Source organism: Stenotrophomonas sp. 10L48, assembly GCF_056395105.1.
This window is the reverse complement of record NZ_JBFTIX010000011.1, coordinates 1-57671: the sequence shown is the minus strand read 5'-3', so window position 1 is coordinate 57671 and position 57671 is coordinate 1. Positions and strand designations below refer to the sequence as shown.

46 protein-coding genes and 1 riboswitch (1 of these 47 running past the window's edge) are annotated in these 57671 nt (G+C 66.2%); of the genes, 20 read left to right on the top strand and 26 right to left on the bottom strand.

Annotation, left to right across the window (positions count from 1 at the left end; translation table 11 throughout):
• On the bottom strand, positions 1 to 1278 hold the 5' portion of the coding sequence (locus tag AC1DCU_RS17265) for an acyltransferase family protein (protein ID WP_442251687.1). It extends 603 nt beyond the left edge of the window; 1278 of the gene's 1881 nt are visible here — the first part of the coding sequence; the start codon lies at positions 1276 to 1278; its stop codon lies off the left edge, out of view.
• A gap of 236 nt (positions 1279 to 1514) precedes the next feature.
• Here AC1DCU_RS17265 and AC1DCU_RS17260 point away from each other — a divergent pair, with 236 nt between their 5' ends.
• The 4 genes from AC1DCU_RS17260 to AC1DCU_RS17245 are packed head-to-tail and all read left to right on the top strand — an operon-like array spanning position 1515 to position 4268.
• Positions 1515 to 2204, top strand: a complete 690-nt coding sequence (locus AC1DCU_RS17260) for an NAD-dependent epimerase/dehydratase family protein (RefSeq protein ID WP_099782741.1) — start codon at positions 1515 to 1517, stop codon at positions 2202 to 2204.
• Complete coding sequence (locus tag AC1DCU_RS17255; RefSeq protein ID WP_160170323.1) at positions 2197 to 3132, top strand: glycosyltransferase family 2 protein; 936 nt, start codon at positions 2197 to 2199, stop codon at positions 3130 to 3132. The genes AC1DCU_RS17260 and AC1DCU_RS17255 overlap by 8 nt, the downstream gene beginning before the upstream one ends.
• 28 nt (positions 3133 to 3160) lie before the next feature.
• Positions 3161 to 3862, top strand: a complete 702-nt coding sequence (locus AC1DCU_RS17250) for a class I SAM-dependent methyltransferase (RefSeq protein WP_033830282.1) — start codon at positions 3161 to 3163, stop codon at positions 3860 to 3862.
• Positions 3863 to 3890: 28 nt separating this feature from the next.
• Positions 3891 to 4268: a GtrA family protein gene (locus tag AC1DCU_RS17245; RefSeq protein ID WP_051501545.1), complete on the top strand. Its 378-nt coding sequence runs from the start codon at positions 3891 to 3893 to the stop codon at positions 4266 to 4268.
• Between the two features lie 84 nt (positions 4269 to 4352).
• Here the strand turns inward: AC1DCU_RS17245 and AC1DCU_RS17240 are convergent, their stop codons facing one another.
• The 13 genes from AC1DCU_RS17240 to AC1DCU_RS17180 all read right to left on the bottom strand — a co-directional run bounded on the left by AC1DCU_RS17240 (position 4353) and on the right by AC1DCU_RS17180 (position 21797).
• Positions 4353 to 6458 (bottom strand): hypothetical protein, encoded by a 2106-nt coding sequence (locus AC1DCU_RS17240; protein WP_033830281.1) that lies wholly within the window; start codon positions 6456 to 6458, stop codon positions 4353 to 4355.
• A 36-nt stretch (positions 6459 to 6494) separates the two neighbouring features.
• Positions 6495 to 7385: an NAD-dependent epimerase/dehydratase family protein gene (locus AC1DCU_RS17235; protein WP_282280424.1), complete on the bottom strand. Its 891-nt coding sequence runs from the start codon at positions 7383 to 7385 to the stop codon at positions 6495 to 6497.
• Positions 7369 to 8403 carry a GDP-mannose 4,6-dehydratase gene (gene gmd, locus AC1DCU_RS17230; protein ID WP_033830280.1) on the bottom strand — a complete coding sequence of 345 codons (1035 nt, stop codon included), beginning with the start codon at positions 8401 to 8403 and terminating at the stop codon, positions 7369 to 7371. The genes AC1DCU_RS17235 and gmd overlap by 17 nt, the downstream gene beginning before the upstream one ends.
• 47 nt (positions 8404 to 8450) lie before the next feature.
• Positions 8451 to 12083: a glycosyltransferase gene (locus AC1DCU_RS17225; protein ID WP_442251686.1), complete on the bottom strand. Its 3633-nt coding sequence runs from the start codon at positions 12081 to 12083 to the stop codon at positions 8451 to 8453.
• Positions 12080 to 13447: an FkbM family methyltransferase gene (locus AC1DCU_RS17220; protein ID WP_238492787.1), complete on the bottom strand. Its 1368-nt coding sequence runs from the start codon at positions 13445 to 13447 to the stop codon at positions 12080 to 12082. The genes AC1DCU_RS17225 and AC1DCU_RS17220 overlap by 4 nt, the downstream gene beginning before the upstream one ends.
• Before the next feature lie 41 nt (positions 13448 to 13488).
• Positions 13489 to 14772: an ABC transporter ATP-binding protein gene (locus AC1DCU_RS17215; RefSeq protein ID WP_312965114.1), complete on the bottom strand. Its 1284-nt coding sequence runs from the start codon at positions 14770 to 14772 to the stop codon at positions 13489 to 13491.
• Positions 14769 to 15563: an ABC transporter permease gene (locus AC1DCU_RS17210; RefSeq protein WP_180831582.1), complete on the bottom strand. Its 795-nt coding sequence runs from the start codon at positions 15561 to 15563 to the stop codon at positions 14769 to 14771. The genes AC1DCU_RS17215 and AC1DCU_RS17210 overlap by 4 nt, the downstream gene beginning before the upstream one ends.
• Positions 15560 to 16951 (bottom strand): glycosyltransferase, encoded by a 1392-nt coding sequence (locus AC1DCU_RS17205; RefSeq protein ID WP_442251685.1) that lies wholly within the window; start codon positions 16949 to 16951, stop codon positions 15560 to 15562. Before AC1DCU_RS17205 ends, AC1DCU_RS17210 begins: the two co-directional genes overlap by 4 nt.
• A gap of 17 nt (positions 16952 to 16968) precedes the next feature.
• Positions 16969 to 18144 (bottom strand): cystathionine gamma-synthase, encoded by a 1176-nt coding sequence (locus AC1DCU_RS17200; protein ID WP_033830275.1) that lies wholly within the window; start codon positions 18142 to 18144, stop codon positions 16969 to 16971.
• A 123-nt stretch (positions 18145 to 18267) separates the two neighbouring features.
• Positions 18268 to 19638, bottom strand: a complete 1371-nt coding sequence (locus tag AC1DCU_RS17195; RefSeq protein ID WP_025878454.1) for a pyridoxal-phosphate dependent enzyme — start codon at positions 19636 to 19638, stop codon at positions 18268 to 18270.
• Positions 19639 to 19990: 352 nt separating this feature from the next.
• Positions 19991 to 20227, bottom strand: a complete 237-nt coding sequence (locus AC1DCU_RS17190; RefSeq protein ID WP_025878453.1) for an HP1242/YdcH family protein — start codon at positions 20225 to 20227, stop codon at positions 19991 to 19993.
• Between the two features lie 323 nt (positions 20228 to 20550).
• Entirely contained in the window at positions 20551 to 21435 is an 885-nt protein-coding gene (locus AC1DCU_RS17185) for an OmpA family protein (protein ID WP_025878452.1), read from the bottom strand.
• Entirely contained in the window at positions 21432 to 21797 is a 366-nt protein-coding gene (locus AC1DCU_RS17180; RefSeq protein ID WP_025878451.1) for a DUF4398 domain-containing protein, read from the bottom strand. Before AC1DCU_RS17180 ends, AC1DCU_RS17185 begins: the two co-directional genes overlap by 4 nt.
• 121 nt (positions 21798 to 21918) lie before the next feature.
• Here AC1DCU_RS17180 and AC1DCU_RS17175 point away from each other — a divergent pair, with 121 nt between their 5' ends.
• From AC1DCU_RS17175 to AC1DCU_RS17165, 3 genes are all read left to right on the top strand, one after another.
• Positions 21919 to 23046 (top strand): PilT/PilU family type 4a pilus ATPase, encoded by a 1128-nt coding sequence (locus AC1DCU_RS17175; protein ID WP_025878450.1) that lies wholly within the window; start codon positions 21919 to 21921, stop codon positions 23044 to 23046.
• Between the two features lie 130 nt (positions 23047 to 23176).
• Positions 23177 to 24460 carry a putative DNA modification/repair radical SAM protein gene (locus AC1DCU_RS17170; protein WP_442251683.1) on the top strand — a complete coding sequence of 428 codons (1284 nt, stop codon included), beginning with the start codon at positions 23177 to 23179 and terminating at the stop codon, positions 24458 to 24460.
• On the top strand, positions 24441 to 25940 hold the full coding sequence (locus AC1DCU_RS17165) for a UdgX family uracil-DNA binding protein (RefSeq protein WP_442251682.1): 1500 nt from the start codon (positions 24441 to 24443) through the stop codon (positions 25938 to 25940). Before AC1DCU_RS17170 ends, AC1DCU_RS17165 begins: the two co-directional genes overlap by 20 nt.
• 33 nt (positions 25941 to 25973) lie before the next feature.
• On the opposite strand, the gene maiA is transcribed toward AC1DCU_RS17165, so the two are convergent.
• Together maiA and AC1DCU_RS17155 are read right to left on the bottom strand one after the other, a co-directional pair.
• Positions 25974 to 26642, bottom strand: coding sequence for a maleylacetoacetate isomerase (gene maiA, locus AC1DCU_RS17160; RefSeq protein ID WP_032976415.1), 669 nt, complete (start codon positions 26640 to 26642; stop codon positions 25974 to 25976).
• Between the two features lie 14 nt (positions 26643 to 26656).
• Positions 26657 to 27646, bottom strand: coding sequence for a fumarylacetoacetate hydrolase family protein (locus tag AC1DCU_RS17155; protein WP_025878446.1), 990 nt, complete (start codon positions 27644 to 27646; stop codon positions 26657 to 26659).
• Positions 27647 to 28557: 911 nt separating this feature from the next.
• Between AC1DCU_RS17155 and AC1DCU_RS17150 the strand changes: the two genes are divergently transcribed.
• The gene (locus AC1DCU_RS17150) at positions 28558 to 29979 is read left to right on the top strand and encodes a DEAD/DEAH box helicase (RefSeq protein WP_032976382.1); all 1422 of its coding nucleotides are present in this window, start codon (positions 28558 to 28560) and stop codon (positions 29977 to 29979) included.
• A 602-nt stretch (positions 29980 to 30581) separates the two neighbouring features.
• Here AC1DCU_RS17150 and AC1DCU_RS17145 read toward each other — a convergent pair.
• Together AC1DCU_RS17145 and AC1DCU_RS17140 are read right to left on the bottom strand one after the other, a co-directional pair.
• A complete protein-coding gene (locus AC1DCU_RS17145) occupies positions 30582 to 33176 on the bottom strand; it encodes a M14 family zinc carboxypeptidase (protein WP_442252071.1) in 2595 nt (864 codons plus the stop codon).
• A 64-nt stretch (positions 33177 to 33240) separates the two neighbouring features.
• Positions 33241 to 35880 (bottom strand): TonB-dependent receptor plug domain-containing protein, encoded by a 2640-nt coding sequence (locus AC1DCU_RS17140; RefSeq protein ID WP_312401596.1) that lies wholly within the window; start codon positions 35878 to 35880, stop codon positions 33241 to 33243.
• A gap of 195 nt (positions 35881 to 36075) precedes the next feature.
• On the opposite strand from AC1DCU_RS17140, the gene queD reads away from it, so the two are divergent.
• Positions 36076 to 36438: a 6-carboxytetrahydropterin synthase QueD gene (queD, locus tag AC1DCU_RS17135; RefSeq protein ID WP_025878441.1), complete on the top strand. Its 363-nt coding sequence runs from the start codon at positions 36076 to 36078 to the stop codon at positions 36436 to 36438.
• 582 nt (positions 36439 to 37020) lie between these two features.
• Here the strand turns inward: queD and asnB are convergent.
• Positions 37021 to 38922, bottom strand: a complete 1902-nt coding sequence (asnB, locus tag AC1DCU_RS17130) for an asparagine synthase (glutamine-hydrolyzing) (RefSeq protein WP_033830269.1) — start codon at positions 38920 to 38922, stop codon at positions 37021 to 37023.
• Positions 38923 to 39267: 345 nt separating this feature from the next.
• Here asnB and AC1DCU_RS17125 point away from each other — a divergent pair, with 345 nt between their 5' ends.
• Together AC1DCU_RS17125 and AC1DCU_RS17120 are read left to right on the top strand one after the other, a co-directional pair.
• Entirely contained in the window at positions 39268 to 39957 is a 690-nt protein-coding gene (locus AC1DCU_RS17125; RefSeq protein WP_025878439.1) for a winged helix-turn-helix domain-containing protein, read from the top strand.
• Complete coding sequence (locus AC1DCU_RS17120; protein WP_442252070.1) at positions 39954 to 41297, top strand: ATP-binding protein; 1344 nt, start codon at positions 39954 to 39956, stop codon at positions 41295 to 41297. Before AC1DCU_RS17125 ends, AC1DCU_RS17120 begins: the two co-directional genes overlap by 4 nt.
• Here AC1DCU_RS17120 and AC1DCU_RS17115 read toward each other — a convergent pair.
• Together AC1DCU_RS17115 and AC1DCU_RS17110 are read right to left on the bottom strand one after the other, a co-directional pair.
• Positions 41294 to 42766, bottom strand: coding sequence for a sensor histidine kinase (locus AC1DCU_RS17115; protein WP_180831591.1), 1473 nt, complete (start codon positions 42764 to 42766; stop codon positions 41294 to 41296). The genes AC1DCU_RS17120 and AC1DCU_RS17115 overlap by 4 nt on opposite strands.
• Complete coding sequence (locus AC1DCU_RS17110; RefSeq protein WP_032976390.1) at positions 42763 to 43482, bottom strand: response regulator transcription factor; 720 nt, start codon at positions 43480 to 43482, stop codon at positions 42763 to 42765. The genes AC1DCU_RS17115 and AC1DCU_RS17110 overlap by 4 nt, the downstream gene beginning before the upstream one ends.
• Positions 43483 to 43626: 144 nt before the next feature.
• On the opposite strand from AC1DCU_RS17110, the gene msrB reads away from it, so the two are divergent.
• The 4 genes from msrB to AC1DCU_RS17090 all read left to right on the top strand — a co-directional run bounded on the left by msrB (position 43627) and on the right by AC1DCU_RS17090 (position 48347).
• Positions 43627 to 44202, top strand: a complete 576-nt coding sequence (gene msrB / locus AC1DCU_RS17105; RefSeq protein WP_025878435.1) for a peptide-methionine (R)-S-oxide reductase MsrB — start codon at positions 43627 to 43629, stop codon at positions 44200 to 44202.
• A 2-nt stretch (positions 44203 to 44204) separates the two neighbouring features.
• On the top strand, positions 44205 to 45968 hold the full coding sequence (locus tag AC1DCU_RS17100; protein WP_442252069.1) for a cytochrome c biogenesis protein DipZ: 1764 nt from the start codon (positions 44205 to 44207) through the stop codon (positions 45966 to 45968).
• 14 nt (positions 45969 to 45982) lie between these two features.
• Positions 45983 to 46729, top strand: a complete 747-nt coding sequence (msrA, locus tag AC1DCU_RS17095) for a peptide-methionine (S)-S-oxide reductase MsrA (RefSeq protein WP_442252068.1) — start codon at positions 45983 to 45985, stop codon at positions 46727 to 46729.
• Between the two features lie 169 nt (positions 46730 to 46898).
• A complete protein-coding gene (locus AC1DCU_RS17090) occupies positions 46899 to 48347 on the top strand; it encodes an aminotransferase-like domain-containing protein (protein WP_025878432.1) in 1449 nt (482 codons plus the stop codon).
• Between the two features lie 65 nt (positions 48348 to 48412).
• Here AC1DCU_RS17090 and bioD read toward each other — a convergent pair whose 3' ends face one another.
• Entirely contained in the window at positions 48413 to 49105 is a 693-nt protein-coding gene (gene bioD / locus AC1DCU_RS17085) for a dethiobiotin synthase (protein WP_080150124.1), read from the bottom strand.
• A 66-nt stretch (positions 49106 to 49171) separates the two neighbouring features.
• Between bioD and AC1DCU_RS17080 the strand changes: the two genes are divergently transcribed.
• Both AC1DCU_RS17080 and AC1DCU_RS17075 read left to right on the top strand, forming a co-directional pair.
• Positions 49172 to 49654, top strand: coding sequence for a GAF domain-containing protein (locus AC1DCU_RS17080; protein ID WP_025878430.1), 483 nt, complete (start codon positions 49172 to 49174; stop codon positions 49652 to 49654).
• A complete protein-coding gene (locus AC1DCU_RS17075; protein ID WP_025878429.1) occupies positions 49651 to 50013 on the top strand; it encodes a TfoX/Sxy family protein in 363 nt (120 codons plus the stop codon). The genes AC1DCU_RS17080 and AC1DCU_RS17075 overlap by 4 nt, the downstream gene beginning before the upstream one ends.
• A gap of 142 nt (positions 50014 to 50155) precedes the next feature.
• Here the strand turns inward: AC1DCU_RS17075 and AC1DCU_RS17070 are convergent, their stop codons facing one another.
• Complete coding sequence (locus tag AC1DCU_RS17070; RefSeq protein ID WP_059065880.1) at positions 50156 to 50734, bottom strand: histidine phosphatase family protein; 579 nt, start codon at positions 50732 to 50734, stop codon at positions 50156 to 50158.
• Positions 50735 to 50910: 176 nt separating this feature from the next.
• A riboswitch (cobalamin riboswitch) is annotated at positions 50911 to 51131 on the top strand.
• Positions 51132 to 51248: 117 nt separating this feature from the next.
• On the opposite strand from AC1DCU_RS17070, the gene btuB reads away from it, so the two are divergent.
• Positions 51249 to 53090, top strand: coding sequence for a TonB-dependent vitamin B12 receptor (gene btuB / locus AC1DCU_RS17065; RefSeq protein WP_442252412.1), 1842 nt, complete (start codon positions 51249 to 51251; stop codon positions 53088 to 53090).
• 78 nt (positions 53091 to 53168) lie between these two features.
• Here the strand turns inward: btuB and gph are convergent, their stop codons facing one another.
• From gph to AC1DCU_RS17050, 3 genes are read right to left on the bottom strand one after another with little or no spacing between them, the layout of a single operon-like run.
• Positions 53169 to 53837 (bottom strand): phosphoglycolate phosphatase, encoded by a 669-nt coding sequence (gene gph / locus AC1DCU_RS17060; RefSeq protein WP_080150129.1) that lies wholly within the window; start codon positions 53835 to 53837, stop codon positions 53169 to 53171.
• Positions 53838 to 53887: 50 nt separating this feature from the next.
• The gene (locus AC1DCU_RS17055) at positions 53888 to 54679 is read right to left on the bottom strand and encodes a class I SAM-dependent methyltransferase (protein WP_033830262.1); all 792 of its coding nucleotides are present in this window, start codon (positions 54677 to 54679) and stop codon (positions 53888 to 53890) included.
• Positions 54676 to 55605: a LysR family transcriptional regulator gene (locus AC1DCU_RS17050; protein ID WP_025878424.1), complete on the bottom strand. Its 930-nt coding sequence runs from the start codon at positions 55603 to 55605 to the stop codon at positions 54676 to 54678. Before AC1DCU_RS17050 ends, AC1DCU_RS17055 begins: the two co-directional genes overlap by 4 nt.
• A gap of 106 nt (positions 55606 to 55711) precedes the next feature.
• On the opposite strand from AC1DCU_RS17050, the gene AC1DCU_RS17045 reads away from it, so the two are divergent.
• Together AC1DCU_RS17045 and AC1DCU_RS17040 are read left to right on the top strand one after the other, a co-directional pair.
• Positions 55712 to 56350, top strand: a complete 639-nt coding sequence (locus AC1DCU_RS17045; RefSeq protein ID WP_032976398.1) for an NAD(P)-dependent oxidoreductase — start codon at positions 55712 to 55714, stop codon at positions 56348 to 56350.
• Positions 56351 to 56523: 173 nt separating this feature from the next.
• Entirely contained in the window at positions 56524 to 57435 is a 912-nt protein-coding gene (locus AC1DCU_RS17040; protein WP_105163358.1) for an MBL fold metallo-hydrolase, read from the top strand.
• The last annotated feature ends 236 nt before the right edge of the window (positions 57436 to 57671 follow it).

The following is a 57671-nucleotide window of genomic DNA, read 5'->3' as shown; positions in this document are numbered from 1 at the left end:
CCACAGCATCGCGCGGCGCTGCCCTTTGCCGGGAATGCAGCCGGAAACATCGGCCTGGTCAGGAGACTGGTCCGGATCCAGGAAACAGGTCCGTGAGCGGTAGTCGACCGAAGGATCGTAATCCAGCGAGGCCAGGACTTGCGCGACGTGTGCGTCCTGGGATCCCGGGAAACCCTTCTCCTTGACCACCACCATGCCAGCGGAAACGACCACCAGCATCGACAGCGCGGAAGTAGCCAGCACCTTGCCATTGCGCCAGGACGGCTTCGCATTGCGCAGCTTCTGCTCCACCAGCTCGAAGTTGAGGTGGGCAAGCAGCAATGAGACTGCCGCCAACACGGGAACCCAGGCCATGGAGACCGAATCGGGCCAGAATCGATGCGCGAACACGATCACTGGCCAATGCACCAGATAGAGCGAATAAGAACGCTTCCCTACCCATACCATTCCCCGGGAGGACAGCAGGCGACCGACCTGGCCATGTCCATGCGCCATGATCAGCATCGCTGCACCCGCACAGGGCAGCAGTGCAGCAAAACCCGGAAAATGCGTGCCCTTGTCGAAGCCGTACATGGCTGTGACGATGGCCGCCAACCCAACCCAGGACAAAAACCCGGCAAGGCGTCGGGCGGGTGTCCATGCAACCGGCACCAATGCGATCAGGGCACCGGTCAACAACTCGAACGCCCGGAACGGCAGCAGGTAGAACGCGCCTGAGGGATTCACCGCCAGGGCCCACGCGCAGGTGAGCAGGGATGCAAGGAAGAGGACGCCCAGCAGGCCGGTAAACAGCTTGCGTCCAATCCGGGTCAGCAGCAATGCCAATAGCGGGAACAGGATGTAGAACTGCTCTTCGATGCCCAGCGACCACAGGTGCAGCAGGGGGATTTCATCGGCCGCCGGCGAGAAATAATTCAGCGTGGCGTAGAAATAGAAGTTGGCCGAGAACAGGATGGACGCGATCGCAGACTGTGCGTACTGCACGCGCTCGCTTGGGTAGAGCACCAGCATCGCGACCACCGAGGTCGCCAGCACGACCGAAAGCAGCGCCGGAAGGATCCGTCGGGCACGGCGAACGTAGAATCGAGCAATGGAGAAGCTGCCAGCCTCCATTTCCCCGTAGATGATCCGGGAGATCAGGAAGCCGGAAATCACGAAGAATACGTCTACACCCACGTATCCCCCCGGCACCAGCCGAGGGTCCAGGTGATACAACAGCACGCCAAGGACGGCGATGGCCCGAAGCCCATCGATATCAGCCCTGTACTTGAGGCCCATCTCCTCGTCCTGCCGACTTGCGGCGTCGTAAATGGCCCGAATTATGCCGTTAATCGCACGCTCCAGGCCAGCCGCCGCTGAGGACGGCGACCGGGCCTGCCTAGCATTGGTGTCGGGTCAACGAATACACTGTCGGCGGGTCTGTCCCTGCAGCCCTCCCCTTGGCAACGAAGGCACCTTCCCGATGAGCATTTCTGCTGGCCGCGACCTCCGTAAGTGGCGAGACGCACGCTGAGATGATCGTAGGTAGAGGACTGCTTGCCGAGGCCTTCCGTGCACGCTATCAGGATGACGAATCGGTCATCATCCTTGCGTCCGGAGTATCCAATTCATCTGAGACGGATGAGGGTGAATTCGAGCGCGAGAATGAGCTCCTGAAAGCGAATCTGCTGCGTGATCACACCCGGTTCGTGTACTTCAGCAGTTGCGTCGTGGGCTTCGACCATCTGCCGCCGTCCCCCTATGTCCGGCACAAGGCCCGCATGGAAGCCTTGGTACTCGACCGACCGGGGGGATTCGTATTCAGGTTGCCACAGGTCGTGGGCAGGACGTCCAATCCCAACACGCTGACCAACTACCTCGCCTCCCACATCATCGACGGGCTGGATTTCACGATCTACGACGGCGCCGAGCGCAACCTTGTGGATATCGACGACATCGCGCTGATCGTGCCGGAGCTGCTTGCGGACCCGGCCAACGAGCGGCGTTCCACGGTCATCGCAGCCCGCCACCCGGTGGCTGTGACAAAGCTCGTATCCATGTTGGAGGAACTGCTCGGCAAGCGTGGACGCGCACGCATCGTTCCCCGCAGAGAAGCCTTCCAGGTCGATGCTACCGCCGCCTGGAAGGTTGCCGACCGTCTCGGCCTTGGCCTGGACGCAGGTGACCACTACGCCCGCAAGGTGCTGCAGAAATACTATGGTTGAAATCTCTCCTCCCGAAGTCTCCGTGGTAGTGCCGGTCTACGGCGGCGTAGCGGCCCTGCCTGAGCTGTGCCAGCGTGTCGGCGCCTGCCTGGGGTTGGCCAATATCAGCTACGAGGTCATCCTCGTCGACGACAGGGGCGACGTGAATGCCTGGCGTGCGATCCAGTCGATCACTGCCGTTGATCCTCACGTCAAGGGAATCAGGCTGTCGCGCAATTTCGGCCAGCATGCCGCCACGCTTTGCGGCATCTCGCACGCACGCGGCGCGGCGGTGGTCACGATGGATGATGACCTGGAGCATCCGCCGGAAAGCATCCCGGCAATGCTCGCCGCCTGCAACGATGAGACGCCGCTGGTCTACGGCGTGTTCCCGGCACGTACGCATGCCTGGTACCGGAACATAAGCTCCGAGCTGATGCGGCGCACGCTCAAGGTATCGTTCCCGGACCTCAACGACAGCTATACCTCGTTCCGCTGCATTGACAGGACACTGGCCGAGCAGTTGAGTGCGTTCGACCTGAGCAAGCCCTACCTGGACGGCATGTTGTCCTGGCTGACGGCCAGTGTGGCGACGGTCTCCGTTGAACATGGCGCGCGCCGCCATGGTGAGAGCGCATATACGCTGCGCAAGCTGATTTCCCACGCGATGAACATCTTCATCACGTTCTCCCATCTTCCGCTGAGAATGGCCTCTTACTTCGGTACTGCCATCGCTGCCATCAGCTTTGCCTACCTCACCTACATCGTTATCGCCCACCTGACCGGAACCATCCGCAACCCAGGCTATGCGTCGCTGATGTCGGTCGTACTGTTCACCTGTGGTGTGCAGCTGGTGATCCTGGGCGTGGTTGGCGAGTACATCGGGCGCCTGATGGGCGTCGCGAACAAGAAGCCGGCTTTCGCGGTGCAATCCATTTCCAAGGCGTAGTGCTTTCGAGCGCCGAGAGAGAAGAGCCATGAACAACAACGAGCAACCCGAGTTCGATCGCTACGCGGCCCAGTACCGCGATCTGCACAATGCGAGCATCACCGCCAGCGGGGAGGAGTCGGAGTACTTCGCCGAGTACAAAGCGAACGTCGCTGCACGCGAGCTCGGCGAAGATGCCCGCAAGGCCATCAAGGTGCTGGATTTCGGCACAGGCATCGGCGGGTCGATTGCCCCGCTGCGGCGCGCCCTTCCCAAGGCCGAACTGCATGGCGCAGACATCTCTTCGGAGAGCGTTGCCATGGCCCAGCAGCGCCATGGTGATCTGGCGTCGTTCAAGGTCATAGTCGACAACGCCCTGCCCTATCCGGACGCCACGTTCGACATCGTGTTCGTGGCGTGCGTGTACCACCACATCCCGGTGGACCAGCGCGAGCACTGGACAGCCGAGATCCGTCGCGTACTCAAGCCTGGCGGGCATTTCCTGGTGTTCGAACACAACATGCTGAATCCGCTGACCATGAAGGTCGTGCGCGACTGCGAATTCGACGAGGACGCGATCCTGCTGCCGCGCAATGAGCTGCTCGGCCTGGTGGGCAGGCAGTCTTTCCGGACGATCAAGGCGCGATACATCGTCTTTTTCCCGAAGGCCCTGTCGTTCCTTCGCGCGACCGAACGCTCACTGGGCTGGCTGCCGCTGGGCGCTCAGTACTACGTCCACGCGCGCGCCTGATTGCCTGCCCTGCCTCGCTGACCGCCCCGTGCTGGAACTCGCCAAATTCATCGCTGCCCGCGTCGCCAGCACGGTTGCCAGCTATCTGATCTACCTGGTGCTCCTGCACTGGATGGGCTATGCACTTGCCTACTTCATCGCGTACCTCGCAGGCATTGGTCTGTCATATGTGGTGAACGCGATGATGGTGTTCAAGCAGCCTATGACACGGCGCTCGGCCCTGCTGTTCCCTTTGATCTACGTGGTCCAGTTCCTGCTCGGCATGCTGATCCTGCGGCTGTGCATCGAGAAACTGGACACGCCGGAATGGCTGGGCATGGCAATCAGCATCGTGCTGACGCTGCCATTGGCCTTCGGTCTGTCGCGCTGGGCGATGCGGGCGCCGAAACCGCCCGGACATCTTTGATACCGCACGAAGGCGGGAGCCGACTCGGCGGCCATTTTTCCCCTTCTGCGTGACGGCCTGCTTGAACAGGCCGTCGCAGTCCCATCAGTCCAGTGCCTTCGCCGCCGTCACCGGCTGAAGTGTGATCGATCGCAGCGTCATGGCACTCGCGCCATTGCTGAAGACCCGCACTTCGACCCCCTGCACGGCCTCCGCGGCAGTGAGCCGAAGGCTGACAGGGGCGGCGGTCGGGCCGGCTATGGGGGTCTTGGCAAGCACTGTAGCTCCCATGTTGCCGACCACGTCGATGTAACCCACCTCCCCCGTCGACGGGGCAGACACGTCGACGTCGACACGGTAGTCGCCTGCCGGCAGCGTCACGTAGGGGCCATAGTGAAGGAAGCCCGTTTCCCCCGCGTCGGCCGCAAGCTGCAGGCGCCCCTCGATCTTGTCCAGTCGGCCGATCTGGTGCTGGGACCGCGTCCCCAAGGGGTCGCTGATGGCGCGCTCGCTGGAGCTGTCCACGTCCCAGTTGGGCAGGGTCGAGGCGAGATTTTCCTTGAAGACCAGCACCACGAAGTCACCGGCAGGGAACTCTTCAAGAGGTGCGCCGGTAAAGGTGAAGGCCGTGTCCCGATCCAGTTGGGCTGCCTCTTCCTTGCTCAGCAGCAGGAAACTCTTCCCGGTCCAGGTCTGCGGTCGGAACCAGCTTCGCGATGCAAGGTGCAACCGGGGTATGGGCAGCCCACGGTCGAATTCGATCTGGCGGACACGGACATCCCCGCCACTGAGGATCGTGATGACACCCGAGTTCCAGTAGGTACCGTAGCCGTACTGCAGACCGTGGGCCTTGAGCACGTCCATTGCCTGCACATGGTGCGACGGCGGGGTGCCACGATACAGGCGGGAGAATGAGTTCCCGGGGTAGACCAGGCTGCTCGCCAGCACCAGCGCGATGCACCAGGACGCCACGCCGGTCGGGGTGCGCAGGCCCTGTGACTCTGCATGGCCCAGCACCAGCACGAGGCCCAGCACAAGCGAGGGCAGCATGTAGCGTGCGCTCATGACCGGCCCCGTCATGTCCGGCGTGGTCGTGGTGACCTGCAGGAAGATGAACAGGCACAGCCCACTGGCAGTGAAGGCAGCAAGCATGCGCGCGCCTGGGCGGGCATCACGCAGGAACCCACAGCAGACCGACGGCAGGAGCACCAGCATGGCCAGTACTGACAGCAGGCGCAGCGCTTCGTAGGCTCCCCACGGGGACATCACCGACCTGCCCGCCGTCGGCAACGCCCCGAACACACCCAGGATGCCTTCGAGCGTGAACCATAGGTTGTCCTTGAACGAAGCAAGGCTGAGCCAGCGCGCCGAACCCGCGCCGTCGGCGCTATGCGCCTGTGCCAGCGAGACCACATGCAGGATCGTTCCGACCAGTGCAGCACCGAAAAGCATGACGCCCAGGATGATCAGGCGCCGCGCGTCACCCGTCAGCTTCCAGCGTCGAGCACCCGGATGCCAAGTGAATAGGTCACCGCGTGCCATTGCCCAGGCCAGCAGTGCAGCCAGCATCGGTGCAATGTCATAGGCAGCAGCGCGCTGCGGATTGCCCCAGAAGGCGAGGATGCCCAGCACCACCAATGCGACGGCCCAGATCACCGATGCCCGGCGGCTTGTCGCCTCCAGCCAACGCCAACTGAAGTAGAGCGTGAACACGGCAACGTAGAGCACGTTGCCGTAAGAAACCTGACCAAACAGGTTCTCTGCCATCACCCAGGACACGCCGCCAGCAAAGATCGTGACCGTAAGCAGCCGCATCCATGCCGAGCGCATCACCATCCCAGAGGCACACCACAGCGAGATGAGCACGATTGCCGAAGAGATCAGGCCAGAAACCGCGTGCAAGGTGTAGCTGTTCTTGAAGAAAGGCAAAAACGGGATGATGAAGATCTGCCCGAACAGCACCCACAGGTCGCCATTCACGTAGTTCCAGTCGGACGGGAAGTACGAACCCTGTCGGACTACCTCACCCGCCAACAGGCTTTTGAAGGCCGAATCAGTGTTGAACTCGGGGATATACCCCCTGAACAGGTAGTACACCAGCGCAGCAAGGCTGACCAGGAACAGCCCTACCAGCAGGCCCCGACCCGCGCGGATCGCGACCGCGATCGCATCGGCCACGACATCCTGGCCAGGTTCATTGCGTTTGTGCATCGTTGCTTTCCCTTTCCCCATGACGGCAGCACGCCATCATGCGTTGTCGTACATCCAGTGCAGCGTTTCGCGCAGGGTGCGCTGTTCGACCGTTCCCACCGCCTGTTGCAGGCGTGCGGGGTTTCCCACCAGCGTGCGCACTTCGTTGGCACGGACGAAGGCCGGGTTGACGACGATCTCGGGCGAATGTCCGGCGATCTCCCGCATCATGCCAATCACGTCCATCAAGGTGTGCTCTATGCCGGAGCAGAGGTTGAAGACCTCGCCAACACCCTGCAGCGCAGCCAGCCGGACATAGGCATCGGCCACGTTGCGCACGTCGTTGAAGTCCCGGGAGACATCGAGGTTCCCCAGCTCCAACCGTGCCTCGCGGCGCTTGAAGTGTCCGACGATCTTGGGGATCAGGAAGCGATCGGCCTGGCCCACGCCGGTGTAATTGAAGGGACGGACCACGGTCAGCGGCAAGGCATCGGCAAACTGGCGCGCCATCAGTTCCATGGCGTACTTGCTCACCGCATAGTCGTTTACCGGGGCGGCTGCCGCGGTTTCGTCCAGGATGCCTTCGGTGTTGCCGTAGATGTTCGCGCTACTGGCCAGGACTACATGCGAAGGACGATGAGCCGCTGCTGCCAGCGCCTCCAGCAGATTGCGCGTACCGACGATGTTGACGCGGTAGATTTCTTCGGCGTCACCGTGGGCCACGAACGAAATCGCAGCCAGATGGACCACGATGTCGGCCTGGGCGGCGGCCACCGCCTGCTGCAGCGACGTCTTGTCCAGCAGGTCGACCGCGCCGCCGTCGGCACGCGCAAGCGGCAGCACGCTGCAGCCGGCATCGGCGAATGCCTGCACGACATAGCGACCGGTGAAGCCGGTCGCCCCCGTCACCAGGACGCGCTTTCCCTGCAGGTCAGAAGGAGAAGCCACGCTCGTTCCTCTTCAGGTCGGCCTCGACCATCATCTGGCACAGCTGTTCCAGCGAGGTCTGCGGCTTCCAGCCCAGGATGCGCTCGGCCTTCTCCGGGTTGCCGATCAGCAGATCAACCTCGGCCGGGCGATGGAACTTGGCATTGATGCGCATCACGGTTTTGCCGCTGGCGGTGTCGATCGCAACTTCGTCGATGTCCTTGCCCTTGAACTCGACATCGATTCCGGCGCCCTTGAAGGCCATGCTGACGAAGTCACGCACGGTTTCGGTACGGTTGGTGGCCAGCACGAACGTATCGGGCTGATCGGCCTGCAGCATGCGCCACATGCCTTCCACGTATTCTTTGGCAAAGCCCCAGTCACGCTTGGCGTCCAGATTGCCCAGTTCCAGGCAATCCAGCAGGCCGAGCTTGATCTTGGCAACGGAGTCGGTGATTTTGCGCGTGACGAACTCACGCCCGCGCAACGGGCTTTCATGATTGAACAGGATGCCGCTGGAACCGAAGATGCCGTAGCTTTCGCGGTAATTCACCGTGATCCAGTGCGCGTACAGCTTGGCGACGCCGTACGGACTGCGCGGATAGAACGGGGTTTCCTCGATCTGCGGAATCGCCTGGACCTTGCCGAACATTTCCGACGTCGAGGCCTGGTAGAAGCGGATCTTCGGATTGATCAGGCGGATTGCCTCCAGCAGGTGCAGCGCGCCCACACCGGTAATCTGCGCAGTCGTGGTCGGCTGCTCGAAGCTGACGCCGACGAAACTCTGTGCGGCGAGGTTGTAGATCTCGTCCGGCTGGATCTTCTGCACCATCGAAATGGTGGTACCCAGGTCCGTCAGGTCGTACTCGACCAGCTCGAGATTGGGGTGGTTGGTAACCCCGACTTCATCCAATCGCCAGAAATTGACCGAGCTGGTCCGGCGGTAGGTGCCATAGACCTTGTAGCCCTTGTCCAGCAGCAGTTCGGTCAGATAGGCGCCGTCCTGACCCGTGATACCGGTGATGATTGCCTTTTTCATGTCGTTTTATTCTTCAACCAGATAGGGGGAATGATATCCGCAAGGGATCAGGTCGCTGGCTGGGCCAGCTGACGGGTAATGTGCTCCAGCCGTTTGGCCAGAATCGGATAGCGGTGCTCGGCGCGCCAACGCGCTGCGTTGCGTTGCACAGCCTGGGCCGATTCGCCATGGGACGCGAGCGAGGCGTGCAGGGCCATCAGGCCCTTGGCCAGGTCGGCCGGCGTGGTGCCGGGCATGCGGTGCACGATATCGCCGACGTCGTCGAAGATCGGAATCGGGGTGACCGCGACCGGGCGCCCAGCCGCCAGGCCGTAGCGGACCGCGCCGCTGGCCGACTCACCGGTGCCCTGGTATGGAAACACCACAACGTCGGCCTCCTGCAGCAGCGCCAGACTGTCCTGGTCACGCAGGAAGTCCGTCACCATGCGGACGTGCCCCTGAAGGCGGAGCCCGCGGATGCGCTGTTCGGCCTTGCGGATCTGGTCCAGCGACACGGTATCGGGGTACTCCGCGTTGACCATCGTCAGGCGGACGTCCAGGCCCTTGTCGCGGATGATCGCCACCGCCTCGATCAACTCCTGCAGCCCCTTGTGTGGCAGGAAGAAGCCATACGAGGCGATATGCAAGGACCGACCCGTATCTCGTTCCGGAATCGCGGGCGCGTCCATGATCCCGTGCGGGAACAGGGCCGTGTTGCGTTCCACGCCCAGGGCTTTGAGCCGGTTGAGGTCGGCGATCGAGTGCACCAGCACGCGGTCGCAGCCGGCCAGCGCCGGTGCCAGCATGTGCAGCTGCTTGGCCATGTTCTCCGCAGCGTCGACGGTGGCATGCAGCAGCGCCACCACTACCCGACCGGCGCGCTTCTGCGCTTCAAGGAAACGGGCGAAGTGCGGGAAGTCGAAGAATGCGTACTGGAACTGGATCACGATGGCCTGCAGCTGCAGGCGGTCGATCTCACGCGACAGCCGCGACAGGTCATCGCCCGAACCACGGGTCCAGCAGCGCACGACCTCTGCACCGTCGTCGAACGTGCGGTCGCTGTCATCAGCCGCAAGAATGGCCACCGGTTCGCTCAGCCCGGCAACCAGGTTGCTGGAGTAGGTGGCAATGCCACAGCGCGTGTTCCAGGTGGTCACCCACCCGGTGCGCAGCGCCGGAACGGAGCCGGTACGTGCGAACTGCCGCACGTCGTGCTCCAGCTTTTCGGCCACATCGGACCACTTGAAGCGCTCCATCAGCAGCTGCCGCGCGGCCCCGGTCCGCGCCTTGAGGGCCGCAGGGTCCGCACGGTGGACCTCACGCAGCGCCGCTGCCAGCGAATCGACGTCCGGCTCGGCCCATACGGAGTTGAAGAGCTTGAAATGGGTGTCGGCTGCGACGAACGAGTAATCGACCAGCCAGGCGGTCTGCGGGGTGCAGAAGTCGAGCTGACCGCCCCACGCGGTGGTGATCACCGGCAAGCCCATCAACATCGCCTCGGCCATGGGCAGGCCGAAGCCTTCGGCCCGGCTGGGAGCGACCAGAGCGTGGCAGCTGGCGTACAGCTGCTTCAACTCGGCATCGCTGATGTCCCCCTCGATGATGATCACCTCGGGGAAATCGGGGTGGTCGCGCGAGGCGTCGGCCAGCCAGCGCTGGACCTCGTTGTGCGGATTGGCGAAGGTCTTGATGATCAGGCTGACATCATCGCTGCCGCTGAACGCCTGGCCATAGGCCTTCAGCAGCGCGTCCACGCCCTTGCGCGGGAAGCAGGATGACACGTGCAGGAAACGATGCGACTTGCCGGGAACCGGATAGTGCCGCGCCGCTTCGATGCGTTCCCAGTGGTCCACGCCATTCCAGCAAACGGCAAGCGGGATCGCTGCGCCGTTGTCGATCATGACCTTGCGTACGTGGCCGGAGACGCACGAGAGTCCCTGCAGGTTGTCATTGAAATCATCCATCCAGGCCTGCGGGAAACCACTTTCTTCCCACGGGTACAGATGCAGGGTGTTGACGCGCGACTGCATGTCCGCCACGCGCGGTGGGTACAGCAGCCGGCTGGTGACGTCGGCCTGCGCAGCCGGCAGCGCCGGCTCGCCGGCATGCAGGCGGGCAACACTGGGATTGGCTTCCAGGAAGGCCGGGGACGCGGCGAAATCGCCCGGGCCTTCGGTGGAATGCAGCACGACATGATGGCCCCTTTCGGCCAGCGCCTCGGCCAGGCTGCGATTGACCAACGCCAGGCTGTAGCTGCTGTCGAACGGCCCTTCCACGCGCCAGGACAACTGGGCGGGAAGCTCACCACCACGGGCGATGGCCAGGTTGGCCTGCATGGCCGAGGAGATTGCCGGTGCTGCGACGTGCAGATCGGCATCGGACGGCCCTATCGGCGCATCGATGGCCCCGATGGCGGCGATCAGATCGCGGTAGTTCTGCTCCACCGCCTGGCCACTGGCGGGCCAGCTGCGCGCGCGCGCGGGACGGGCGGCAACCACCGATTCGAACGCGGTCAGCGCGGTCACTGCGGTCACGTCCCAGGAGAAGCGCGCGGCTTGCTGGGGCGCGTGCTCACGCAGGGAGGCAATGAAGTCAGTGTCCTGCAGGGCACGGCGCATGCACGCCGACATCTGTGCGACGTCCATGGGATCGAACAGGGCATCGGCGCGACCGATGACCTCCGGAACACTGGTGGTACCCGAGCCGATCGTCGGCGTGCCACAGGCCATCGCTTCCAGCGCCGGCAGCCCGAAACCCTCGTGGAGGGACGGGAACACGTACAGGCTGGCCGCGCTGTACAGCAGGATCAGCTCGTCGTCGGTGATGTAACCGGTGTAGACGACCCGGTCGGAAATGCCCAGCTGCGAGGCCAGGACATTGAAACGGATCATGTCCGCTTCATGGATCTTGCCGGCAATCACCAGACGGTGGTTGGCAAGCACTGCGTCACCCAGCATGGCGAACGCCTGCAGGAGGCGCTCGGCGTTCTTGCGCGGCTCCATGGCGCCGCTATACATGACATAGCCGCCCCGGATGCCGAAACGCGAGATCAGCCGTTCGCGTTCCACGTCGCCGATCGGAAGCGGCTTGAAGTGCGGCGAGATCGCCGAGGACATGTTGACGATGCGGGCCGGATCCAGATCGAGTGCCTGGATGGCTTCGTCGCGGGCGTGACCGGAAATGGAAAGCAGCAACGGCGACCGCTTCAGGTGCTCGATCTTGTCCATGTACCATGCCCGGCCCCAACCCGAACCCAGGTACTTTTCCGGATTGAGCAGGGGAATCAGGTCGTACAGGGTCATGGCCGCAGGCAGCACACCCGGCAGCCGGCCGATGGAGGTGACCGCGCCGCCCTGGGCACCTTCGAACAGGCTGGAGACATGCACGATGTCCGGCTGTAGACCGGCCAGGGCCGATTCCCACATCAGCTCGGACGCGCGACGGCGCCAGACGTTGCTGTCATCGGTCCAGCTCACCGCACGGTAAGTGTCAAAGACACGAATCCGCTCCGGCGGCAACAGGCCGTCGAAACCGGCGCGGATCTCGTCGATGCCTTCGGGGAAGGCACCGTTGACGGCCACCCAGATCTCGTGGTCTCCCGCATTGCGGGCCATGCCCTGCGCCAGTGACATCGAATAGCGCCCGATGCCGCGGAAGCGGCTTTCGGTCTGGGCACCCTGTAGATCGATTACTACTCTCATCGTGCGACTCCCTGTCCGCAGGCTGCGCGCAGATCGGCGAGCACCTGCTCGGCGCGCTTGTCCATCATGGAACCCGTCACCTCGCGCTCGGGGCCGCCGATCGCCTGCGGCGGCGGACGCACGGCATCGAACATCTGCTCGTGCTGCGCAATGGTGTGCAGGCGGTTGTAGACGAAGGGAATGCGCTTGAGAATCGGCTTGAGGATTTCACGCAGGCCCGGAATGGCGAACACCACCCGCAGCGCCATGGTCGCCACCGGCCGCATCAGGCGCTTGGCGCTCATTACCACCCCGCCAGACATCCGGCGACGGACGGCACGCAGCGGACGGGTGATCTGCCAGGACCGGCTGGCTTCCATCTCACGCAACTGGGCGCGCAGCGCCTCGGCTTCGATCCACCACCGGTTGGCCTCTATCCGCTGCTTTCCGAGCTCGCCCTTCATCGATTCGATTTCGGCACGCGACATGGAAGTCGCCGCTTCCATCATGCGCTGGTGTTCGTTCAGCGTGCGATGCTGGGCCTGCACCATCGCATTGATGGCGGTGGCATGTTCGGCCTGCAGGCGCTCCACATCCTCGCGGCGGACCAGCACTTCCTGCCGCATCGCCTCCGCCTCGGCCTCTGCCTCTTCCACCTGCGCGTCGCGCTGGGCGATCTGGTCGTTCATGTGAACTTCCAGCGCATGGTAGGCCAGGTTCATTTCGGCGCAGAACACGGACGACGAGCTGAGGCTGAAGTCATCAAAGACGTTGGGACCGCAGTTGAACGCGTCCATCAGCTCCGGGTGTTCCTGACTGACGTAGAACCGGTTCAGCCCATCGAAGTAGGCGAACGCGTAGCCCTTTGCCAGCACGGCTGGCTCCCACTCCAAGTGGGTCTGCTCGGTACTCAGCGGGCGCGTGCTTTCAATGACCACCACCCATGGCCGCTTGGTCGAGGTGGACCAGCCGTCCACCACCCGCGCCTCCGCTCCCTCGACGTCGATCTTCAGCCAGTGGATGTCAGCATCGGGAATCTGCTCAAGCACGGCATCCAGCGTGATCGCCGGAACCCGGATTTCGCCGACCTGGAAGCCCGCTTCGCGATGCTCCGCTGCGATCGCCTCGTCCATGGTGCTCAGGCCGGTTTCCAGGATGTCGAAAAAGCGGAGAATGCCAGGCTTGTCCGACACCGCCACCTGCAGCACCACCTCATCAGGGCGCCGTTCGCGCAACTGGCCTGCGTAGGCCGGGGTCGGCTCGACATGGACGCCGTTCCAACCGTGTTCGTGGAACAGGCGGCTGACCGAATCCACGTCCGGACTCTGCGCACCGACATCGACATAACGTCCGCCCTGAACATGCGAAAGCGCACGCCAGAGCATGACGTCTTCAAAGTTCTGCGCGTAGGAAATCAACTTCTCCATTACTTCTCCGCTGTCGTGTTCGATGCATCCAATGCTCCGGCCGCGTTGCCGGTGAAGCGCTCCACGGCGAAGGTGCCGTCCAGCCAGTTCGAGCCGATGAACAAGGGCAGGCCCGCATTCATGACATCAAACACAATCAGGTTGTCCACCCATTCGAAATTGTCCACCAGGTGGGTCTCGGTACTGACCAGCGCCGGCGACACCGAATAGGACCCGGGCCCGAGGCGGCAGGTGAAGTCCAGTGAGAACACCACGCGTTCGCCCTGCTGCACGTCCTTCTGGACCTGCTGGGCGTGCCAGGTGTTACTGCCCCACACGACATGCCCTTGCTTGTCGCGGAGCATGAATCCGAGCACGAGGCTGGGAATGTCCGAGAGCACCTCCGCCTCCAGTACCAGACGCAGCTTCTGTCCCACTGTGGCCAGAGCGACATCCGCTCCGGTGGCCGCATCGACCAGCCGCAGACTGCCGACCCGCGCCTGCCCGGTGCCACTGCGCGTAGTCACCCAGCCGGACTTGCCACGGCTTTGTTCCACCGCCAGCAGCTCGTTTTCCTTCCTCGCGATCAGCGCGTTGTAGTAGTCGATCACCTCATCAGGCTGACCATCCTTCAGTACCGTGCCCTTGTCCAGCAGAATGGCGCGGTCGCAGAGGGCCTTGACGTCGCCCAGGCTATGCGAGACCAGCATGATCGAGGTGCCTTCCTCACGGAAGCGACGCATGCGATCGAAGCTCTTGTGCTGGAAGTAGCTGTCGCCCACCGACAATGCCTCGTCGACGATCAGCAGGTCCGGCGTAAACGCGGTAGCCACGGCAAAGGCAACACGCACCTGCATGCCGCTGGAATAGGTGCGCACCGGCTGGTCGAAGTACTCGCCCACCTCGGCAAAAGCCTCGATTCCCGGCATCGCGTCTTCGATCTGGTCCTGCGTGTACCCCATCAGCCCGGCCGAATGGAAAGCGTTCTGACGGCCGGTCAGGTCCGGGTTGAAGCCCATTCCCAGTTCCAGGATCGCCGCGACCCGTCCGGTACGTGTCACCCGCCCTTCGGTGGGTTGTGCGGTGCCGGTGATCAGCTTCAGCAGGGTACTTTTGCCGGCGCCATTCTGGCCGATAACGCCCACCGCTTCGCCAGGGGCGATGGTGAACGAGACATTGCGCAGGACCCAGTTCTCTTCACGCGGGCGGGTGGGCAGGCCGAACCAGCTGGCTGCGCGCATCCATTCGCTGCCCCAGACACGGTACGCCTTGCCGACGCCCTCAACACGCATCTCACCACTCATAGCGCATCCACCATTTCAGGGCTTGCACGACGGAACACAACAAGCGACGCCACGGCCAGTATCAGCGAGGCGCCCACCAACCAGGCCAGCGCGCTCCACAAGGGCGGCTGGTCGTACAGCAGAACGTTCTGGTAACTGCTCACCAGCGGATACAGCGGATTCATCATGAACAGGTGCTGCACATTTTCGGGCAGGATGCGGATGTTGTAGACGATGGGGGTCAGCCAGAACAGTGCCTGCAGAACCACCGGCACCACCTGCCCGATATCGCGCATGAACACGTTGAGCACGCCCAGCAGCAGGCCGATGGACATGGCGAACAGCAGCGTGATCATGATCAACACCGGCAGCCACATCGCTTCGGGGCCAGGGTAGTGACCCAGCACGGCAAATACGGCGAAGATGGCCAGCAACAGCAGTATGTTGTTGACCAGCATCGTGCCAGCGGCGATGAACGGCAGGCAGATCCGTGGGAAGGCCATCTTCTTCATCAGGTTTCCGCTGTCCACGAACAACGAAACGCACTTGCCGATTGTCTCGGCGAACATGCTCCAGCACAGCGTGCCGGCCATCAGATAAAGCGCGTAGGCATACTTGTTATCGATGCCCGGCAGCTTGGCCGACAGCACCTCGGACAGGATGGTTGCGAAGATCACCACCTGCATCAGCGGGTGGATGATCATCCACAGCGCGCCCAGCTTGCTGCGAATGAAGCGTAGCCTCAGCTCGTTCTTGATCGAGGAAAGGATGAAGTATCGGTAGGCCCACACGGACCGGATCATGTCTTTCATTGCATGCCTCGTACTTCGTTGTCCTGTTGACGCGCTGTGCCGTGCACCGAGGTGGTGCGGAGCTCCTTCAGGCGTTCGATGATGCGGGCTGCCGCCACCGGGGCGGACAGGATTGCTTCCACATGCTGGCGGCCAGCACTACCCAGTGCAGCGGCGGCGGCGGGGTCGTCGGCCAGGCGGCGCATCAACGCGGCCGCCTGGGCCACGTCGGCGTCGGCCCAGCGCTGCCCTTCTCCACCGGGATACTCGCCTTCGCCCACCGCCACCAGGGAGAAGCCCACCAGCGCAGCAGACGCGGCATCCATGAATTCCATATTGCCCGACCAGCCCGTGGCGATGACCGGCTTGCCAATGGCCATGCACTCGGCCAGGCCCATTCCGAAGCCTTCGGCGCGATGCAGCGACACGTAGGCATCGCAGCAGCGCTGCAGGGCATTGAGATGCGCGCGGTCGATCACATCGTCGCGGATGATGATGCGGTCATCGCCTTCTGCCAATTCAAAGATGCGCTTGATCCAATGTGGAAAGCGGTAGCCGTTGCTGCTCTTGACCAACAGGCGGACATCGCGACGCTCCGGCGGGAAGGCCGCGCGGAACGCACGGATTGCCGCCTCAGGATTCTTGCGCTCCATGCGTGAGCTGAAATCAAACGTGACCAGGAAGATGAAGGCTGTTTCCGGCAGACCGAAATCGGCGCGCTGCAGCCCGCTGTCCTCGATCGTGCCAAGCGGCATCGGGATGCGCAGCACCGGCTTGTCAGTGACTTTCCTCACGGCCTGTTCGACAAAAGCGCTGGCTACGAGGATCTCGTCCACGTGGGACAACGCTGGCAACCAACTGTCAGGAATGGTCTCCAACTCCCAGAACCAACAGGCAATCAGGTAGCGCCCCTGCAGGCGCGCCCGGCCGATGTCCTGCAGTGCGCGTTCCAGATAATCCGGATTGACGAAAATGATGCTGACCGGATGCGGCACGTCATTGTCGATGTAGGCATCCAGCGCGCGGTCATCCCAGCCGTGCGGGAGGTCCAGGTCGATGTCGCGCAGGGCCACCGGCACCCGATTGTCGATCAGCGCGCGGGCATAGCTGCGTGCGGCCTCGGCCAGGCCGAACTGACCGTGGATGTACCCGAGGATATTCACGCCCGGAAGCGCTGTGTCGGCTGGCACGCACGACGTCGGCGAGGTCGGACGCGGCTGCCACCCGTGCCAGGCAGCAGTGCGCGGGAAGCGCGTGCGCGCGCGGATACGCCGTGTCAGCAGCTGCAACGCGCCTTCCCGCCATGCACGTGGCAGGGCACGGTATGCAGATCGCAACAGCGATTGCCCCCGCACCCAGGCCAGCAGACGAACCTGCAGGGAGGGGCGTGAATTTTCGACAGAAGGCATCTCTGGCAGGGCCGTATTCAGACCGCCAGCGCCTGTTCCAGATCCACCTGCAGATCCCCCAGGTCCTCAACGCCCACGCTCAGCCTTACCAGTGCATCACTGATGCCCAGCTGCTCGCGGCGTGCCACCGGGATCGACGCATGGGTCATCACCGCCGGGTGGTTCACCAGGCTTTCCACCCCGCCCAGCGACTCGGCCAGGGTGAACAGTTCGGTCTTCTCGCAGAAGCGCTTGGCCGCGTCGAAACCGCCCTTCAGCACGATCGAGACGATGCCGCCGTAGCCGGCCATCTGCTTGCCCGCCAGCTCATGCTGCGGGTGCGAGGCCAGGCCCGGGTAGATCACCTTCTCCACCGCCGGGTGCTTTTCAAGCCACTGTGCGAGCGCCATCGCGTTGGCGCAGTGCGCCTTCATGCGCAGCGGCAGGGTCTTCAGACCGCGCAGGGCCAGGAAGCTGTCGAACGGGCCCTGCACGCCACCGATGGAGTTCTGCAGGAAGGCCATCTGCTCGGCCAGTTCGGCGTTGTCGCCGACCACGACCATGCCACCGACCATGTCCGAATGGCCGTTGAGGTACTTGGTGGCCGAATGCAGCACCAGGTCCGCCCCCAGCTCCAGCGGACGCTGCAGCATCGGCGAGGCGAAGGTGTTGTCGACCACTACGATCAGGCCATGGCGCTTGGCGATGGCGGCGACCGCGGCGATGTCCACGATCTTCAGCATCGGATTGGTCGGGGTCTCGATCCAGACCATCTTGGTCTTCGGCGTGATCGCCGCTTCGAAGGCGGCCAGATCGGTCAGGTCGACGAAGCTGAAGTCCAGCGCAGCGGTGCGGCGACGCACGCGCTCGAACAGGCGGAAGCTGCCGCCATAGATGTCGTCCATCGCCACCACGTGGCTGCCGGCATCCAGCAGCTCGATCACGGTGGAGCTGGCGGCCATGCCCGAGGCGAAGGCGAAGCCACGGGTGCCACCTTCCAGCGAGGCCACGCAACGCTCGTAGGCGAAGCGGGTCGGGTTGTGGGTACGCGAGTACTCGAAGCCCTGGTGCTCGCCCGGGCTGGACTGCGCATAGGTCGAGGTGGCGTAGATCGGCGGCATCACCGCGCCGGTGCTCGGGTCGGGCGACTGGCCGCCATGGATGGCCAGGGTGGCCAGCGCCAGCGCGCGGTCCGGGGAAGAAGCGTTGGACATGTCGTTTCCTGATTGGCGCCGATGACCGGCGCCGTCGAAGGAGCGGGAGTCTATCAGCGCGGCCTTAACGAGCTTTGACGCGGATAAACCGGGATTCAGCAGCGATCTGCGGCGATAAACGCCTTACTGAACGCGCCGACGCAGGTAATTCAGCAGGTCGATGCGGGTGATCAGGCCGAGGAAGGTGTCACCGTCCATCACGATGGCCACCTGGCCGCGGTCGAACACCGGCAGCAGCGCCTCGATCGGCGATTTCACATCCAGGCGATCCAGCTTGCTGACCATCGCGGTGGCCACCGGGTCACGGAAGCGTGCTTCGTCGCCGTAGACGTGCAGCAGCACGTCGCTTTCGTCGACGATGCCGACCAGCTGGTCACCGTCCAGCACCGGCAGCTGCGACACGTCATACAGCTTCATGCGCTGATAGGCGGTGGTCAGCAGGTCGTTCGGGCCGATCACGACGGTGTCGCGCTGGCCGTACGGGCGCAGGATCAGGTCGCGCAGGTCACCGTGCTGCGGGCGCTCAAGGAAGCCGTTGTCCAGCATCCAGTAGTCGTTGTACATCTTCGACAGGTACTTGTTGCCGGTGTCGCAGACCAGCACCAGCACCTTCTTCGGCGTGGTCTGCTCCTTGCAGTACTTCAGCGCCGCCGCCAGCAGGGTGCCGGTCGAGGAGCCACCGAGGATGCCCTCCTTGCCCAGCAGCTCACGCGCGGTATGGAAGCTCTCCGCATCGGTGATGGCGTAGGCCTTCTTCACACGGCTGAAATCGGAGATCGAGGGCAGGAAATCCTCGCCGATGCCTTCCACCAGCCAGCTGCCCGACTTGTCGTTGAGCACGCCGTCGTTGATGTACTCGGCCAGGATGGAGCCGACCGGGTCGGCCAGCACCAGCTCGGTCTTCGGCGACAGCGTGGCGAAGGCGCGCGAGAGGCCGGTCATGGTGCCGGAGCTGCCGCAGCCGAACACGATGGCATCCAGATCGCCATCCATCTGCTCGAGGATCTCCGGGCCGGTGCCGAATTCATGCGCGGCCGGGTTGTCCGGGTTGCCGAACTGGTTGACGAAGTAGGCGCCTGGGGTCTGCTCGGCGATGGTCTTGGCCAGGTCCTGGTAGTACTCCGGGTGGCCCTTGGCCACGTCCGAGCGGGTCAGGCGCACTTCGGCACCCATCGCCTTCAGGTTGAAGATCTTTTCCCGGCTCATCTTGTCCGGGACCACCAGGATCAGCTTGTAGCCCTTCTGCTGGGCCACCAGCGCCAGGCCCAGGCCGGTATTGCCGGCGGTGCCTTCCACCAGGGTGGCGCCGGGCTTCAGGTCGCCGCGCTTCTCTGCCGCTTCGATCATCGACAGGCCGATGCGATCCTTGATCGATCCGCCCGGGTTGGCGCTTTCGAGCTTCAGGTAGAGCTCGCAGACGCCAGCATCCAGGCGCTGGGCCTTGACGATAGGGGTCTGGCCGATGAGTTCGAGGACGGAAGAATGGATGGGCATTCGGGGGACTTCGGTTCGCGCCACACAGGGCCGGACCGGTGATTATCCGATGGATGGCGACGAAAGTCAGGAGCCGTTTCTATAGCGCCGGGCCATGCCCGGCGGGAGGCGTGCTGACCCACGGTCGGCACCCACCAGCTCGGCTGGCAGCCCAAGGGGATGCGGACGGCCCCGGATCGACGAGGAGACCGGTACCGCCCGCATCGGGGGACGTGCCTGCGGGCCAAGGCACCACCGCGTGTGGTGCCTTGGCGCGACGCCTGCGTTCAGCGGCGCCGCGTTGCCAGGTCAGGAGAGCCTGGCAGGGCCATCGATGGCCAGGTCATGCCATTCCGGGCACGACAGGGGTGCGTCAATGCGTGGGGGACGAGGTTGCGAGCGGTGTTTCGTACATTCGCAGAAGGCGTTGCTTGGCCAGCAGCTTCTCGCGCTTCATTCGACCCAGGGTGACATCATCGATCGGGAGTACACCCAACTCCGCATCCATGCACTTCTTGTTCAACTTGCGGTGCTGGTCATGGAGTGCCCGGAACTCCGGATCGCGCGCGCGACGGGCGTCGATCTCGCTCTGGGGCTGATCTTCAAACATGATGGACCTCCTTCGACAGATACACGAACGCCCCGGCCGCAAGGCACGGGGCGTTGTTCATGGAGGAGTGCCGGTCGATGCCCACATGGGTGCCCACAACGACGTGCGGCACTGGCCTGCGCACTTCGATCTGCTGCGGTTCGCGCCCTGCTTGCATCGGCCCGGCCCTCCCATCGTCCGGTCCGCGTTATTGCGTCCCGGACAATTGACCCTACGCTTGCTCTGGACGGGGTTCAAGCCCCTGCGGCAAAAAGACCGAACCCCGCCGAGGCGGGGTTCAGGCTGAATACTCAACACAACGAAAAACAAACAATATCAATCAATTACGGCGCGATGACGACCTCGGCCGAGCGGGCCCGGGTGGAGGCGGCCTTCTTCCCAGCAACCTGGATACGGCTGCTGGCGACACCGGCCGACACCAGCGCGTCGCGCAGTGCCTCGGCGCGCTTCTGGCCGACGCCATTGGCGCTGTCATAGGCTTCGATGCGGATCCTGCCCTTCTTGCCGATGTTCACGTACTCGGCCAGGGCCTTGGCCTGGTTGCGGGCGCCACCGGACAGGCTCGAGGCCCCGGCCGCAAACGCGTCACCGGCAAAGGTGAAGACCTCGCCGCGGCCATCGAACTTCGAGCCCGGCAGTTTCTGCCCGGACACCAGCTCGGCTTCCTCACGGGCCAGCTTGGCCGCGTTCTGCTGGGCCGAGCTGAGGCGCTGCTGCTGCTTGCCGGCCACGCTGGTCAGGGCGTTCTCGGCATCCTGGCGGGCCAGGGTCTCGGCCTCGGCCGCCTGGCGCAGGCGTTCGGCCTCTTCTGCCTGCATCTGCGCCTGCATGCGCAGCTGTTCGGCCTCCTGGCGGGCGCGGGCGGCATCGCGGCGGCTGGCCTCGATCAGCAGGTCGCCGCGGGTGCGCTCCAGGCGGTCGACCTCGCGCGCGGCCAGCGCAGCCCGCACGGCGGTCTCGGCGATCTCGACCCGGCGCTCGGCCAGGTAGGTGGCCAGCTCCTGGTCACGGCGCTTGGCCTTTTCCAGGGTGGCGATGGCCTGCTGCGCCTGCATGCGCTCGAAGGCGCCCAGTTCGGCGGTGTCCGGATTGGCCTGGATCGCCATCAGGCGCTGGCTCAGCTGGCCCACCATCGGGTTGTCAGCGGCCAGTGCCAGCGTCGGCAGGGCCAGCAGCGTAGCCAGGGTCAGCGCGGAAATCGTCTTCATCGGCGGTCCTCCCCGGTCGACAACTGGCGCTGCAGCTGGTTGACCTCGTTGCGGCGCAGCTGCAGCTGTGCGGTCGCCGTGGCTTCCTCGCTGCGGGCACGGGCCAGATCGGCGTCAACGGTGGCACGCAGGGCCAGCGCCGGTGCGTTCTTGCGCTCGCGGCGGTCGCCGGCGGCACGCTGGGCCTGCTCCAGCCCCTGGCGGGCCAACCCGATCAGGTCCGGGGCGTACTGGTCGGCGTCGGCCTGGGTGGCCTTGTCCACCGCCTGCCGGGCCTGGGCCAGTTCCAACGCGCCATCCTGCGCCCAGGCGGGAGCAGAGAGTGCGAATGCAAACGCCATCACATACAGGCTGTGGCGCATTCGTGCGAAGCTAAGTCGTTTCATTGGGGAGGCCGTACCGGTTGTCGGTTCGCGGCCATTGTCGTCAAGCCGGTACCGTGCTTGCAACGGGCACCGGCAGTTTCGTTGGGGAAAATTCGCAATGGATATCGGCTACTTCCTGAAGCTGATGACCGAAAAGAACGCTTCGGACATGTTCTTGACCACCGGCGCGCCGGTGTACATCAAGATCGAGGGCAAGCTGTATCCGCTCGGCAATACCGGCCTGCCGCCGGGAATGGTGAAGAAGATCGCCTACTCGCTGATGGACGAGGGCCAGGTGCCGCAGTTCGAGCGCGAGCTGGAACTCAACATGGCCATCGCCCTGGCCGATGCCGGGCGTTTCCGCGTCAACGTGTTCAAGCAGCGCGGTGAAGTGGGCATGGTCATCCGCGCCATCCGCAGCCGGATTCCGAGCATCGAAGAGCTCAACCTGCCGCAGGTGCTGAAAGACGTCATCATGACCCCGCGTGGGCTGGTGCTGGTGGTGGGGTCCACCGGCTCGGGCAAGTCCACCTCGCTGGCGTCGATGATCGACCATCGCAACAGCACCACCACCGGTCACATCCTCACCATCGAGGACCCGATCGAGTACCTGCACAAGCACAAGATGTCCATCGTCAACCAGCGCGAGGTCGGGCTCGATACCCATGCCTTCCACAATGCGCTGAAGAACGCGATGCGTGAAGCGCCGGACGTGATCCTGATCGGCGAGATCCTGGATGCCGAAACGATGGAGGCGGCGATCGCCTTCGCCGAAACCGGGCACCTGTGCCTGGCCACCCTGCACTCCAACAACGCCGACCAGACCATCGAGCGCATCCTCAACTTCTTCCCGGAAAGCGCGCACAAGAACGTGCTGATGAACCTGGCGCTGAACCTGCGTGCGGTGATCAGCCAGCGCCTGGTGAAGAACAAGGAGGGGCGCCGCCTGCCGGCCACCGAAGTACTGATCAACACGCCGATGATCCGCGACCTGCTGCGTCGCGGCCAGGTACACGAGATCAAGGCGGCGATGGAGGCTTCGCTGGAAGAAGGCATGGAGAGCTTCGACCAGTGCCTGTTCCGGTTGGCCAAGAACGGCACCATCGATCAGGAAGAAGCCCTGCGCGCGGCCGACTCGCGCGATGGCCTGGCGCTGAAGTTCCGCCTGTCCGAAGGAGGCAGCGGCGAGCATGATCCGTATGCGGACTTCTCGGCCGGCGCGCCGAGCATTACCCACGGGTTCTGACGGCGCGCCCGCCGGGCATGGCCCGGCGCTACCGGACGCGTGGTGGTAGAGCCGGTCCATGCCCGGCGGAATCCTGAAGGGTTAAGGGGCGGTCTCATCCAATGAGACCCCTCGTGCGTAGGTTTCTTCAATGGAAACCATACGCAAGCTGGCCATCCTTGCAGATGCCGCCAAGTACGATGCCTCCTGCGCCTCCAGTGGTGCGGGCAAGCGCGATTCGCGCGCCTCCGGCGGCATCGGCAGTACCGAGGGCATGGGCATCTGCCACAGCTACACGCCCGATGGCCGCTGCGTGTCGCTGCTGAAGATCCTGCTGACCAACTTCTGCGTGTACGACTGCGCCTATTGCGTGAACCGGGTGTCCAGCAACGTGCCGCGCGCGCGTTTCAGCGTGGACGAGGTGGTCACGCTCACACTGGACTTCTACAAGCGCAATTACATCGAAGGGCTGTTTCTTTCCAGCGGCATCATCCGCAACGCGGACTACACGATGGAGCGCATGGTGGAGGTGGCACGTCGACTGCGCGAGGAGCACCGATACGCCGGGTACATCCACCTGAAAACGATCCCCGAGGCATCGCCAGAACTTCTGGCCGCTGCGGGTCGTTACGCCGATCGCCTGTCGATCAATGTCGAACTGCCCACCGAGGCGGGCCTGGCCACCCTCGCACCGGAAAAGACCAGCACATCGATCCGCGGCGCGATGGGCGAACTGCGCTGGCGCATCGAAGAAGCCAAGGAGGCCCGCAAGGCGCCGGCAGTGATCGCACCGGTTTCCAGCCGCGGCGCGCGTCCTCGCCCTCCCCGCTTTGCACCCGCCGGGCAGAGCACGCAGATGATCGTCGGCGCCGACGGTGCCAGCGACCAGCAGATCCTGACCAGTGCCGACAGCCTCTACGGCAACTACCGCATGCGCCGGGTGTACTACTCCGCCTTCAGCCCGATTCCCGATGCGAGCCGCCAGCTGCCGCTGCAGCCGCCTCCGCTGCAGCGCGAGCACCGGCTGTACCAGGCCGACTGGCTGCTGCGCTTCTACGGCTACGGCGTGGAGGAGATCACCGACACCACCCAGGGTGGCATGCTGGATCTGGACATCGATCCGAAGATGGCCTGGGCGATCCGCCATCCCGAACGCTTCCCGGTGGACCTGAACCTTGCGCCGAAGGAGCTGCTGCTGCGGGTGCCAGGCCTGGGAGTGCGCAACGTCAAGCGCGTATTGATGGCACGCCGCCACGGTCGCCTGCGGGTGGCCGACGTTGCACGACTGAAGGCGCCGATGAGCAAACTGCTGCCGTTCGTGCAGCTGGCCGACCACCATCCGCGCAGTGCGCTGGATGATCCGGCGGTGCTGCGCGCGAAGCTGGCGCCACCACCCCGCCAGGGCTCGCTGTTCGATGCCGCGCCCGCTGCCTGAGCTGCAGCGCTGGTCGCTGCGCGTAGACCCGCCGTGGTCGCTGGATGCCTGGCGCGGTGCGGCGCGTGAGGCCTTGCTGCGCCGCGTGCTGCCGGAACAGCTGGACTGGATCACGGGTACCGAAGCGTCGCTGCTGGACGCGCCGGCGGTGCAGCAGGCGCCACTGCCCGACGGCGCCACCGTCCCGAACGTGCCGCGCGACTTTGTCGAACTGGCCGCTACCTGCCTATGCCATCGCGATCCGCAGCGCCTGCCGCTGCTGTACCGCCTGCTGTGGCGCATCGCGCATGGCGAACGCACGGTGCTGTCCAATCCGGCCGACGCCGATGTGCTGCGGTTGATGGCGCTGGCGCAGGCGGTGCGCCGCGACACGCACAAGATGAAGGCCTTCGTGCGCTTCCGGGAGGTGCCCGGCGAGACCGACGCGTTCATCGCCTGGTTCGAGCCCGATCACAACATCGTCGACCGGGTCGCGCCGTTTTTCGCCCGCCGTTTTGCCGGCATGCGCTGGGCGATCCTGACCCCCGCGCGCAGTGTCCGCTGGGATGGCAGCGCGCTCTCGTTCGGTGATGGCGGCAGCCGTCGCGATGCACCCGCCGAAGACGCCCGTGAGACGCTGTGGCAGACCTATTACGCCAGCATCTTCAATCCGGCCCGGCTCAACACGCGGATGATGCAGCAGGAAATGCCCGCCCGTTACTGGAAGCATCTTCCCGAAGCGCACCTGTTGCCGGGCCTTGTGCGCGACGCAGCCGGCCGCGTGCAGGAGATGCATGATCGACCGGCACAGGCACCGCAGCGACGTATTCCCGCACGGCCGAATGATGCAACCGATGCCGCTGCGGACAATGGCAGCCTGCAGGCGTTGCGCCAGCAGGCCGCCGTCTGTCGGCAGTGCCCGCTGTGGGAAGCGTCGACCCAGACCGTGTTCGGTGAAGGTCGTGCCGATGCACGCATCATGCTGGTGGGCGAACAGCCCGGTGATGTCGAGGACCTGAGTGGTCGCCCCTTCGCCGGGCCGGCGGGCAAGCTGCTGGACCGTGCGCTGCAGGAGCTGGGCATCGAACGCAGCGCCCTGTACCTGACCAACGCGGTGAAGCACTTCCATCACGAGCGCCGAGGCAAGGTGCGCCTGCATAAGCGCCCTGAGAGCCGCCATGTGCATGCCTGCCGGCCGTGGCTGCAGGGCGAGATCGCACGGGTGAAGCCGCAGGTGATCGTCTGTCTCGGCGCCACGGCGGCCTCGTCCGTATTCGGTCGCGATTTCAACCTGACGCGCGACCGTGGCCGCTGGCTCACGCTTGAGGATGGCACCCGGGGATACGCCACCGTGCATCCTGCCTGGGTACTGCGGCAGAAGGATGATACGCGGCGCGAGGACGCCTACCGGCTGTTCCGCGACGACCTGCAGCAACTGCTGGCGGCCAACTCCGCGCCCACCGGGCATGGCCCGGCGCTACCGCGCGCCGGAGACCGGTAGCGCCAGGCCATGCCCGGCGAGCACAGCGGGACGTCAGGCGGCGTCGACCTGGTTTTCGGGGCGTGCAGCGATGAAGGCATCCAGCTGCTGGCAGGCCGCTTCAATGCGGCGCAGTGTGGGGTATGCCGCCAGGTCCAGGCCGAAGCGATGGGCGTTGTACAGCTGCGGCAACAGGCAGATGTCGGCCAGACCCGGACGGTCACCGTGGCAGAACGTACCGGTGTCAGCACTGTCGGCCAGCATCGTTTCCATCGCGGCGAAGCCCTCGGCCATCCAGTGCAGGGTCCACTGCGTGCGTGCATCGGCGGGCAGCTGCAGATCGCGCTCGAGGTACTGCATCACCCGCAGGTTGTTGATCGGGTGGATGTCGCAGGCTACCAGCTGCGCCGCTGCCCGCACCCGTGCGCGGCCAGCGGCGTCGGCCGGCAGCAGCGGCACCTGCGGGAACCGCTCTTCCAGATACTCCAGGATCGCCAGCGACTGGGTCAGCACGTGGCCGTCATGCAGCAGCGTGGGCACCAGCTGCTGCGGGTTGAGCCCGCGATAGGCGTCATGGTGCTGCTCGCCGCCCTCGCGCACCAGATGCACCGGTCGTGCTTCGAAGGCCAGGCCTTTCAAGGCCAGGCCGATGCGCACGCGGTAGGCGGCGCTGGATCGCCAGTAGGTGTACAGCATGATGCCGTCGTCGACCGGAATCTCCATCGCCGCCTCCATGCTCAGGGCTTGGCCGCCTGTTCGATGCGCTGCTCGATCGCACCGAAGATGCTGTTGCCGGCGGCATCGAGCATCTCGATGCGCACCACGTCGCCGAAGGACATGAACGGCGTGCTCGGCTTGCCGTCGCGCAGGGTTTCCACCACGCGCTGTTCGGCGAAGCACGAAGCCCCCTTGCTGGTGTCTTCGTTGGCGATGGTGCCCGAGCCGACGATGGTGCCGGCACTGAGCGGCCGCGTCTTCGCCGCGTGCGCGACCAGCTGGGCGAAGTTGAACTGCATGTCGACACCCGCTTCCGGCGCACCGAACCACGTCCCGTTGATGTGGGTCAGCAGCGGCAGGTGCACCTTGCTGTCCTGCCAGGCAGCGCCCAGCTCGTCGGGAGTGACGAACACCGGCGACAACGCCGAGCGCGGCTTGGACTGCAGGAAGCCGAAGCCCTTGGCCAGTTCGCCCGGGATCAGGTTGCGCAGCGAGACGTCGTTGACCAGGCCGATCAGCTGGATGTGGCCGGCGGCCTGCTCCGGCGTGGCGGCCATCGGCACGTCGTCGGTGATCACCACGATCTCCGCTTCCAGGTCGATGCCGTAGTCCTCGCTGACCACCTTGACCGCATCGCGCGGGCCATGGAAACCGGCGCTGGTGGCCTGGTACATCAGCGGATCACTGTAGAAGCTCTCCGGCACCTCGGCGCCGCGGGCGCGACGTACGCGCTCGACGTGTGGCAGGTAGGCGCTGCCATCAACGAATTCATAGGCGCGCGGCATCGGCGCAGCCAGGGCCTGCGGGTCCAAGTCGAACACGCCATCGGCGTCACCGGCATTGAGCGACTCATACAGCGCATTCAGACGCGGGGCCAGATGGCTCCAGTCCTCCAGGGCCAACTGCAGGGTGGCGGCGATGCCGGTGGCGCGCACGCCGTGGCGCAGGTCACGCGAGACGACGATCAGGGTGCCGTCGCGGCCGCCTTCCTTCAAGGAACCAAGCTTCATGGTGGGTGTCCGGAGTCGTGGGCAAACAAGTTTCAAGTGTAATCAAATAAGCAGCGTAGCCAAGCTGCAGCGCGGCATCGCCTCACCCTACCGCAGGAGGGGGGCGGCAGGGTTGCACCCTGCACGTGCAGAGGCAACGGCCAAGGCCAAGGCAGCCGCGAAAGCAACTGCAACAGCCGGCTCTGGGTTTTCTGYGGGTTGGGCGGGGCGGTRTGGGGCTGCAGGACACGCCGTAAACCCATCCATGGGGGCTCGATGGCGCCATCCATGGCGCCAACGGTCCTGCAGCCCCATACCGCCCCGCCCTCGACAGTTTCCCGATGACGGTGGTAGATCCACGCCATGCGTGGATGAATTTCCAACGAAATCGAATATTTCGACAATTGAACGAAGAGCATCCACGCATGGCGTGGATCTACTGCGGGGGTGTCCGCGGCATGGATGCCGCGGCCAAGCCCCCAKGGATGGGTTTACGGCGTCCCCCGCAACCGGACCCACCCCGCCATCCCACGGWATGCMCGCTGTTGCTGTTGCYGTTGCYGTTGCYGTTGCWGTTGCWGTTGCTGTTGCTGTTGCTGTTGCCATTGCCGTCGATTCGGCGGGTGCAGGGCGCAGCCCTGCCGAACCCCCAACCTGAACAGCCTGTTTTGCGTCAGGTCTCATCCTTCCGTTAGACTATGCGGGTCTGCAGCGGCCGTCCGTTTCCCTCCGGGATCGCCGGCGACCGGGGTTCGCCCCATCGCCCGCCCCCACTCCGACGCCGTTCGTCACGCATTCCAGCCTGCGCTTCGCGTTGGCTGCACCCAATTCTCGCAGCGCGGTTCACGGGAACGCTCCGAGTCAGCCGATCAGTTTGATCTGCCCCCGTCTGTCCGTTCGGACAGGCGTTAACTGTACTTGGAGCAATCTCGATGTCTTTTGAATCCCTGGGCCTTGCGCCCTTCCTGCTGCGTGCGCTCGCCGAGCAGGGCTACGAAACCCCGACCCCGATCCAGCAGCAGGCGATCCCGCTGGTGCTGGCCGGTCGCGACCTGCTGGCCGGCGCACAGACCGGTACCGGCAAGACCGCCGCGTTCGGCCTGCCGCTGCTGCAGCACCTGGGCACCGCTTCGCAGGAAGTGCGCACCGGCCCGCGCAAGCCGCGCGCGCTGATCCTGGCACCGACCCGCGAACTGGCCACCCAGGTGCATGACAGCCTGCGCGGTTACAGCAAGTACCTGCGCATCCCCAGCGCCTGCATCTACGGCGGTGTCGGCATGGGCAACCAGCTGGACATCCTGCGTCGCGGCGTGGATCTGCTGGTGGCGTGCCCGGGCCGCCTGATCGACCACCTGGAGCGTCGCAGCATCGACCTGTCCGGCATTGAACTGCTGGTGCTGGACGAAGCCGACCGCATGCTGGACATGGGCTTCCTGCCCTCGATCAAGCGCATCCTGGCCAAGCTGCCCAAGCAGAACCGCCAGACCCTGCTGTTCTCGGCCACCTTCGAGGACAACATCCGCCAGTTGGCGCTGGAATTCATGCGCAACCCGGAACAGATCCAGGTCACGCCGAAGAACACCGTCGCCGAGACCATCACCCACAAGGTGCATCCGGTCGATGGCAGCCGCAAGCGCGACCTGCTGCTGCACCTGCTGGCGCAGGACAGCCGCGAGCAGACCCTGGTGTTTGCCCGCACCAAGCACGGCAGCGACAAGCTGGCCGCGTTCCTGGAAAAGTCCGGCATCAAGACCGCGGCGATCCACGGCAACAAGAGCCAGGGCCAGCGCCTGCGTGCGCTCGGCGACTTCAAGGCTGGCCGTGTCACCGTGCTGGTGGCCACCGATATCGCCGCGCGCGGCATCGACATCAACGAGCTGCCGAAGGTGATCAACTTCGATCTGCCGATGGTGGCCGAAGACTACGTGCACCGCATTGGCCGTACCGGCCGCAACGGTGCGACCGGTGAAGCGATTTCGCTGGTGGCGCAGGATGAAGTGAAGCTGTTGCGCGCGATCGTGCGCCTGCTCGGCCGTGACATGGACATCCGCGATGTGCCGGGCTTCGAGCTGCAGACGCCGATCCGCTGGGGCAACAGTGCTCCGGGCAAGGCCGAGGCCGATACCGGCGAGCGCGTGCCGCGCAAGACCCACGCGCGCCGTCCGCACGGCGATGCGCCGCGTCATGCCCATGCAGGCCCGAAGAAGGCCGGCGGTGGCCGCCGCGAGGGCGCCGGCAACGGCCAGCAGCGCGCAGGCGCAGGTGCCGGTCAGGGCCAGCGTCGCGGTGGCGGCAACAACAGCGGTGGCGGCCGTGGCCGCGGCCAGGGTAGCGGCGGCGGTCGCGCCAGCTGATCCCAGCTGACAGGGATGGCGTCTCCCGCTGCGCGGGAGCTGCTTATCGGGGGACGACGCTTACGCGTCGTCCCTTTTTTGTTGCTGGCTGCCGGGTGGTTTGAAAGCTGGCGGTGGGTTTTGTGTGGGCGTTGGGGAGCGGGGGCGGTGCAAAACACGCCGTAAACCCATCCATGGGGGCTCGTAGGCGCCTTGCTCGTGTGCGCTGTCCTGCGCACACGGCAAGATCGGGGTTCGGCGTCCTGCCCAACCCGCCCGGGGCATGCCTCGGGCCCATGGCGCCTGCGGTTTTGCACCGCCCCCGCTCCCCAACGCTTCAGACATTTCCAGCGCCTACTTGTCCCGCCGGGTAGCCGAGAGAAGAAGGATCAATCCAAAGACAAAAGCAAAAGCCGGAATTCCAGCTTTTGCTTTTGCCCTTGCTCCCGCCTTGGGTTTGATGCATCCGCGCCCGCAGGAAACTGTCTGGGGAGGACGGATGGGCCGCGCAGGACCGCAGGCGCCATGGATGGCGCCTACGAGCCTACACGGACGTACTTGCGGCGTGTCCTGCGCGGCCCATCCGTCCTCCCAATCCCAGCGTCAGTTCGGCGCGTAATGCCTCAACCCCGCGCTTTACTCGGATTCACCAGATTCCCGAAGAAGATCGCGTTGATCAGCATCCGATCAGTGCCATGCCAGTACTTGCGATGCGCCGGATCATCAGCAAACAGGATCACGTTGCCCTGCCCCTGCGCTGACACCAGCAGCCATGCACTTCCAGCCACGCGACTGCGGTTGCGCTCGGACAGATAACCGTTCACCCGCGGTGTGTCGTCGATCCGCACCACCGTGGAAAACCCGTTCGTGCTCGGCTGCAGGATGACCGTGTTCTCCTTGTTGATCGCCAGTTGCCGGCGCGGCACGCCGAACGCCAAAGGATGACTGGGGTCGACGTCGGCGCTGAGGATGTTGCCGCTGACACGCTCGATCGCGGCGATATCGCGCTGGTCACCGAAGGCGCGGCGCGCGGTGTCTGTTGCTTCCTCGTCCTTGCCCAGCTTCTCGCCGTCGGCAAGTTTCTGTTCGATCGCCCACTTCGACGCGCTGCCATAGGTGACCAGTGACCCGCCGGCCTGGATCCAGCGCTTCAATGCCGCTACCGCGGTCGCGTCGATGCCGGCATAGGTGCCGCCGGACAGCACGATCGTGGTGTAGCGGTCCAGCGACACCTTGCCCAGCTGCTGCGGGTCCAGCTTGCTGGCCGGCAGGCGCAGCTGCTGGTCGAGCAGGAACCAGGCCGAACCGATTTCGGTGGCTGCCACGCCCTCGCCCATCACCAGCGCGACGGCGGGCTTGCGCAGTGCCTTGACGCCGTCACTGCCAAGGTCGATGCCGTCGCGGCTGCGACCGCTGGCCAGCGCATGCACCTGCACACCGGCGGCCCGCGCGGCGGCGGCGACCGCCTCCTGCAACGCCACACCCTGCAGCGGCTGCCCGGCCACCGGTACCACGATGCTGCCCCCGGCAAAGGCCACCTCACCTTGTGCGGTGGCCGCGGTGAACGGCTGGAAGGTGGCACGCGTGGACAAGCCCTTGGCCTGCAGGGCGGCCAGTGCGCGGCCCGCGTTGTAGTCGCGCCAGTCGATCACGTAGGCGAAGCCCGCTTCACCGCCGGTCAGCCCGCCCTGCACTGCGGGAACCTCGACCACGCGGGCGCCGCCATCGATGCGGCTGCGGCTGCCGGCAAAAGCCACGCCGTAGGCCGGGGCGATCGCGTAACTGGTGCTGCCGTAGAACACGTCGCCCTTGATCGGCGGGGTCTCGGCGAAGATCGAATGGACCAGGCGGAACTGCGCCTGCTGCACCGGCACCACGTAGGCGCTGCCCGCTTCGAAACGCTGGCCATCTACGCTGACAGCGCGGTCCAGTGCATGCACTTCAATCCTGTGCAGCAACAGCAGTTCCAGCAGGCGTCGGGTCAATGCCGGATCATGCGCGTCGCCGAACACGAAGCTCTTCACCGGCTGTTGTGCGGCCTGCTTCAGCGCGCTCTGGAAGAAACTCTTCTGCAGCTCGAACAGGGCGCTGCGCTCGGTCACCGCACCGCGCACCGTGCCCAATCCGGTGGCAACCTGGTTGCGGATGGTGAACGGGAACGTCAGCAGGCCATTCACCGATTCCTGCACGCGACCGCGCGAGCTGGCCTGCTCCACGGTGACGCCGACCGCGCCGTGGAAATCCGGATAGGTCGAGCCGTACACGGGCGAGAAATTGTCGAAGTTCTCACCGGTGTAGTACAGCGAACCCAGCGCATCGAGCGCCTGGGCGTGGTACTTGGCCAGGGTCTTGTTGAACTCGTACGATGCTGCCGGGATCAACGGGCTATGCATGCTCTTCGGCGATGGCTCGAAGTAGTACGTGCTGTCCTTGCCCATTTCATGGAAGTCGATCTGCACGTTCGGGTACCACTGGTGGAACTGCGCCACCTTCGGCCGCGAATCCTGCTGCGTCAGTGCCAGCCAATCGCGGTTGAGATCGGTGAAGTAGTGGTTGGTACGGCCCTGCGGGAACGTCTCGACGTGTTCCTTGTCGGCCGGATCGGCCGAGGCCGGGTCGGACGCCCAGGCGTTGTGCCAGTTGGCGGCGCGATCGCGGCCGTCGGGATTCTGCGCCGGGTCGAAAAGCACCACTGCCTGCTGCAGCCACTGCTGCGTTTCCGCGCTGCGGTTGGCCACCAGGTAGTAGGCGGTCAGCATCGCCGCTTCGCCACTGGAGGTCTCGTTGCCGTGCACGCTGTAGCCCAGCCACACCACCACCGGGCTGTCACCGGCAGCGCTGCGCGGCTGCGCCGGGTCGGCCAGGGTCGCGTGCTGCTGGCGGATCTGTTCCAGCCGCGCGTGGTTGCCTGCAGCAGTGACCGTGGCGATCAGCAGCGGTCGGCCCTCATAGCTGCGGCCGATCTCGCGCACGCTGATCTTGTCCGAGTGCTTGGCCAGCTCCTGGAAGTAAGCCACCAGCTGGTCATGGCGGGTGTAGCGGCTGCCGATCGGATAGCCGAGGAACTGCTCCGGCGTGGGAATGGCGGTATCGAATGCCGCGGCATCGGTGGTCTGCGGGAAGAAATAGGCGCTCTGCGCATGTACCGCAGGCGGCAACGATACGGCGGTGGCGACGGCGAGCAACAACGGGAAAACGGCACGGCGGTGGAAGGACACGGTGACTCCCCTGGAACATGGCAACACGGCCGGCCACACAGGGTGGCCGGCCGCGGCGGGTGGATCAGAAGCGGTAGTCGAAGCCCAGCGTGAAGTAGCGGCCACGCAGGTCGTACTGGCTGAAGTCGTACGGCGCGCGGATGCCCGGGAACGAGGCATCGTACGGCGGCGTCTTGTCACCCAGGTTCTGCACCTTGGCGTACACGGTCAGGTTCTCGATGCCGGTGTAGCCCAGGTAGAGATCGAACTGGTTGTAGGCGTCGACGCGGCTCTGCACCGCAGCGGCAGCGGTGCTGGCCTTCTGGTCGTAGCCACTGGTGTAGTACCAGGTCACCGCGGCGGTGTAGTCGCTGTACTTCCAGTCCAGGGTGGTGGTGGCCTTGTTCTTCGGCAGGGTGGCGCCGAGGTTGCTGCCGGCATAGTCCACCAGCGGGCCACCGACCACGGTCGGGCGCCGGTAGTCGCGCACGTGGGTGTAGGCCGAGGTCACGGTGAAGTCACCGAAGGCGGTGGTCGGGATGCGCTGGCGCAGCTCGACGTCGATGCCCGAGGTCTTCAGCTCGCTCAGGTTCTGGTAGCGGTTGTAGACCGCCTGCAGCTTGCCGCGCTCATCGCGCTGCACGGCACCGGCGACGTTGTCGTTGACCAGGGTCTGGGTGTTGTTGGTACCGACCAGGTTGTCCAGCTGGATACGGTAGTAGTCGATGCTCAGGTTGGTGTTCGCCCACGGCGACAGCACCACGCCGAAGTTCACGCTCTTGGTGCGCTCCGGCTTCAGGTCGCTGTTGCCGACGGTGAAGAAGGTCGGGTTCTGCCGCGAGCCCGGCACGTCCGGATCACGCGGATCGACCACGCTGCCGTAGGCGATGCTGGTGCTGTTGGAGTTCTCCGACAGCGACGGTGCACGGAAGCCCTTCGACGCCGAGGCACGCACCAGCAGGAAATCCAGCGGCTGCCAGCGCAGGCCGAGCTTGGGCGAGAACGCGTCGCCAAAATCATCGTAATGATCGGCGCGGGCGGCGGCGGACAGTTCCAGGGTCGAGGCCAGCGGCACGTTGACCTCGGCGTACGCGGCGCTGACCTTGCGCTCGCCATGCACTTCGGCGATTGCCGGGCGCACCTGCAGGCCGGCATCGATCTGCCACGGGTTGTTCGAATCAAGCTTCTCGCGGCGCCATTCGGCACCGGCGGCGAACCCGATGTCGCCGGCCCAGGTGTGGCCGAGACTGCCGGAGATCTTCGCATCAATGCCCTGCAGCACCGACTCGGCCGGACGCAGGGTGGCGATGTTGATCGAATCGCGCACCGACTGCGGCGTCGCGGCCGGGTTCAACAGGTTGTAGCTGCCGGTGGCCAGTGCATTGGCCAGTGCCCAGCGGTTGGCGAAGCCGCCGGAGACGGTTTCGCGCTCGCTGCTGCGCGCGCCGAACGCGGCCACTTCCCAGTCCCACTTCTCGGTGTTGCCACGCAGCCCGAACACACCGCGATAGGCGGTGGACCGGTTGGTCTTGATGGTGCCGCCGAGGTCGAAGAAGGTGTATTCGATCGGGATCGCGCGGCCGTACGGGTTGTACGGGTTGCTGGCCGGCAGGTTGGACGACACCGGCTCGGCCAGACCGGTCTGCGCGTTCAGTGCGAAGCGACCGCTTTCCAGGGTGAAGAACGGGCTGCTGCCGAACCAGGCAGCACTCTTGATCTGGCTGTACAGCACTTCGCCGAACGCTTCGACGTTGTCGCCCAGGCGGAACGTGCCGTTGGCGTAGGCCTGGTAGCGCTTGGTGGAGGGAATCAGGGTGGTGTACGGGGCCTGGTTGAAGCCGCAGGTATCACCGGCCAGGCCGTCGATCGGCGCGCTGGCCACGCGGGTGGTGCCGGTGGGGCAGTTGCCGTTGGCATCGAGCATCGGCACGGAGGTGCCATTGACCAGATAGCGTGCACCCTTGGCCGACCAGCCGTTCCAGCGGCCGCCGGGCTGGTCGCTGTAGATGCCGCTCTTGGTCAGGTTGCGCTCATCCTGGTCCAGTCGCTCGCGGTTGTAGCCCTGCAGGCTGAAAAGGATGTTGTAGCCGTCCTTGTCGATGTCGCCCAGGCCACCGACGAACTTCAGGTTCTGCTCGTGCAGGCCGCCCTGGTCGGCGCCGCCGAAGCTGCCGCCGATCTCGGCGCCTTCGAAGTTCTGCCGGGTGATGATGTTGACCACGCCGGCCACCGCATCGCTGCCGTACACCGCTGACGCACCGTCCTTGAGCACTTCGATGCGTTCGACCGCCACCAGCGGCAGCGCGTTGAGATCGACGAAAGTGTCCGACAGGCCGCCGGCCGGGAAGCCGTAGTTGGCCAGGCGGCGGCCGTTGAGCAGCACCAGCGTGTTCTTCTGCGAAAGACCGCGCAGGCCGATGCCGGCCGAGCCCGAGGCCCAACCGTTGTTGGTGGTCTCGTTGCTGGCGTTGCCGGTGTTGGCCGAGATCGAACGCAGCACATCGGCCACGGTGGCCTTGCCGGTCTGTTCCAGCTGCTGGCGGCCGATCACCTGCACCGGGTTGGAGGCTTCGGTATCGGCGCGTTTGATGTTGGAACCGGTGACGCGCACGGCAGCCAGGGTGCTGGCTTCGCCGCTGGCGTCGGCGGGGGTTTCGGCGGCGGCAGACAAAGGCGCGGCCAGAGCGACGGCCAGGGCCGCCACGAGCAGGGTGTGCTGGGGCATGACGATGTGGGGGAGGTAGTGGAAGGACGAGGTAAGTTCCGCAGTAATCCATGCCTGGCCGGGGTGCGGCCAATAACATCTCTTCATACGGATATAAGAGAAACTATCATCTCTTCATCCGGATGGAAATAATTTCTTCACGGGAAGGCAACGCAAAGCCGGGCTGATCGGCCGCCCGCGGCGTACAATCGCGCCATGGAAATCTTCAAAGTCTTCATGCTCGAGGCGGCGCACCGCCTCCCCAACGTGCCGCCGGGGCACAAGTGCGCGCGCCTGCACGGCCACTCCTTCCGGGTGGAACTGAAAGTCGAGGGCGAGCCGGGCGCGCAGACCGGCTGGATCATGGATTTCGGTGACGTGAAGGCGGCTTTCCAGCCGATCTACGACCGCCTGGACCACCATTACCTCAATGACATCCCCGGCCTGGAGAACCCGACCAGCGAAAACCTGGCCGTGTGGATCTGGAACGAGCTCAAGCCCACCCTGCCGGCATTGAGCGAGATCACCGTGCACGAAACCTGCACCTCGGGCTGCCGTTACCGCGGCCCCGCCGCCTGATCAACCCATTGATCTGAAAGGCCTCAAGGCGCCAGCGATGGCGCCTTCGTGATTTTTGTTGCATTGCCGCATGATCGGCGTATGCTGCATTGCATCAATACAAATGCACGGCGGATGCGACTGGCAGGCAACAGCCACCGGCGCGACGCCCACGCTCATTGCATGGGTCCCTCCCCCCATGCAATCCGGACCCGGCAGATCCCTCCCTCTGCCGGGTCTTTTTTTGCCTGGCGTCTGGATTCCAGAGCGCTCCTTCGTCCGGGTCTATGCGAGCTGGAGGGCCCCGCCGGGGCAGGTAGAGGTTTGGGCAAATGTCCCCCGGCGCCGGCCGTTGGCCGTCACCTCCTCCTTTACTTTGCCCAGACCCCTACCCGCCCCGACGAGGCTCGGCTTACGGCACCAGGCGCGCAGATCGCTGCTTTCCTGAGGCCACCGAAGATCTCCCCACGCAGGGCGGAGGCCCTTGCGTGCGAAGTAAAGGGGGAGGCGGTGGCCGCAGGCCGGCGCCGGAGGACATTCGCACGCAAGGGCCTCCGCCCTGCGCTGCGCAGAATGGATCAACCGCGCGCCACGAAGGCACGCTCAGCGCCCGCGATTGCCGTGCCAGTGCTGGTACCACGCCTGGAACATCAACACGTTCCACAGGTGCGTATGCCATTTGCGCTCGCCGCGCAGGAACGCCTCCCAGATCGCGCGCACGCGTACTGCATCGAAGCACCCCTGGTTGCGCAGCAGCTGCGGGTCGAGCAACGCTTCCGCCCAGTCGCGCAGCGGGCCGGCCAGCCAGCGTGCCATCGGTGGGCCGAAACCGCGCTTGGGGCGATAGACCAGCGGCGCGGGCAGGTAGCGCGCCAGCAGATGCTTGAGGATCCGCTTGTGCTCGCCGTCGTGGTACTTCAAGTGCTGCGGCAGGCGCCAGGCCAGGCGTATGACCTCCATGTCCAGCAACGGCGAGCGTGTCTCCACGCCGGCCGCCATGCCGGCACGGTCGACCTTGGCAAGGATCCCCTCGGCCAGGTCCATGCGGAAATCCAGCAGCTGGATGCGCGCTTCCGCCGGCAGTGCGGTGTCCTGCTGCTGGAAGATCGTCGCCGGCTCGCGCGCCCCCAGTACCACCTGGGTCGGCTGCCGCCAGCGGGTGACGCGCTGCAGGTAATGCCCCTCCACGTCGTTGGCGGCCACCTCGGCCACCAGTGCCCGCCAACCGCCAAGCCGACCACGCTCGACGTTCAAGCGGCTGCTGCCACGCCGTGCAAGATCACGTACCCATTCCGGCAGGCCACCGCACAGGCGCGCATTGCGCAGCGCGCGGCCATAGCTGGGGTGGCCGAAGAACAGCTCATCGCCGCCGTCACCGGTCAGCGCCACCGGCTTGCGCGCGCCGAGCAGCTCGCTGGCCAGCAGGGTGGGCAGCTGCGAGGCATCGGCGAACGGTTCGCACCAGACCTGCGGCAAGCGTTGCAGCAGTTCCAGGCCCTGCCGGCTGTCCATCCTGTGCAGGTGGTGATGCACGCCCAGGTGCCGGGCCACCTGCGAGGCCCAGTCGCTCTCGTCGTGACCGGGGTCGTCGAAACCCACCGTCCATGCTTCCACCGGCAACGCCGACTGCGCCTGCATCATCGCCACCACCAGCGACGAATCGGTGCCACCGGACAGGAATGCACCGCAGGCCACGGGTGAATGCACGCGCGTGGCGATCGCCTGCTGCAGCACCACCTCCAACTGGTCGGTGGCCTGCTCCAGGCTGGGCGCCGGCTGCAACGGCTGCTGCAGCGCGGATTGCATCGCATCGCGCGCGCACCAGTAGCGATGGCCGCCCTGCGTGGCCTGCGTTGATCCGCCGGCGGCATGATCGTTGAGGTCCACGCGCAGCATCGCCCCGGCCACCAGCTTGTGGATGCCGCGATAGATGGTGTGCGGCGCCGGCACATAGTCATGGCGCAGCAGCAGGCTCAATGCATCCTGGTCGATGCTGGGAGCGAATCCGGCAAAGGCCTGCAGCGCCTTCAACTCCGAAGCGAACAGGAACTGGCCCTGGTACCAGCCGTAATATAACGGCCGTTCGCCGACCGGGTCGCGCGCCAGCCAGAGCTCATGTGCGTGGCGGTCCCAGACGCTGAACGCAAATGCCCCTTCGATGCGCGACAGCGCACGCTGCACGCCCCACTCGACGACGGCCTGCAGCAACAGGCGTGCATCGGTGCAGCTGCGTGGCAGGTCGCGCAGCTGCGACTGCAGGGCCGCGCGGTTGTAGATGCGGCCATCCAGGCACAGCACGTAGCGCCCGCAGCTGGAGCTGAGCGGCTGCAACGGCATGTCGGTCGGCGCACGGCAATGACCGAGGGCCAGCCCTGCGTCGGCATCGGTCCAGTACCCGATGCGACCGCGGCCGCGCTGCTGCAGCGCCCGCAGCATCGGCGCCAGCTGCTGCAGCAGCTGCTCATCGTCGGCAGGCGGCAGCCAGGCCCCGACCACGCCGCTCATCGCTGGCCTCCATGGCAAGGGCATTCAAGGAAAAGCGCGGGACAGGAGGCGGACGGCATGAGGGCGGCACGCGGATGGGGAGAGCTGCCATGCTCGGCCCCGCCGAGCGCCACGTCAGTCGTAGCGCTGTCAGCGACCGTCACCGCAGGCGCGGCTTGCGTAACGTTTTGTAACAACACGATTGCTACCGTGCGGCCAAGTCGTTGCCCGGCCTGAGGCCCGGCCCGCGCGCCAGCAACCCCGGCTGAATGGCGCCCGCTCCCTGGACCCGAGCGGCCCGGCAGCTGGGATAGCATCGCCGCGCTCGTGCCACGGCGGTACGGAAGCACCCCGGAGGCCTTGTAGATGCTGGATATCGTACTGGTTGAAGACGACGCTCGGCTGGGCACGATGGTCAGCGACTACCTGAAGCGCCACGGTTACCAGGTCGCCCACGAACGCTGCGGCCAGCGCGCGATCGCCCGGATCCTCAGCGAGAAGCCGGCGCTGGTCCTGCTCGATATCGGCCTGCCGGGCCAGGATGGTTTCGAAGTGTGTCGGCAGATCCGGCCCCACTATGACGGGATCATCTGCGTGCTGAGCGCCCGCACCGACAACATCGACCAGGTGCTGGGGCTGGAGCTGGGCGCCGACGACTACATCGGCAAGCCGATCGAACCACGGGTGCTGCTGGCCCGGCTGCGCGCCCACCTGCGCCGCCACCGCCGGGTCGAGCCACGCGATGGCGCCCTGCGTTTCGGTGAACTGAGCATCGACCCGTCCACCCGCAACGTGCACCTGCAGGGCCGCCTGCTGGAGCTGACCACCGCCGAGTTCGACCTGCTGTTCCTGCTGGCCGGCAACGCGGGCCAGATCCTCGACCGCGATGCGCTGCTGCGTGGCCTGCGCGGCATCGCCTTCGATGGCCTGGATCGGTCGATCGACGCACGCATCTCGCGCCTGCGGCGCAAGCTCGGCGACAACCCGGAGCAGCCCGAGCGGATCAAGACCGTGCGCGGCCGTGGTTACCTGTTCAGCCGATCAGCATGGGGATGAAGCATCCGTCGTCGGCCATGCGTGGCCATGCCTTCCACTTCCTGCGCTACGGCATCGGTTTCCTCACCGCCCATCTGCTGCTGATCGTGCTCGGGCTGTGGGCCTGGGATGCGCTGCTGGAAGACCGCACCGAGGCCAGCCTGCAGGCGGAAATGCGCGGCCCGCACGCCATGCTGCAACATCGCTTCGCCGAAACGCCGCCGGCGCAGTGGCCAGCCCTGGCGCAACAGTTGCACAGCGATTTCGCCTATCCGCTGCAGCTGATGCCGCTGACCGAAGCTGCCGCGATACTGCCGGCGAAACAGCGCAAGGGCCTGCTCAACGGACACGTGCAGATCGAGCTGGACAGCATGCGCAGCCTGCAGCGCGTCGGCAACAGCAGCAGTGCGCTGATCCTGGGGCCGCTGGACCAGGCCCTGCCCGAAGAAGGCTGGCAGGACAGCGAAGCCTCCGGCGTGGCCATCATCCTGCTGATCCTGATGGTGGCGGTGGCATTGCCGATGTACGTGATGGTCTACCGGTTGTGGCGCGATGTCTCGCAGCTGGCGCAGACCGCACGACGGATGCGCGATGGCCAGCTCGACAGCCGGGCGCCACGCGCCGGTACCGCGCTGGTGCGGCCATTGGCCAAGGCGTTCAACCACATGGCCGAACAGCTGCAGCTGCTGCTGGACAGCCAGCGCGTGCTGGCCCAGGCGGTGGCGCACGAAGTACGCACACCGCTGGCACGCATGCGCTTCGGCCTGGCCGACCTGGAAGACACCGGACTGGACAACGCCCAGCGCGATGCGTTGTCCGGCCTGCGCATCGACATCGACCGGTTGCAGCACCTGACCGATGCGGGTGTCGAGTACGCCGCGCTCGGCCGCTGCCATCAGGTCACCCGCCAGCGCCTGCAACTGGCCGCGCTGGTACGCGGCGTGGTCGAGCAGTTCGCACCACTGACGATACCGGTGCAGCAGGACCTGTCACCGGCAGGGCTGGTCAACGTCAACCGGCACATGCTGGAACTGGCGCTGCGCAACCTGCTGGGCAACGCGCTGCGCTATGCGCGCCGGCAGATCCGCATCGTCAGCACGCTCAACGAGGGATGGCTGTGCCTGCAGGTGGAGGACGACGGTCCCGGTATCGCCGTCGAACTGCGCAGCCAGGTGCTGCAGCCCTACGTGCGGCTGGACCTGGCCAGCCCGGGTTTCGGGCTGGGCCTGGCGCTGGTGCAGGTGGTGGCGGACAAGCATCGCGGCCACGTGGAAGTGGCCGATTCGGTGCTCGGCGGTGCCTGCATCCGGCTGCTGCTGCCGATGGAAAGCGGTGTCCCGCCACCGGCAGACAACGTCTAGTTCGCCTCGGCATCGGCACGCGGCAAGGCGAACACGAACAGCGCGCCCTGTTCGCTGTCGCGCAGTTCGATACGGCGGCCATGCAACTGCACGATGCGCTGCACGATCAGCAGGCCGAGCCCGCCGTTTTCGCCACGCCGCGCGCCCAGTGCCGCCGGCGCCTGGAACAGTTGCCCACGCAGCGCCGGCGGCACCCCGGGGCCATCGTCCTGCACCGCCACCTGCACACTGTCGGGCAGCGCCGACAGCTGCACCTGCACACGGCCCCCGTCCGGGGCATGCCGCAGCGCGTTGTCGAGCAGATTGGTCAGCACGCGCTCCACAAGACCCAGGTCGGCGCGCACCAGCGGCAGGCCCGGCGGGAAATCAGCGTGCAGGCGCTGCCCACGTGCCTGCGCGGCCAGCTCGAACTTCTGCAGCACGTCCTGCAGCAGTTCCGGCAGCGCGAACACTTCCCACTCCAGCCGCACTTCACCGTGCTCCAGCCGCGCCAGTTCAAACAACGCCCGGGCCAGACGGCCGACCTTGGCGCTCTGCGCCAGCGCGATACCGAGATAGCGACGACGCTCCTGCGGCGACAGCGTGGCTTCTTTCAGCGCCAGCGTTTCGAGGTAACCGTGCAGCGAGGACAACGGCGTGCGCAGGTCGTGCGAGATGTTGGCCACCAGTTCGCGGCGCTGCAGGTCCTGCTGGCGAAGCTGCTGCCACTGCTCGCCCAGCCGCTGTGCCATCTGCGAATGGGCATGTTCGAGGATCTTCAGTTCATCGCGCTCACCCGCGCGCAGCGGTACCGGCGCGGGCAGTGGCGTCGGTGCGTCGATGTCGAAGGCCTGTATGCGCCGGGTGACCTGGCGCAGGGGCCGGGTCACCCAGTAGAAGGCCACCAGGCCGGCAAGCAGGCCCAGCCCGCCGATCAACAGCACCGACCAGAGCGTGGTGTGCCATTGACTGCCGGCGGCCAGATCGTCGGCCAGCATCTGCCGGTGTTCGCCCACCAGTACCACGTACACGTAACCCGCCTGCCGCCCCTGCACCACCAGCGGCGCGACACTGAACACCTTGCGACCATCCGTGCTGCGCGGATCGTCACCGAGGATCGGCAGCGGCGCACCGGACAGCAGGCGTCGCAGCGGTGCCACGTCCACCCGGCTGCGCACCAGGTGGCCGCTGGGCGCATCGTGGCCGAGGATGCGACCCTGCTCATCCAGCAGGTACACCTCGACACTGGGGTTGACCGCCATCAGCTGGCCGAACAATGCGCGCACCGCTGCATCGCGCATGCCGCTGGTGTCCATCAGTTCGCTGCGCTGGGCGATGTGCTCGGCCAACCCAAGCGACAGGCGCTGCACCACTTCCTGCTCATGCCGGGTATTGGTGCGCATCTGCCAGGCCAGCAGCGCCATGCAGCACGTCAGCATCAGCGCCGACATCACCAGCGCCAGTTTCTGCCACAGGTTCGGCTTGATCATGTGGCCGCCCCGGCCGGGTCGACCAGTTTGTAACCGCGCCCCCACACCGTCAGCAGGCGCCGCGGGTTGCCCGGGTCGGTCTCGATCTTGCTGCGCAGGCGGTTGATGTGGGTGTTGACCGTGTGCTCGTAACCGTCGTGCTGGTAGCCCCAGACCTGGTTGAGCAGTTCCATCCGCGCAAACACCTGGTCCGGGTGGCGGGCGAAGAACAGCAGCAGTTCGAACTCACGCGGGGTCAGTTCCAGTGCATTGCCATCGACGGCGGCAGTACGGGCGACCGGGTCCAGCCGCAGCCCCCCGAGTTCGATCGCCCCGGCATCGATGCGCGCGTTCTGTGCCATGGCTTCGGCGCGGCGCAGCAGCGCACGCACGCGCGCCACCAGTTCCGGCATCGAGAACGGCTTGGCCAGGTAGTCGTCCGCGCCCAGTTCCAGGCCGACGATGCGCTGGGTTTCGCTGCCACGTGCGCTGATGATGATGATCGGCACGTAGCGCGCCATCGCGCGTGCACGCTGGCAGACCTGCAGGCCGTCCACGCCCGGCAGCATCACGTCCAGTACCAGTGCATCCCACGGACCTTCCTGTTCGATCAGGCGCAGGCCGGCATCGCCGCTGGCGGCGTGTGCGACTTCATAGCCCTCATCCCCCAGGTGCATGCGCAGCAGGTCGGCGATGTGGGCATCGTCTTCAACGATCAGGACACGTTTGGCGGACATCGGCAGCTTCGGGCCAGTGGGGAGGCTGCCCGCATTGTGGCGCGGGAGCGGCGTGGATACCTCACGAAAAATTGAATCCTGCGTGAGGATTCGTTGACCGGAGGGGGCGCAGCATGGCCCCGTCGCCCCTTCCCGGAGTCCACCATGTCCCTCACCCGCCGCCATCTGCTGGGCCTGGGCGGTGCTGTCACCGCCGCCGGCCTGCTGGGCCTGGGCGCGTGCAGCCGCGCGGCCCCGGCCGCTGCCGAGGCACGGCCTGCGCGACAGTTCGAGGTGGTCCGCAGCGATGCCGAGTGGCGCCGGCTGCTGAGCCCGGCGCAGTACGCCGTGCTGCGCCAGCAGGCCACCGAGCGCCCCTGGAGCAGCCCGCTGAACAAGGAACATCGGCAGGGCACGTTCGCCTGTGCCGGCTGTGCGTTGCCGCTGTTCTCTTCGTCCACCAAGTTCGAAAGCCACACCGGCTGGCCCAGCTTCTGGGCGCCGCTGCACAACGCCATCGGCGAGGACCGTGACACCACCTTCGGCATGTTGCGGGTGGAAGCACATTGCCGCCGCTGTGGCGGCCATCTCGGCCATGTGTTCAACGACGGCCCGCGGCCGACCGGACTGCGCTACTGCATGAACGGCGCCGCGATGGCGTTCATGCCCGGGACTGCGCAACAGGACGCCGCTGGCGGCTGGCGCGTGCCGGTCGGTTCTTCCCCTGCTTCTGGAGCCTGATGATGCTGCTGTTGCTGCTTGCCTATCTCGGCGGCGTGCTGACCCTGCTCAGCCCGTGCATCCTGCCGGTGCTGCCGTTCGTGTTCGCACGCGCTGATCGTCCTTCCCTGCGCAGCACCCTGCCGCTGCTGCTGGGCATGGCACTGACCTTCACCGTGGTCGCCAGTCTGGCGGCGGTCGGCAGCCAGTGGGTGGCGCAGGCCAACCAGGTCGGCCGCTGGGTGGCATTGGTACTGATGGCGGTGTTCGCCATCGCGCTGCTGTGGCCGACCCTGGCCGACCACCTGCTGGCGCCGTTCCAGCGCATCGGCGCGCGCCTGAGCGCACGTGCCGACGCCGCGGATGCGGCCGGCCGTGGCGGCGCCTGGACCTCGCTGCTGATCGGCATCGCCACTGGCCTGCTGTGGGCCCCCTGCGCCGGTCCGATTCTCGGCCTGGTGCTGACCGGTGCCGCCCTGAACGGCGCCAGTGTCGGCACCAGTTCGCTGTTGCTGGCCTACGCGCTGGGCGCCGTCACCGCACTGGCGCTGGCGGTGTGGGTGGGCGGCCGTGTGTTCCGCGCACTGCAGGCCCGGCTCGGCCTGGGCAATGTGGTGCGCCGGGTGCTCGGCGTGGCCGCGCTGCTGGCGGTGGTGGCGATCGGCCTGGGCTGGGACACCGGCCTGCTGACCCGCCTGTCCGCGGTCAGTACCGCACGCATCGAACAGGGCCTGCTCGATGCCGTGCCCGGCACGCAGCCGGCAGCACCACCGATGATGATGATGGCAGCCGGCCAGGCAGGCGCGCCGCTGCCGGTGGAAGGAACGCTACCCACGCTGGACGGCGCCACCGGGTGGCTCAACAGCCCGCCGCTGAGCCGCGAGCAGCTGCATGGCAAGGTCGTGCTGATCGACTTCTGGACCTATTCCTGCATCAACTGCCTGCGTGCGATGCCGTTCGTGCACGAATGGGCGCAGCGCTACCGCGACCATGGCCTGGTGGTGATCGGCGTGCACACCCCGGAATTCGCGTTCGAGCGCGACCCGCGCAACGTGATGAAGGCCGTGCAGCAGCTGAAGGTCGAGTACCCGGTCGCACTCGACAACCAGTATGCGATCTGGCGCGCGTTCAACAACCGCTACTGGCCGGCGCACTACTTCGTCGATGCGCAGGGCAACATCCGCGGGCATCAGTTCGGCGAGGGCAACTACGCGCACTCCGAACAGGTGATCCGCCGCCTGCTGGTGGAAGCCGGGCAGACCGAGCTGCCGCCGCCTGCTGATCCGGCCGCGGCTGACCTGCAGGGCGTGGCCACGCAGGCCGACATGGGCAACCTGCGCTCGCCGGAAACCTACCTGGGCCACGCACGTGCCGAGCAGTTCGCCTCGCCGGGCGGGCAGCGCGCCGACGCAGCATTCGGCTACACGCTGCCGTCCACCCTGGCGCTGAACCAATGGGGCCTGTCCGGACAGTGGCGGGTCAACGATGAGGCTGCACAACTGCAGCAGGCCGGCGGCCGCATCGCGTTCCAGTTCCACGCCCGCGACCTGCATCTGGTGCTGGCACCGGGCGAGGACGGCAAGCCGGTGCGCTTCCGCGTGCTGCTCGATGGCAAGCCACTGCCTGCGGCCGATGCCGGCGCCGACGTGGTCGCCGATGGCACCGGCACCGTCAACGAGCACCGCCTGTACCAGCTGATCCGCCAGCGCGGCACGATCGGTCCGCATCGTTTCGAGATCGAATTCCTCGACGCAGGCGTGCAGGCCTACGCCTTCACCTTCGGTTGAACCGGGAGCACACGATGAAACTCTCCTTCGAACAGGGCATTGCCGCCGGCGTCGCCGGCCTGGTCGCCACCGCGCTGGTCGCGGGTGTGCTGCTGGTGGACCACAGCGCGATCGCCGCCCCGGCCGAGCCCACCGCACAGCTGCAGGCACTGCCTGCGCCCAGCGGTGATGCGGCGTTCCGCGATGACGCCAGCCACGCCAGCCACGCCAGCGTGGTATTCGCCGGCGGTTGTTTCTGGGGCGTGCAGGGCGTGTTCCAGCACGTCAAAGGGGTGAGCAACGCGGTGTCCGGTTACATCGGAGGCAGTGCCGCCGACGCCCGCTATGAACGCGTCAGCGGTGGCCGCACCGGCCACGCCGAAGCGGTGAAGGTGGACTACGACCCGCGCCAGGTCAGCTATGGACAGTTGATGCAGGTGTTCTTCTCGGTGGTGCACGACCCGACCCAGCTCAACCGCCAGGGGCCCGATCATGGCAGCCAGTACCGCTCGGCGATCTTCGCCGAAGACGCGCGCCAGCAGGCAGCAAGCCGTGCGTACATCGGCCAGCTCGGCCAGGCGGGGAGCTACCGCGCGCCGATCGTGACCCAGGTGAGCAGCGGCCAGCGCTTCTACCCGGCCGAGAGTTACCACCAGAACTACATGAGCAACTACCCGCAGGCCGCGTACATCCGCTACTACGACGCGCCCAAGCTGACCGCGCTGGGCAAGCAGTTCCCGGCGTTGTACCGCCGCGATCCCGCGTTGGTGCCGATGCGCTGACACCCCATGGTGGGGCCGGCCGCTGGCCGCCACCACGGCATGAAAAAGACGCACGGCCACAGGGCCGTGCGCTTGGGAAGTATCGACCCGGCCCCGATCAGGCCCGGCCGACAACGACATGCTAGGCTCGTCAGCATCATGGGTACAGAACCAGATGCGGGCCGGGTCGATGGATACAGAAGACGCCACCACGATGATTCCTCCCCGCTACCAGCGGCTGTCGGACGAGCTGGCTGAAGCCATCCACGGCGGGCGCCTGCCGGTCGGCAGCCGGTTGCCATCGCTGCGGCAGATGGCATCGCAGCGCCAGCTCAGCCTGAACACGGTGATCGCGGCCTACCGTCAGCTGGAAGACGCCGGCCTGGTCATTCCGCGGCCCAAGGCCGGCTTCGAAGTCGCGCCGCGACTGTCGGTTCCGCAGCGCTCGCTGCGTGATGCGCCGTCCGCGCCCACCGCCCCGCTGCAGCAGGTGCTGATGGCGCGGGTGCTGGAAGCGCAGCGGCGCCCCGGCGTGATCGACCTCGCCTTTGCCGGCCCGCGTGGGCGCCAGTTCTACCCGGGTGCGCAGCTGGCCCGGCACACCGCGCAGGTACTTCGCCATGGCCAGCAGACCGTGGAGACCTACGCCCGTCCCAATGGTTCGCCACGCCTGCTGGCGCAGATCGTGCGGCGTGGCCCGCGGATGGGCCTGCATACCCACCCCGAACGCCTGCTGCTGACCCATGGTGCGATGGAAGCACTGCAACTGGCACTGCGCGCGGTCACCCAACCCGGCGATGCAGTCGGCATCGAAGCACCCTCGTACTTCAACCTGTATCCCCTGCTGACCACGCTGGGCCTGCAGCCGATCGAACTGCCCACTCATCCGCAGCGCGGCCTGGACGTGGATGCGCTGGAAGCGCTGCTGGAGCACACCCCTCTTGCGGCGCTGGTGGTGATGCCGACCGTGCACAACCCGCTGGGCTGCACGATGCCGATCGCCGACAAGCAGCGCCTGGCCGAACTGGTCAACGCACGCCAGCTGCCGCTGATCGAAGACGCGGTGTATGCCGAACTGCAGTTCAGCGAGCCGCCGGCGCCCTTGCTGAAGGCGTTCGACCGCGACGGTTGGGTGATGGTGGTCGGTGGATTCTCGAAGACGCTGGCACCGGACTACCGCATCGGCTGGCTCGATGGCGGCCGCTTCGCCGAACGCATCGCGCTGCTCAAATTCCAGTCCACCGGCGGCGAACCGCAGCTGCTCGGTGATGCGGTGGCGGCCTACCTGGAAGCAGGCAGCTACGAGCACCACCTGCATCGCATGCGCCGGTTGTACCGCGAACAGGTCGGTCGCCTGCGGCAGCTGGTGGCCGAACATTTCCCGGCCGGCACCTGCGCTACCGAGCCGCAGGGAGGATTCCTGCTGTGGCTGGAGCTGCCTGGCGTAGACACCCGGGAGCTGTTCGAGCGCGCATTGGCAGAGGACATCGTGTTCATGCCGGGCCAGGTGTATTCGCGTGGCGCGCGCTACCGGCATTGCCTGCGGTTGTCGTGCTGCCAGACCCTGGACGCGCGCTTCATCGCTGCGGTGGAACGGCTGGGTGCGATCGCACGGGAGCTGGTGGCGGCAACACGGTAGTGCCGGCCGCTGGCCGGCAACCTCGAGGTGGTGAAACGCGTGCAGTTGCCGGCCAGCGGCCGGCACTACCTGTGGTCGCTGTGCAGATACGCGCTCAACGCTTCACCATCGGCGCCCGGCAGATGCGGCAGCCGGCCCCAGCAGGGCATCGGCAGACGCTGCTGCAAGGTCGCGAAATTCTCATCCTGGCGCTGCATCGACGGATCGATGTGGTTGCCGATCCAGCCCAGGCACTCCACGCCACTGGCCTGCAGCGAGTGTGCGGTCAACCGCGCATGGTTGACGCAGCCCAGGCGCATGCCGACCACCAGCACCACCGGCAGCCGCAGCGCACGTACCAGGTCAAGCTGGTCCAGCTGCGCCGACAACGGCGCCAGCCAGCCGCCCACGCCTTCGACCACCACCACGTCGGCCTGTGCGCGCAGGCGTTCGAAGGCCGCCACGATCGGGGCCAGTTCGATGCGCACGCCATCTTCTGCGGCCGCCAGTTCGGGCGCCAACGGTTGGCGCAATGCGTAGGGGTTCAGATCGGCGTAGTCAGGCACCGGCAGGCTGGCGGCCTGCAATGCCAGCGCGTCGTCGTTGCGCAGCCCCTGCCCCGCGTCATGGCTGCCGCTGGCCACCGGCTTCATGCCCACCGCGCGCAGGCCGCGCCGGCGCAGCGCGTGCAGCAGCGCGGTACTGGCGGCGGTCTTGCCGATCTCGGTATCGGTGCCGGTGACGAACAGGGCCGTCGGCAACGTGGCAGGCAGGGACATCACAGGCTCCAGCGGGGCAACAGAGCCCCATTATCGCTGGCCCGGCGCGCTTGCTAGACTGCGGCCATGTTCGCCAACGCCTCGCTCACCGGCAGCAAGCCGGAACAATACGCCCAGCTGCTGGAACAGGCCCGTGGCCTGGTCTACGGCGAGTCCGACCGCATCGCCAATGCGGCCAACCTCGCTGCACTGGTCTACCACGCCCTGCCCGACCTGAACTGGGTGGGCTTCTACCTGTATGACGGCAAGGAACTGGTGGTCGGTCCGTTCCAGGGCCTGCCGGCCTGCGTACGCATTCCGCTGGACAAGGGCGTGTGCGGTGCGGCCGCCAGCCAGCGCGTCACCCAGCGGATCGAAGATGTGGACGCCTTCCCCGGCCATATCGCCTGCGACGCCGCATCGCGCTCGGAACTGGTGGTGCCGTTGCTCCGTGGTGGGGAGCTGATCGGTGTGTTCGATATCGACAGCCCGGTCGTCGGCCGCTTCGATGCCGAGGACCAGGCCGGTCTGGAAGCCATCGCCGAGGTGTTCGTCGGGGCGTTGGCGTGAGCGCGGTCAAGCTGCGCAACATCGGCCCGAAGAGTGCGGCATGGCTGCGCCAGGTGGGCCTGCGCAGCCGTGAGGACCTGGTTGCGATCGGTGCCGTCGGTGCCTTCGTCAAGGTCAAGCGTGCCGGCTTCAAGCCCAGCCTCAACCTGCTGTATTCGCTGGAAGGTGCGCTGCTGGACTGCCACTGGCAGGAACTGAGCGAACCGCAGCGTACGGCACTGGTGCAGGACTACGAAGCACGGATTGCCGTGCATCCGCTGAAGGCGGCAGGTCCGGCCTCGGGCCCGGTGCATGAGCAGCGCTTCGACGCCGAGGACGACGGCGAAGAAAGCACGGCCGAAAGCGCCGACGAGGATTGAGGCCTCCGCGTTGCTGGGAATGCCGGCCACCGGCCGGCACCACCACTGTGATGCGCGATCGGTAGCGCCGGGCCATGCCCGGCGAGCGCGTAGCGCGGGTGATGTGGAATCCGCCGGGCATGGCCCGGCGCTACCGGATTCGTCAGGGTTGCTGCAGCTCCAGCAGCTCGCCCACCAGCCCCGCTTCTCCGCGCTCGACCCACACGCGCAGGCGCGTGCCGTGGTCGATGCGCAGCGCCCAGCACAGCGACATCGGCAGGCCGCACACCAGCGACAGCACCATGCGCAGCGGGCCGCCGTGGCTGACCACGACTGTCGGCGGCGGGTCGTCGTCATCCAGCAGGCGATCCAGCGCGCGTGCGATGCGCCGTTCGAAGTGGCCCCAGCTTTCGCCATGCGGCGGCGGAAACGCGTGCGGATCGGCGTGGAACGCGGCCAACGCCTCTTCCGGCAGATCAAACAATGACTGGCCATCCCAGTCGCCGAAATCCAGCTCTTCCCACTCCTCGTCGGCCTCAACATCCAGCGCGCGCGGTGTGGCCAGTGCCATCGCCGTATGCAGCGAGCGCAGGCGCGGCGAACTGATCACCCGTTCCCACGACTGCCCGGCATAGGCATCGACCAGCTCCTGCGGCAGGCGGGCCAGCTGCGGCGGATCGCTGCGGCCATCGAGGAACTCATCGCGACCGTTGCCGGCATGGCGGACCAGGTCGAGGATCATGCGCGTGCCCAGTCAGGGCGGCGCGGGAACAGCGGAAAACAGACGGACATCGGCAACGGCACCACGATAATTCGAGCTGCATTCTAGGCGCTGGCGCAGGTCTGCTGCACCGTGCAGGTGCATCCGCGCCTGCTCAGTCGTGCGGGTTCGACGCTACGGGCCGGCCGCGATGCCGTAGACTGCGCGCACTTCCAGGTGACCTGCGGCCCTGCCGGCAGGTTGAAACGGGAAGCCGGTGACGCGTGACAACACGCCATGCCGGCGCTGCCCCCGCAACGGTAAGCACGTCAATTCCAGGCAACCCGCCACTGTGCCGCAGGCATGGGAAGGCGCCTGGACGGTGGCCTCGGGCCACCCGGCGGCGAGCCCGGAGACCGGCCCGGAAGCCTCAGGTCGCGATGCGGTGGGCATGGCGCTGGATGTCTGTGGCGATGGCCGCGGCATCGGCGCGTGCCTGCCTGTTGTGACTCCTCCCCTTCGCTGCGCGGGCGTGCGCGGCACCTGGAGTCCCCCGATGAAACTGCAGTCCCGAATGCTGTCCCTGGCCGTGCTGGCCGCACTTCCTGCATTGGCCCTGGCCGATGATGGCGCCGCCGACCTCGACCAGGTGCTGGTCACCGCTACCCGTACTCCGATCGCCCTGCAGGACAGCATTGCGCCTGCGCAGGTGATCGACCGCGCGCAGATCGAATCCAGCCAGGCCACCTCACTGCAGGAACTGCTGCAGGGCCGCGCCGGCATCAACCTGACCAATGCCGGTGGACTGGGCAAGCAGAGCTCGCTGTTCCTGCGTGGCACCAATTCCTCGCATACCGTGGTGCTGGTCGATGGCGTGCGCATCAACAGCGCCGACCTCGGCCTGGCGATGTACCAGGATCTGCCGCTGGCACAGATCGAGCGCGTGGAAATCGTGCGCGGCCCGCAGTCCAGCCTGTACGGTGCCGACGCCATCGGCGGCGTGATCCAGATCTTCACCCGCCGCAACCAGGGTGATTTCGCTCCGCACTTCCAGCTGGGCGGCGGCAGCAATGGCCTGCGTGAAGCCAGCGGCGGCATCGGTGGCGGCACCGAACGCGGCTGGTTCGGCGCCGACATCGCCTACCAGCATTCGGATGGCATCGATGCCTGCCGCGGTTCGGCCACGCTGTTCACCGGCTGCTTTGCCGATGAACCCGACCGCGATGGCTACCGCAACCTGTCCAAGAGCCTGCGCGGTGGTTACAACCTGAGCGACCAGTGGACCGTGGAAGGCAGCGCGCTGCGTGCCGACGGCAAGAACCACTACGACGGCTACTACAACTACTCCGAGACCCGCCAGCAGGTACTGGCCGGCAAGGTGCGCTACACCCCGTCGGAGCAGTTGACGCTGACCGCCAACGTCGGCCGCAGCGACAACGAGTCCGACAACTTCGGTGATTTCGGTGCACGCGGCAGCGCACAGACGCACCGCGACAGCGCTTCGCTGCAGGCCGACATCGGTATTGCCGAAGGCCAGCTGCTCAGCGCCGGCGTGGACTGGAGCGAGGACAACCTGGATGGCAGCAGCGCCGGTTACCTGGTCGACAGCCGTCGCAACACCGGCGTGTTCCTGCAGTACCAGGCGCGCTTCGGCCGTCACCAGCTGCAGGCCAGCGCACGCAATGATGACAACCAGCAGTTCGGCAACCATGCCACCGGCAGCCTCGGCTGGGCGATGGAGCTGGGCCACGGCCTGCGCGTCAACGCCAGCTACGGCACCGCGTTCAAGGCACCGACCTTCAGCGACCTGTACGACCCGTGGAGCGGCGTGCCGACGCTGGACCCGGAGAAGTCCAAGAGTGCCAACCTCGGCATCTCGCAGCAGGGCCAGGGCTGGCGCTGGGGCCTGGACGTGTACGAAACCCGCATCGATGACCTGATCACCTACGACGCGGCCACCTTCCGCATGCAGCAGGTCGAAAAGGCACGCATCCGCGGTGCGGAATTGACCGGCGGCGCCACCGTGGCCGGCTTCGACATCAACGCGCAGCTGAGTTTCACCGACCCGCGCAACCGCACCAACGGCAGCGCGCAGTTCGACAACTGGCTGGCACGCCGTGCGCAGCAGACCGCGCGCCTGGACATCGACCGCCGCTTCGGCGACTTCCGCACCGGCCTGACCGTACAGGGCGCGGGCAAGCGCTACGACGATGCCGCCAACGCGGCGAAGGTCGGCGGCTACGGCACGCTGGATCTGCGCGCCGAATACGCGCTTACCCCGGCATGGTCGGTGCTGGCGCGGGTGGCCAATGTGTTCGACCGCGAGTACGAAACCGTGGCGTGGTTCAACCAGCCAGGCCGCGAGTATCAGCTGAGCGTGCGTTACCAGCCCAGGTAAGCGGTAGCGTCGGGCCATGCCCGGCGTCGGGGCGCCAGATCGAAGGGCCGCCGGGCATGGCCCGGCGCTACCGGCGGGTCAGGTCGCCGATACCGCAGCCAATCCCGGCAGTTCACGCAGGTCGTCGATTACCGCGACGGCCTGCGCGTTTTCCAGGTCCAGTCCTCGCGGATAGCCGTAGCGCACCAGCGCGATCGGCATGCCGGCGTCCTCGGCAGCACGATAGTCGGTGAGCGAATCGCCAACCATCAGGCACGCATCGACGGGCAGTTCGAAGTGCGCGGCAATATGCCGCAACGGCTCACCACTGGGCTTGCGCTGCGGCAGCGAATCACCGCCCAGCACCAGCGCAAAGGCATCGGCGATGCCCAGGTGCTGCAGCAACGGCGGCACCAGCGCGGCCGGCTTGTTGGTGCAGATGGCCAGCGGCACGTTCAACGCGCGCAACTGCGCCAGCGCGTCCACTACGCCAGCGAACAGCTGCGGGCTGCGCAGCAGGCATTCGCGGTAATGGACCATGAAGGTCGGCATCACCGCTGCCAGATCGATCTGACGCCCGGCGGCCTGCACGGCCTGTTCGACCAGCCGGCGCACGCCGTCACCGATCCAGCCCAGCACGGTGGCTTCGGGTACGCGCGCCAGGCCGATGTCTTCCAGCGTGCGGTTCAGTGCTTCGGCGATATCGGCGGCGCTGTCGACCAGCGTGCCATCGAGGTCGAACACGACCAGCGGATAGGGATACGACAAGGGACGGCTCACTCGTGCAACGTGGGGCCGTCCATTGTACGCCCGCGTCTTCAGCCGATCCGGCGTGCGCGGGTGGCCAGGAAGGTCGGCAGGTAGCGGTCGATCAGGAAGCGCGGCTGCGGCTGCCAGTCTTCCATGAAGCGGTCGATGACGAACCCGGCATCCAGCTGCCCGGCGATCAGATCCCCCAGGCTGTGACCGAATGTCAGCGCTTCGCCACGGGCCAGCTTGGCCTCGCGCGCGGCGGGCTCCAGGTCTTCCAGGTCGGAATAGGGAATCGCGTACTGCGGGCGGATCAGGCCCTGCTCGCTCAGCTGTGCATCACGCGCGGCAACGAACACCACCGGATTGTAGAAGCTGGCCATCAGCAGGCCATCGCGTGCCAGCACCCGGCGGCACTCGGCCCACACCGGACGCACGTCGGGCACGTACAGGTTCGATATGGGATGGAACACCACGTCGAAGCTGTCGCTGGCAAATGCCTGCAGATCACGCATGTCACCCTGCACGGTGCGCAGCGACAGACCGTCGCGGTCGGCGACGGCGCGGTCCTGCGCCAGCTGCCCGTCGGAAAGATCGAACACGGTCACCTCAGCGCCTGCCGCGGCAAGCACGGGTGCCTGTTGGCCACCGGCCGAGGCCAGGCACAGGATGCGCCTGCCACGCACATCGCCCAGCCAATCCAGCGGCAACGCACGCGGCGTCAGGTGTACCTGCCAGCGTCCCTCGCGTGCGGCGGCAATCGTTTCGGCATCCACCGGTCGCGACCACTCGCGCACCTCGCTGGCCTGGCGGTCCCAGGCAGCACGGTTGTGGTCGATCAACGCCTGTCCCTGATTCATGTGTTCTCCTTGCCCGAAGGGCGCCAGTCCAGATCCTGGAAGGCCGGGCTGGCGAAGCACTCGGCGAGGAAATCCAGGAATCGCCGCATGATAACGGGCTGTTGCCGGCGCGAGGCGTACACGGCATGAATGCCCAGCTCGTCCAGGCTGTACTCGGGCAGCAGTTCGATCAGCTCACCACTGCGCAGCAACGGTGCGACCTGATAGGTCGGCAACATGGCAATACCGGCATTGGCGCGCACCGCCTCCAGCAACAGCGATGCTTCATTGGCACTGATGTTGCCGCCCACCGCCACCGACAACGAGCGCCCTTCGCGATGCAGCTGCCACAGGCTTTTGCCGACGTAATGATGGGTCAGGCAGTTGTGCACGGCGAGGTGTTCGGGCGCGGTCGGCGTGCCACGCGCCTGCAGGTAGGCCGGCGTCGCGCACAGCACCGAACGGCAGATCGCCAAACGACGTGCGATCAGGCTGGGATCGATCTGCCGCGCGATGCGCACGGCCAGGTCGACGCGCTCCTCCACTAGGTTGACCATGCGGTCGACCAGCAGCAGTTCGATGCGTGCGGCCGGATGGCGCTGCACGAAGGCGGCCACCGCACGCGCCAGATGGCTCTGCCCGAACGACACGCTGGCGGTGATGCGCAGCGTGCCGTGTGGCTCGGGATCGTCGCTGGCCAGCTCACCCTGCAGTTCTTCGCCGATCGCCAGCATCTGCCGGAAACGCGCCAGCGCGGCTTCACCGGCCCCGGTCAGGCTGACCCGCCGCGTGGTCCGGTGCAGCAGCCGCGCGCCCAGCCAGCCCTCCACCTCGGCCAGGTAGCGGCTGACCATCGCCCGCGACATGTCCAGCACCTCGGCGGCGGCGGTCAGGCTGCCGCGCTCGGCAACTTCGACGAATACGGTCATGGCGGTCAATCGGTCCATCTGCTCGATCCATGCAACAAATAAGCGCGTTATACGCTGTTTTTCGATCGACTGCAGCGGCCTACAGTGGCCCCATTCCCAACCACCACCCCCACGGAGTCCTGCCATGAAGATCGCCCTCGTCGGTGCCACCGGCAACATCGGCCGCCAGATCGCCCGCCACGCGCTGGCCAACGGCCATCAACTGACCGTCATCGTGCGCAGCGCGCAGGACCTGCCGGCCGAGCTGGCCGGTGCCCATCCGGTCATCGCCTCGCTGGATGACCAGGACGCCCTGGTCGCCGCCATCGCCGGCCACGATGTGCTGGCCAGCGCCTACGGCCCGCGCCCGGGCGACGACATCGGTCGCGTCGGCGAGGTTGCCGCACAGCTGGCCAATGCCGCCCGCAAGGCCAACGTGCCGCGCCTGGTCGTGGTCGGCGGCGCCGGCAGCCTGGAAGTCGCCCCCGGCGTGCAGCTGGTCGACACCCCCACCTTCCCGGAGGCCTACAAGCCCTACGCGCTGGCCCACCGTGAAGCGTTCAACCGCTTGCAGGCGGTGGATGACCTGGACTGGACCTTCTTCTCGCCGGCCGCCGAAATCGGCCCAGGTGAAGAGCGTGGGCAGTACCGCGTGCAGCCCAAGGCCTTCCTCGCCGATGCCAGCGGCCACAGCCGCATCAGCTACGCCGACTACGGCGCCGCGTTCGTCGCCGAACTGGAAGCGCACAAGCACCCCAGGCAGATCATCACGGCGGCGTACTGATCGCGCACTCGCCGGCCTGACCGCCTGCCGGGCATGGCCCGGCGCTACCCACCTGTAAAGCCGAAGGCAACGGCAGGAGCCGTTGCCAACGTCGCTTGCGACGGCCCGTAGGGGGCCGGGCAAGGACGCCCGGCATAGCCAACGCTCGGCTCGACAATCCAAGGACACCTCCCATGCGTACTGCTGCCCTGCTGCTTCCTCTCGCGCTGGCTGCCAGCTTCACCAGCGCCCCACTGCTGGCCGCACCGGCCGCGCCTGCACCCGCCAGCGCTGCCAAATCCCAGCTGCGCCTGCAGACCTTCCATCCCGGCCCGCAGGCAATGTTCTCGGTGTCCTCGGTGCTGATCGAAGGGCGCAACGACGCGATCCTGGTCAACGCGCAGTTTGCTGCCGGCGATGCACGCCGGCTGGTCGAGCAGATCCGTGCCAGCGGCAAGCGGCTGACCACCATCTACATCAGCCATGGCGATCCGGACTATTACTTCGGCCTGGCCACCGTGCAGGATGCGTTCCCGCAGGCGCGCATCGTCGCGACCGCGCAGACCGTGGCGCACATCCGTGAATCCCAGGCCGGCAAGCTGGCGTACTGGGGGCCGAAGATGGGCGCTGACGCTCCCGCACGCATCGTGGTGCCCGCAGTGCTGGAAGGCGATGCACTGCAGCTGGAAGGCCAGCGCCTGCCGTTGATCGGCCTGGATGGCCCGACGCCGGACCGCAGCGTGCTGTGGGTGCCGTCGCTGCGCGCGATCGTCGGTGGCATTCCGGTGGTGGCCGGCGAGCACGTGTGGATGGCCGATACGCAGACGCCGCAGTCGCATGCCGATTGGCTGCGCACGCTGCAGCAGCTGCAGGCGCTGAAGCCGAAGGTGGTGGTGCCCGGTCATTACGCGGAGGGGGCGGCACTGGATGCCAGTGCGTTGCGCTTCACCGCGGATTACATCCGTGCCTTCGATGTTGAAACCGCCAAGGCCAAGGACAGCGCTGCGTTGGTGAAGGCGATGCAGGCGCGCTATCCGCAGCTGGCGGGGGTGGCGTCGCTGGAGTTGAGTGCGAAGGTGGCCAAGGGCGAGATGCAGTGGCCGTAAGGTAGGGGGTTCTTTTGCAGGGCTGCGCCCTGCACCCGCCGAAACGGTAGTGCCGGCCGCTGGCCGGCAACCTCAAAGCCAAAGCAACAGCAGGCATTCCGTGGGTAGGCGGGGTGGGTCCGGTTGCGGGGGACGCCGTAAACCCCCAGACCGGCCCAGCCGCTGGCGGCTGTGCGTTCGGGCGCTTGCGAAGCAGTGCTTCGCAAGCAAAGCGCCCTCACCCTTGGGGGCTTGGC

Bases quoted from the DNA above. Each gene is read 5' to 3' on its own strand.
- AC1DCU_RS17210 (WP_180831582.1), bottom strand. From the start codon at position 15,563: ATGAAAGACATGATCCGGTCCGTGTGGGCCTACCGATACTTCATCCTT.
- AC1DCU_RS17215 (WP_312965114.1), bottom strand. From the start codon at position 14,772: ATGAGTGGTGAGATGCGTGTTGAGGGCGTCGGCAAGGCGTACCGTGTC.
- AC1DCU_RS17165 (WP_442251682.1), top strand. From the start codon at position 24,441: ATGCCGCGCCCGCTGCCTGAGCTGCAGCGCTGGTCGCTGCGCGTAGAC.
- AC1DCU_RS17155 (WP_025878446.1), bottom strand. From the start codon at position 27,646: ATGAAGCTTGGTTCCTTGAAGGAAGGCGGCCGCGACGGCACCCTGATC.
- AC1DCU_RS17240 (WP_033830281.1), bottom strand. From the start codon at position 6,458: ATGCACAAACGCAATGAACCTGGCCAGGATGTCGTGGCCGATGCGATC.
- maiA (WP_032976415.1), bottom strand. From the start codon at position 26,642: ATGGAGATTCCGGTCGACGACGGCATCATGCTGTACACCTACTGGCGA.
- AC1DCU_RS17170 (WP_442251683.1), top strand. From the start codon at position 23,177: ATGGAAACCATACGCAAGCTGGCCATCCTTGCAGATGCCGCCAAGTAC.
- AC1DCU_RS17045 (WP_032976398.1), top strand. From the start codon at position 55,712: ATGAAGATCGCCCTCGTCGGTGCCACCGGCAACATCGGCCGCCAGATC.
- AC1DCU_RS17185 (WP_025878452.1), bottom strand. From the start codon at position 21,435: ATGAAGACGATTTCCGCGCTGACCCTGGCTACGCTGCTGGCCCTGCCG.
- AC1DCU_RS17125 (WP_025878439.1), top strand. From the start codon at position 39,268: ATGCTGGATATCGTACTGGTTGAAGACGACGCTCGGCTGGGCACGATG.
- AC1DCU_RS17055 (WP_033830262.1), bottom strand. From the start codon at position 54,679: ATGAATCAGGGACAGGCGTTGATCGACCACAACCGTGCTGCCTGGGAC.
- AC1DCU_RS17040 (WP_105163358.1), top strand. From the start codon at position 56,524: ATGCGTACTGCTGCCCTGCTGCTTCCTCTCGCGCTGGCTGCCAGCTTC.
- queD (WP_025878441.1), top strand. From the start codon at position 36,076: ATGGAAATCTTCAAAGTCTTCATGCTCGAGGCGGCGCACCGCCTCCCC.
- AC1DCU_RS17050 (WP_025878424.1), bottom strand. From the start codon at position 55,605: ATGGACCGATTGACCGCCATGACCGTATTCGTCGAAGTTGCCGAGCGC.
- AC1DCU_RS17190 (WP_025878453.1), bottom strand. From the start codon at position 20,227: ATGTTTGAAGATCAGCCCCAGAGCGAGATCGACGCCCGTCGCGCGCGC.
- msrB (WP_025878435.1), top strand. From the start codon at position 43,627: ATGTCCCTCACCCGCCGCCATCTGCTGGGCCTGGGCGGTGCTGTCACC.
- bioD (WP_080150124.1), bottom strand. From the start codon at position 49,105: ATGTCCCTGCCTGCCACGTTGCCGACGGCCCTGTTCGTCACCGGCACC.
- AC1DCU_RS17070 (WP_059065880.1), bottom strand. From the start codon at position 50,734: ATGATCCTCGACCTGGTCCGCCATGCCGGCAACGGTCGCGATGAGTTC.
- AC1DCU_RS17140 (WP_312401596.1), bottom strand. From the start codon at position 35,880: ATGCCCCAGCACACCCTGCTCGTGGCGGCCCTGGCCGTCGCTCTGGCC.
- asnB (WP_033830269.1), bottom strand. From the start codon at position 38,922: ATGAGCGGCGTGGTCGGGGCCTGGCTGCCGCCTGCCGACGATGAGCAG.
- AC1DCU_RS17180 (WP_025878451.1), bottom strand. From the start codon at position 21,797: ATGCGCCACAGCCTGTATGTGATGGCGTTTGCATTCGCACTCTCTGCT.
- AC1DCU_RS17150 (WP_032976382.1), top strand. From the start codon at position 28,558: ATGTCTTTTGAATCCCTGGGCCTTGCGCCCTTCCTGCTGCGTGCGCTC.
- AC1DCU_RS17200 (WP_033830275.1), bottom strand. From the start codon at position 18,144: ATGTCCAACGCTTCTTCCCCGGACCGCGCGCTGGCGCTGGCCACCCTG.
- AC1DCU_RS17110 (WP_032976390.1), bottom strand. From the start codon at position 43,482: ATGTCCGCCAAACGTGTCCTGATCGTTGAAGACGATGCCCACATCGCC.
- btuB (WP_442252412.1), top strand. From the start codon at position 51,249: ATGAAACTGCAGTCCCGAATGCTGTCCCTGGCCGTGCTGGCCGCACTT.
- AC1DCU_RS17080 (WP_025878430.1), top strand. From the start codon at position 49,172: ATGTTCGCCAACGCCTCGCTCACCGGCAGCAAGCCGGAACAATACGCC.
- AC1DCU_RS17090 (WP_025878432.1), top strand. From the start codon at position 46,899: ATGGATACAGAAGACGCCACCACGATGATTCCTCCCCGCTACCAGCGG.
- AC1DCU_RS17100 (WP_442252069.1), top strand. From the start codon at position 44,205: ATGCTGCTGTTGCTGCTTGCCTATCTCGGCGGCGTGCTGACCCTGCTC.
- msrA (WP_442252068.1), top strand. From the start codon at position 45,983: ATGAAACTCTCCTTCGAACAGGGCATTGCCGCCGGCGTCGCCGGCCTG.
- AC1DCU_RS17250 (WP_033830282.1), top strand. From the start codon at position 3,161: ATGAACAACAACGAGCAACCCGAGTTCGATCGCTACGCGGCCCAGTAC.
- AC1DCU_RS17220 (WP_238492787.1), bottom strand. From the start codon at position 13,447: ATGCTCTGGCGTGCGCTTTCGCATGTTCAGGGCGGACGTTATGTCGAT.
- AC1DCU_RS17225 (WP_442251686.1), bottom strand. From the start codon at position 12,083: ATGAGAGTAGTAATCGATCTACAGGGTGCCCAGACCGAAAGCCGCTTC.
- gmd (WP_033830280.1), bottom strand. From the start codon at position 8,403: ATGAAAAAGGCAATCATCACCGGTATCACGGGTCAGGACGGCGCCTAT.
- AC1DCU_RS17195 (WP_025878454.1), bottom strand. From the start codon at position 19,638: ATGCCCATCCATTCTTCCGTCCTCGAACTCATCGGCCAGACCCCTATC.
- AC1DCU_RS17260 (WP_099782741.1), top strand. From the start codon at position 1,515: ATGATCGTAGGTAGAGGACTGCTTGCCGAGGCCTTCCGTGCACGCTAT.
- AC1DCU_RS17115 (WP_180831591.1), bottom strand. From the start codon at position 42,766: ATGATCAAGCCGAACCTGTGGCAGAAACTGGCGCTGGTGATGTCGGCG.
- AC1DCU_RS17120 (WP_442252070.1), top strand. From the start codon at position 39,954: ATGAAGCATCCGTCGTCGGCCATGCGTGGCCATGCCTTCCACTTCCTG.
- AC1DCU_RS17175 (WP_025878450.1), top strand. From the start codon at position 21,919: ATGGATATCGGCTACTTCCTGAAGCTGATGACCGAAAAGAACGCTTCG.
- AC1DCU_RS17255 (WP_160170323.1), top strand. From the start codon at position 2,197: ATGGTTGAAATCTCTCCTCCCGAAGTCTCCGTGGTAGTGCCGGTCTAC.
- AC1DCU_RS17205 (WP_442251685.1), bottom strand. From the start codon at position 16,951: ATGCCTTCTGTCGAAAATTCACGCCCCTCCCTGCAGGTTCGTCTGCTG.